This window comes from Streptomyces sp. NPDC006872 (assembly GCF_040635845.1).
Classification (GTDB): Bacteria; Actinomycetota; Actinomycetes; order Streptomycetales; family Streptomycetaceae; genus Streptomyces.
Window position 1 is genome coordinate 1 of the sequence record NZ_JBEYIL010000004.1, and the last position, 56,673, is coordinate 56,673.

Here is a 56,673-nt window from a genome sequence, read left to right on the forward strand (position 1 = left end):
AGGAAGGCCTTGAACCAGTCGGGGTTCCAGCCGGCGTAGACGATGCCCTGCTGCACCATGCCGAACATGAACGCGCCGAAGACCGGGCCGATCGCCGAGCCGTAGCCGCCGGTGAGGAGACAGCCGCCGATGACGGCCGCCGCGATGTAGATCAGCTCCTGGCCGACGCCCTCACCCGACTGCACGGTGTTGAACGTGAACAGCTGATGCATGCCGACGAACCAGGCGCCGAAGCCGACCAGCATGAACAGCGAGATCTTCGTGAACGTCACCGGCACGCCGACCGCCCGCGCGCTCTCCTTGTTGCCGCCGACCGCGAAGATCCAGTTGCCGTACTTCGTGCGCAGCAGCACCCAGGTGGCCAGCGCCGCGAAGACCAGCCACCAGATGACGGTGATCTTCACCTGGACGCCGCCGACCTCGAACGACGAGGCGAAGACCGTCCTGGCCTGCTCGAAGCCGTCCATGCTGCTGATGTCGTCGGTCGCGACGTTCCCGGTGATCAGCTTGGTCACGGCGAGGTTGACGCCCTGGAGGATCAGGAACGTGCCGAGGGTGACCAGGAAGCTGGGCAGCCCCGTCCGGACCATCACCCAGCCGTTGAAGAAGCCGACCGCCAGCGACGCGATCAGGGCGACGACGACGCCCACCCACACGTTCATGCTGAGCTGGTAGGCGAGCATGCTCGCGGTGAGCGCCGAGGTGATCACGGCGACACCGGCGGACAGGTCGAACTCGCCGCCGATCATCAGCAGCGCGACCGGCAGCGCCATGATCCCGATCGTCGACGACTGGTACAGGATGTTGGCCATCGAGCTGCCGTCCCGGACCGGCGGAGCCGAGACCAGGAAGAACACGTACACCGCGACGGCGCCGAGGAACACGCCCACCTCGGGGCGGGCCAACAGCCGCAGGGCCAGGGGACGCCGAGCGGTCCGGCCGTCGGTCTGCCTGGGGCCGGAGGCCGGCGGTGTGGTCACCGCCGGCGCAGCCTGCTGCGTCATGCTCATCACCGAGTGCCCTTCGCGGCGAACTTGGCGACCGCCTCGACGTTGGACTTGTCCACGAAGGCCGGACCGGTCAGCACCGGCTGCTCACCGCCACCGCTGAAGTTGCCGTTCGTCTTGTACAGCCACAGCGAGTCGACCGCGAGGTAGCCCTGGAGGTAGGGCTGCTGGTCGACGGCGAACTGGATGGTGCCCTTCTCGATGGCGGAGACGAGGTCCTTGTTGAGGTCGAAGGTGGCGACCTTGGCCTTGCTGCCCGCCTCGGACACCGACTGCACCGCGGTCAGCGCGATGGGGGCGCCGAGGGTGACCACCTCGTCGATGGAGCTGTCCTGCTTGAGCTTGGCGGTGATCGTCGACTTCACCGACGGCATGTCCGTGCCGTTGACGTAGAGGATGTCGGTCTCGCCGCCGAAGGTCTTCTTCACGCCGGCGCAGCGCTCTTCGAGGTTGACGTCACCCTGCGCCTGGATCACGCACAGCGCGTGCTTGGCGCCCGTTCCGTTGATCTTCGTGCCGAGGGCCTGTCCGGAGACGGCCTCGTCCTGCCCGAAGAAGGAGAGCAGGCCCTGCTCCTTCCAGACGCCGAGGCCCGCGTTGAGGCCGACGACCGGGATGCCGGCCTTCTCCGCCTTGGCGACGACGTCCTTGAGCGCGTCCGGCTTGGCGAGGGTGACCGCGATGCCGTCGACCTTCTGGTCGATCGCGTTCTGCACCAGGTTGGCCTGGTCGCCGGCCGTCTCGTCGTTGGAGTAGATCAGCTTGACGTTGTCCTTGGCGGCGGCGGCCTCGGCGCCCTTGCGGATGGTGTCCCAGAAGGTGTCACCGGAGGGCGCGTGGGTGACCATGGCGATGGTCATCCGGGGGGTGTCGGCCTTGCCCGCGGAGGCGCCGGTGGCCTCCTCCTCGGCCTTCTTGCCGCCGGAGCTGCTGGAACAGCCCGCGAGGGTCAGGGCGGCCGCTGCTGCCACGGCCACGACGGGGGCGAGTCTGCGGGAGCGGGGAAGGGATGTGCGATTCATGCTTCGTGCACCTCACTGTGCAGGGGGGGTGGATCGGCGGCTACGGAACGGGTCCCTGTGCTCGCGCTGCGCGGGTGGGTCGCGGTGGGGGGCGCGGGCCGAGTCGAGGACGGACGCCTTGTGGGCGTCAGTGCCGACTTGGTCGGAACATCAGGACAATTTAAAGCGCTTTAAGTCCTGGTACTATCAGCCTTGTTTCGCGAGCGTGTCAAGGGTGTTGCACCAGGAGATTGCGGCGGGGAGGCACAAGTGGGCGAGGCTGATTCCACAGGTCACCGGGAGGGCGCGCAACGGGACGGTGCGCTCAGGCGCCCCCGGCTGGAGGACGTGGCCGCGCGGGTGGGCGTCTCCACCGCCTCGGTGTCCCTGGTGCTGCGGGGGGTGGCCGGCCCGAGCGAACGGACCCGGCAGCGGGTCCTGAAGGCGGCCGCCGACCTCGGCTATCAGGTGGACCGCACGGCCAGCATGCTGGCCAGCCGGCGCACCCGGCTGCTCGGCGTCATGGTCGACATCCACAGCCCGTTCCACGCCGAACTCGTCGAGCATCTGCACACGGCCGCCGAGGACGTCGGCTACGACCTGGTCCTGAGCACCCTCACCCGCACCCGCGACGAGCACACCGCCGTGGAGACGCTGCTCGCCTTCCGCAGCGAGGCGCTGATCCTGCTCGGCCCGACCGCCCCCGCCGACACGCTCGCCGTCCTCGACCGCAAGTCACCCGTCATCGCCGTCGGCCGCCGGATCGCGGACGCGGACCTGGACGTCGTGCGCACCGCGGACGACGACGGTGTGGGCCAGATAGTCGATCACCTGGTCGATCTCGGACACCGGGAGATCGTCTACCTGGACGGCGGCAAGGGCGTCATCGCCACCGACCGGCGCCGCGGCTACCGCACGGCCATGCGTCGGCGCGGCCTCGACGCCCATATCCGGGTGCTGCACGGTGACCACACCGAGGCGGCCGGTGAACGCGCGGCCCACCAGATCCTCGACGGCGGCGGCCTGCCCACGGCCGTCGTGGCCTTCAACGACCAGAGCGCGATCGGCGTCCTCGCCGCCTTCGCCCGGGCCGGCGTCTCCGTCCCGGGGCAGGTCTCCGTGGTCGGGTACGACGACGACACGCTCTCCCGGCTGAGCTGCTTCAACCTGACGACCGTCAGCCAGAGCGCCCGCGAACAGGCACGCTACGCCGTGACGGCCGCCGTCGAACGCCTCGACCAGGGCCGGACCGAGTCCCGCGAGGTCGTCCTCAATCCGCGGCTGGTCCTGCGCGGCACGACGGCCGAGCCCGCCTGAGGGGGCGGCCGGTGTCGGGTCAGGCGGCCGGGTGCACCAGGCCGTACTCGTAGGCGAAGGCGACCGCCTGCACGCGTGCGTGGGCGCCGATCTTGGCGAGGATGTGGCTCACGTGCGACTTGACCGTGGTCGGGGCGATGGACAGCCGCGCGGCGATCTCCGCGTTGGACGAGCCGGAGGCGACGGCGACGAGGACGTCGCGTTCGCGCTCGGTGAAGGCGTCGAGCCCGACCGGGCGCTCGCGGGGCAGCGGCGCGCGCTCGTGGCGCACGGTGTCGATGAGGGCGCGGGTCAGCTCGGGGGTGATGACGGCGTCTCCGGCGGCCACCGCACGGATGGCCGCGGTCAGCTCGTCGGTGGTGGCGTCGTCGAGGAGGAAGCCGCCGGCGCCCGCGCGCAGGGCGGCGTAGGCGTACCCCTGGTCGCCGCTGGAGGTCACGACGAGCACCCGAGACGGGTGCTCGGCCGCTCCGGAGGGTCTCCCGACCGCCGTGAGGTGTGTCGGCCGCGCGATACGGCGGATGGTCGGGATGTCGTCCGACTCGGATCGGGGGCCGCTCATCAGGACGACGTCGGGCCGGAGTGCGGCGCTCATACGGACCGCTTCGGCTCCGCTCGCCGTGTCGCCCACGACGGTCAGGTCGGTCTCGGCGGCCAGCAGCATGCGCAGGCCGAGGCGCTGGAGGGACTGGTCGTTGACGATGAGTACGGAGGCCATGGCTGTCGTTCTCCATGCGGTGGGGGCGAACACCCATGAACGAAACGGTTTCGTTCACTTGATGATCAGCGTAGTCCTCGGAGTCATCGAAACGACATCGTTTTCTTAGTGGCTTGGGTCACATCGGAACGACCGGAGAGGGCCGGCGTCCGTGACGCCGGCCCTCTCCGCTTGCCGCACCCGTTCGCTCGGTCAGGCCCAGCAGCCGTTGACGGTCGCCGCGAGGCCGTCCATGGCGTCCTTGATGTCGTTCGGGTTGGCCGTGGAGCCGTTCTCGATGAACGAGAAGACCTTCCACTTGCCGTCCTTGCCCTGTGTCAGACCGCTCAGCGCGATGGCCCCGGTGAGCGTGCCGGTCTTCGCGTGCACCTTGCCGACCGCGCACTTGGAGTTCACGTCGTCGAAGCGGCCCCACTCCGGGCCGAGGGTGCTGCCGGCCTCACCGGAGACGGGCAGTCCGTCGAGGATGGAGCCGAGGGTGTCGGCGTAGCGGGCTTCCGTCAGCAGCTCGAGGATCTCCGCGAGCGTGGCGGCCGGGATGCGGTCCGCCCGGGACAGGCCGCTGCCGTCGTACATCTCGAAGTTCTCGAGCGACACGCCGTAGCGCACGCTCAGCACCTGGCGTACGACCTCGGCGCCGGCCTCGAAGGTGGCCGGACGCTGCGCGCCCAGCGCGGTCATCCGCAGCAGGGTCTCGGCGATGTTGTTGTCGCTGGTCTTGAGCATCTTGTGGACGATGTCCGACAGCGGCGCCGAGGTGTGCCGGGCGACCGGCACGTCCGTGTTGCTCGCCGTGGCGCGGGCGACCGTGCCGTCCACGGTGACCCCGGCCGCGGTGAGCTGCTTCGCGAAGACCTGCCCGGCGTCCAGGGACGTGTCGTCGACGCCGTGCCCGTCGACGACGAGCGCGCGCACGGGGGCGACGGAGTCGGGGTAGTAGCCGGTGTTCCAGCCGTTGGCCAGGGTCGGCGTGGGGAACAGGCTGTCGTCCACGGCGACCTTCACCGACGTCAGACCCGCCGCCTTGAGCCCGGCGACCGCGGTGGTCGCCAGCTCGGCGAGGTCGGCGCTGGTCAGGGTCCGGTCGCCGCCGCCGATCAGGGTCAGCGTGCCGTTGCCGTAGACGACCTTCGTGGTGAACCTGTGGTCCGGGCCGAGCACGGTGAGGGCGCCGGTCGCCGTGGCGAGCTTGACGTTGGACGCCGGCATCAGCGCGGTCGCCGCGTTGTGGTCCCACAGCGTGTCGTCCGACTCCGCGTCGAGGACCACGCCGCTGACGTTCGAGCCCAGCCGCTGGTCGAGGACCCGCGTCTGAAGGTTCGTGACCATCTGCTGGTCGCTCTCGTCGAGCGTCTGGCCGGACGCGGTGTCCTTGGCCGTCGCGCCGATGCCCTTCTCGGCGGCGAACGCCGAGGGGCCGGCCAGGGCCGCGGACGTGAGGGGCACGGCGAGGGCGAGCACGATGGCCCGCCGCATGCCGGTACTGCTCTGCGTGGCCTTGCGGTGCCGGCGGCGACCGCCCGGAACAAAGGAACTCACAGGGGATTCCGCCGTTATGTCGTTCATATGGAGTATCTCAAGGCTTTCGTGTGGGGTGCTCTGCACAAGAGACTCTGCACAAGAGAATTCCGCCGCACCTTATCATCCGTCACATGTGACCCACAGGTACCGAATTTACGGTTGACGGATATTCAGCAGGCGGAATTTCCCGGCATTCCCCTTCTCTTCACTCCCTGTTCAGGAGAGCGAGCCCAGGCTCTGCGTCGTGTAGGCGCACTCCGTGTAGATGTAGCCCGATTCGAGCTTGGCCGTGTCCGAGGCGGGCGAGTCGAGACCGTCCTTCGGCTTGTGCAGGAAGTAGGTGGTGCCGACCGGCAGGCTGATCGTGCGCTCCGGATAGTTCCTGCTGCTGTTGCTGCACGGCTCGAAATTCGGGTCGATCGTGCTGGAGAACGAGTACGCCTTGCAGCCGCTGCAGCCCTTGAGGGTGAAACTCCCGGTGACCGGCCCCGTGTAGAGGACGGTGATCTCGTCGGGGCTGTCGTTCTGCACCGTGACCGAGATGCTGCCGCCCGTGCGGTTCGTCGGCAGCTTCTTGCCGGCCGCCGGCACCGTCTGGGCGATCTCCGCCGCTATCGCGATCTTCCTCGCCAGCGCCGCGTTCTTGGCGGTCTTGTGGTCGGAGACGTACTCGGACATCGTCGTCTGGGCCGACTCGAAGTCGCCGTCCCGGTACTGGTCCACACCGCAGTTGTAGGTGCCCGTGCCCGCGCTGGTCCTGGCCCGCTGGGCGTCCTTGGTGAGGGCGGCGCCCACGTCGGCCTGCTCGGAGGGCACCGCGTCGATCTGGGAGCCGAGCGTGTTCAGGCTTTCGACTGCCGTGCAGGGCTCGGCCCCGCCCAGGCCCTTCTCCGCCTTCACCACGGCGGCGGCCACGGCCGGTTCGGCCTTCTGGGCCTGCGGCGACTCGGGGAAGGTGGTCAACAGCTCCCCGAACTGCGTCGCCCAGGAGGGCGCGCCGGCCGTGAGCGCCGTCGACGCGCACTCGAACAGCGAGGTGGCGAGGCGGTCGTCGGGCCAGGTCTTCAGCGACCCGAGATCCGTGTCGGGCAGGCTCTTGGGGACCGTGCGCAGATACTTCAGCGGCTCCGTCGCCTGGCAGTAGTTGTTCTGCGCGTAGGGGGCGCCGACCGTCGTGTAGAAGGTCTTCATCCGTGTGGGCACCTTTTTGGCCGCCCGCGAGTCGGGGTGGTCGCCCGTCAGGTCCGCGTAGGCCGTCAGCGCCTTGCGGTAGTCGGCCTTGGCCGTGTCGAAGGGCTTCTCGCCGGCGGTCTGCACCAGCCGGTCGGCCTCGTCGAGCCGGTCGAGCAGCATCTGCTGCGTCGCTTCGTCCCGCGCGCTGTCGTACAGCACGACGCCGCCGGCCGGCACGACGAGCAGGAGCAGTCCGAGCCCGAGCGCGAGCGGCGCCTGCCGGAGCCCGGCCAGCGGGGTGCGCAGGCCCAGCCGCGCGCCGTGCGCCGCCGCGGCGGCGAGGAACAGCAGATACAGGACGAGCGCGAAGCCCGGGACGCCGTCCGGGTCGGCCGGCAGTGCCACGAACAGCAGGACGGCGGTGGCGGCCCAGCACGCGACCATGAAGACCCAGCGGCGCAGCAGCGCGTAGCCCAGGCCCAGACCGCTGAGGTTGAGCACGGCCACCGCGACGGCCCGTGCGCCGTCTGCCGGGGCCGGCGGCGGTGTCGGCGGCATGGGCGGAACGTTGAAGGTGTAGTCGTATCTGCCGTACTGGTCCCCCGACATGGCGGCTCCCCCCGGATCAACTGCTCGCGCACATCTGCGATTTGTCAGTGTACGGGCGAGGAGGGGGACGTCGACAGGGGCGGCATTGGTTCCCGTGCCGCGATCAGTGCCGGAGCGGGCAGCCGGCCGGGCCGCCACGCGGGGAGAGCGTGGCGGCCGCGGCTGCTATCGCGTCAGGCATGCTCAGGCCACACCCCCCACCGTCTTCTTGCGGCGCAGGGCGTAGATGCCGGTGCCGGCGACGGCGAGGACGCCGAGTCCGGCCGCGGTCGCCGAGGGCGAGGCGAGGGCGCCGCCGCCGGTGTGCATGCCACCGCTGGGCTTGTCGTGCTCGTCCTTGCTCCAGCCGCCGGACTCCTCCTTGTCGCCGCCCCAGGAGTCCTTGTCCTTGTAGGTCTCCGGGTCGTACTTGGGGTCCTTCGCGCTGTCGCTGTCGTAGTTCACGAAGGCGAGGTGGCCGCCGCCGGTGTGCATCCCGCCGTGCGGCTTGCCGTGCTCTTCCTTGCCGGACTCCTCCTTGCCGTGTTCGTCCTTGCCGTGCTCCTCCTTGTCGGAGGAGGTGTCGTCCTTGCTGTACGAGGAGCTGTCCTCCTTGCTGTAGGAGGAGTCGTCGTGGTCCGTGTCACCGGCGGCCGCGTAGGCGCCGGGGGCGCCGATGGCGAGGGCGGCGGACGCCGCCGCGGTGGCCAGGATCATGCGAGCAGAACGCATCTGATGGTCCTTCCGTCACGGCCGGGCAGCCGACGCCTCGTCAGCTGACAAGACCCGGCCTGACGTGATCCACCGTCAGCCAGCCCGGGCCGCGCCACCACTCGGGGCGCTCACCCGGGTGAACGCGCCCCGCCCTGCCCGAGATCTCCGCCGCCGAGTCGTCGTTCCATGAAGATCCACTCCATCGGCGTAGCGGTGAAACGATTCGCAGGGTGAACACGGCGCGCAGTTCGATCACCGCGAGGAGAGCGCCACGATCCTGGAGCAGGCATCCCGCCCATCGGCGGACCTGGGGTTTTCCCGGTCCTGATCCCTCAATCCGGCAAGGAGTCGTACTTTGCGTGTTCGTCGTTCGGTGCTCGGCACCATCGGTTCCGTCGCTCTCGTGCTCACCTCTCTGGGCGCGGTGACCGCAGCCACCGCGGGCCCCGCGGCCGCGGACCCGTGCGGGTTCTACGAGACGAGTTCCGACGCCTTCTACAACCACTGCACGTCCGACGGCTCTCGGGTGGTCATCAAGGTCGAGGTCGCCCTGGCACCCGACTACGAGCGGTGCGTCGGCCCCGGCACGGTCTGGCTGGGCTCCGCGAGCAAGATCCAGGGCGCCTACTACACCGGCCGGACCTGCTGACGAGCGGTCACCTCCGCCAGCCGGGGCCCGGGACGAAGCCGTCCCGGGCCCCCGGTGTCCGTGGCGGCCCGGGGTTCACGCGAAGTCGTCCAGGATGTCGGCCAGCCGGGGCTCGATGGGGTTGTCGAGCTCGTCCGTCTCCCAGAAGAGGACGTTGAGCGTCGCCATCGGATGCGCCGACCCCCCGTCCCGAAGGCCCGGCTGCGCCACCATCGGCGTGTCGAGGTAGATCTCGTCCCCGGCGTGGAACATGGCCGCACCGAGCGGCTCGTCGAAGCGGGTGCGGGGCCGGTACTGCCACACCACACCGTCCCTGCTCCGGCGCACGACCTCGCCGACGTACCAGACGACGCCCTGGACGAACGCGCCGCTCTTCGCGGCGAGGAGCCCGCCGCTGTCGGCGAACCGGTCCCGCAGGACCGTCTCCAGCCGGTCGAGGGAGCCGGGGGAGAAGTCCCAGAGCTCCCCGGGACCCGCCTCCTGCGCCCAGTCGGCGAACCCGGCGGCACGCCGGTCGAGCCACCGCACCAGTTCCGGATGGTCCGCGCCCGTCCGGTGCGCCGCCTGCTCGGGATGGGGCACGACGACCGGCGCCCAGTCGGGTTCCCGCTCCCGCCGGGCCGCGACGGCCTCCTGGAGCCTGGCCGCCTCTTCGATGAAGACGTCCCCGGTGCGGATGCGGGTGGCCCGCGCGACGAGCGCGATGGGGTCCACGGCAGCGAGGCCGAGTGCGGGGTCGGGATGGACGACGGGCCGGCCCGCCGAGGATCCGGGGGCCTTGCGGGCGTCCCAGTCCCACCGGCCGCCGCCCACGGCCAGCAGGACCTCGCCGACGTAGACCATCGCGCACGCGGTCGGCCGGAAGTCCATGCCCACCTTCTCGCCGGCCGACCGGTACTCGGCGAGCATGTGCGCTTCCAGGACGACCAGCGACATGGGCGTGAAGTCGAACGGGAAGTGCTCGTCCAGCACTTCGGCGCGCAGCTCCCTGAGCGCTTCCGGGATCTCGGTGATCCACCGGCTGAGCTGCTGTTCGGCGGCCTCGTCGCCATGGTCGGTTCGGGTCATGGGGTCACTGTAGGGACCGGGGCCGCCCACTGGTGAACTCCCTGTGGACGTCCGCGAGTTGTTCTGCAAACCTGTCGATTTGCTGTGCGATTACTACGCGAACGGGTCTAGGGTGGCCCGCGCGACGGACGTCACGGGGGCTTCACCCGTCGCACCCGAACCCCTCCATGCCCCCACAGCGAGGGAAGAGGAACAGCACCTTGAGCACGCTCATACGACCATCACGCAGATGGCGGCTGATCGGCCGCTTCGCGGCCGCGCTCGGCGTGGCCGGCGCGCTGACCCTGACGGGTCTGCCCGGCGTCGGCGTCGACAGCGCCCATGCCGCGACCACCATCAAGGGCCAGCGCTGCGACGAGAAGTGGCTGAAGAAGCAGTACGACAGGACTCCGTCCAACTCCGGCTTCCCCGCCGGGGCGGACCCGTACCAGCAGTGGGCGGGGAACCCGAAGAACTACAACTTCCCGTTGCAGGGCAAGGCGTTCGACGGACTGAAGCCGCCCACCCGCGCGGAGGCGCAGAAGGCGCAGTCCAAGACGGTCGACCAGTGGAAGAAGCAGGCCGCGGCCTCGGGCGAGCCCGCCGACAAGGCCATGGAGATCTACGCCCGCTTCCTGTCCACCGGGCGGCCCGTCGCCGAGTTCAACAACTGGTTCGACAAGATCTACATCCGCAACGAGATCAACAACCACAAGGGCAGCGCCTTCGAGCAGCGCGTCGTCAAGGACTTCAACCTGATCGGCCCGGACTGGCTGTGCGAGGTCAAGGTCGAGGTCCGCGACGCGAACGGCAAGGTGATCGCCACCCGGAAGTACGACGCGTACAACCAACGGCTCAAGGAATTCAACGAGTTCAAGTCGAACGGCACGCATCGGGCCGACCAGCTCGCCGCCGACAGGATCATCGCCCGGCAGCCGGAGACCAAGGACCACACCTTCCGGCTGGTCGGCGGGAAGAAGGTCCCCAAGAACACCCTCGACAAGCTCCGTGAGTTCAACGACGAGCTGTCCCGGGAGCGCGGCAAGCCCAACCAGGTGCGGATCTTCGAGCGCAAGTACAACGGCATCCCCCAGACCAAGCCGATCCGGGGCTACAGCCGCTACGACACCTGGTTCAGCCCCGACCCGAAGCAGGGGACCCGCGGCCCGGCCAACGACCGCATCCGCGACTCCGCTCCCACCCCCGAGGACGCCCGTCGTCAGCAGGGCGCCGCGCGGACGATCGACACCCGCGGCACGCTGCCGCGCGGCGGACCGGGCGGCATCGACTTCTCCACGCTCGAACTCCGCTATGTCGGGGCGCCCGTCCTGGGCAAGGGCATGACGTACTCCATGAAGGCGGACTACGTGCCCGACCCGGACACGAACCCGGGCTACGGCGGCGAGGCCACCATGAACCTGGCCTCGGACAGCTTCTTCACCTGGCTCGCGCTCACCCCGGACAAGTTCTGGGTGAACCTCAACCCGGACGAGCCCGACCGGATCATGGACAACGCCTTCGCCGCCACCGACGCCGGCCGGGTCCTGCTGGAGGCCGACCTCCAGATGAAGCACGACTTCTACAAGGCCATGGACCCCAAGACCGACCTCGGCAAGCAGTACTGGGCGGCCCTGCCGAAGGAGAACGGCAAGCCGTGCATGCCGGGCCTGCGGAACTGGATCGAGCCCAAGCCCGCCCAGGTCCGCGAACAGGACGGCGGCATCTACATCCTGGACGCCCCGCTGGCCCTGAAGTCGACCGCGCAGACCACCGTGACGCCCGGTCCGGGCGAGCCGATCTGCACGCCCGACGAGGCCCAGACGAAGGCGGCCCAGGCCGTCATCGACAGCATGATCGTGCCGGCGGTCGAGAAGACCATCAACACCGCGCCCCAGTACGCCGATCTGCGCCGGGTCTACACCTCGCGGGTCGCCGCGGAGTGGATCCGACAGCAGGACGCGGCGAAGGCCACGGACTTCCGGAAGATCATCAATACCAATGACGTGAAGCGGTGGCCGCTGCGCGCCCCGAACCAGAACTGGGACAAGAACGAGCTCTTCAAGAAGTACCGGAAGATCTACACCGAGGGCGAGTTCCAGTACGAGATCCCGGCCGGCGGCACGACGCTGATCTACATCGTCGGCGGGGTCGACTTCTCGAAGTCCCCGAAGCGGAACATCTCCCGCACCGAGTTCAACGTCGAGAACCCGACCCTCGACCAGACCACCAAGACGTCGATGAAGGCCGACGACACGTCCTACCGGGACACCGACATCGCCTACCTCGGCGCAGGGGTCGGCGGAACGGGCGACACGGGCGGCGGCGGTGACACCCCGTCGCCGTCCCCGTCCCCGACCGCGTCGACGCCGGGCGGCGGCTCGACGACCCCGGCGCCGGAGCCGTCCACCTCGGCCGGCGGCCAGGGCAAGCCCACCCCGCCGGCCCACGACCCGGACGGCAACCTCGCCGACACCGGCGCCGGCCTCCCCGTCGCCCTGATCGCCACGCTCGCGGCGACCCTGGCCGCGGTCGGCGGAGCCCTCGTGTGGTGGCTCCGCAGGCGCAGGACAGCGGTCGGCTGAGCCGAGCCGACGGCGTCACGCGCACGGCCGTTTGGTGGCCCCGCCCCCTCGACCTCAGGGGGCGGGGCCACCGCCGTTCCGCGATCGCTCACTCCAGGACGGCCAGCAGGCGTTCGGCGAACTCCTTCGGGGACTCGACGGCTCCGAGATGGCCGCCGGGGAACTCGACGAGCTCGCGCCCGAGGAGCTCCGCGAGCCGCTCGGCCGGTCCGTACAAGGGGAGTTGGCGACGGGAGTCGCGCCCCGCGGCCGGCACCAGCTTGTGGGCCACCGGCCGCAGCGCCGCGAGGTCGGGCAGGGCCGAGGAGAACGGGCGCAGGACGCGACCCAGGAAGACGGGGATGTTGGTGTGCATCCGCACCGCCATCTCCTGGATGTCGGGCGGCAGTTCGGTCGCCGACTGCGCGGGCGCCTGCCGCGCGGCTCCGTCCGCCAGGCCCTCGGCGAGCCGGGCCATGGCGGGGCCGGCTCCTTCGGCGCGGAAGATCTCGCGCACCTCGGCGAACAGCGCTCGATGCGGGACGGGATCCGCCAGCAGTTCCAGCAACGGCGGTTCGTGCGCGACCACCCGGCGCAGCCGCTCCGGATGCCGGGCCAGCAGATCGACCGCGACGACCGCCCCGGAGCTGCAACCGAACACGACCGCGTCGTCGCCGGGGGAGAGCAGATCGAGCAGCCGACGGGCGTCGTCGCTCCACACCCGCACCTGTTCGTCGGCATCGTCGGCGTGGGGTGTGTCCGCCGGGCCGTCGAGCGGGCTGCGGGACAGTCCGCGCGGGTCGTACGAGACGACCGTGTAGCGGGCGGCCAGTTCCGGGGCCATGCCCGCGTACAGTCCGGCGTCCCCGGCGCCGCCGGGGATGAGCAGCAGGACCGGGCCGCTGCCGCGCGTCTCGTAGTAAAGGGTGGCGCCGGGCACTTTCAGCGTCGCTCGAGTCGAATGCGGCGAGCTCGGCGGGTTCGGTGAGTTCGGTGAGTTCGGTGAGTTCGGTGAGTTCACATTCCTAGTATCTCTAGGTTTTAAGCTAGTTCAACTAGGTTTCAGGTTGCCCTGTGTTGCCCTGTGCACTTGGAGAACAGCGGCCGTGCGCGGGTGGACAAGACGCTGTTGCAAGGCAGATTTACGGTGAGACGGCAAGACAGCGCACATCGAGAACTGCAGGAGATTCCATGTCCGACGTCGTCGAGCCGGTCACCCCGGTGCTCGAACCCGAGGCCGCTGCGTTCGCCGAGGCGACCGCCAACCCGCCGTACCTCTTCGACCTGGCCCCGGCAGAGGGGCGCAAGGCCGTGGACGAGGTCCAGTCCGGCGAGATCGACAAGCCGGCGGTCGACGAGGAGTGGATCACCGTCGAGGGCGGGCCGACGGGCAGCGTCCGCGCCCGGATCGTCAAGCCGGCCGGCGCCGTGGGCACGCTCCCGGTGATCCTCTACATCCACGGCGCGGGCTGGGTGTTCGGCAACGCCCACACCCACGACCGCCTGGTGCGCGAACTCGCCGTCGGCGCCGAGGCCGCGGTCGTCTTCCCCGAGTACGACCTCTCGCCCGAGGCCCGCTACCCGGTCGCCATCGAGCAGAACTTCGCGGTCGCCCAGTGGGTCGTCCGGGAGGGCGCGACGAAGGGGCTGGACGCCGCCCGTATCGCGGTCGCCGGTGACTCGGTCGGCGGCAACATGACCGCCGCCCTGACCCTGATGGCCAAGGAGCGCGGCGGCGTCCCGCTGGTGCAGCAGGTGCTGTTCTACCCGGTCACCGACGCGAGCTTCGACACCGGCTCCTACCACCAGTTCGCCACCGGCTACTTCCTGCGCCGCGACGGCATGCAGTGGTTCTGGGACCAGTACACGACCGACGAGGCCGAACGCGCCCAGATCACCGCGTCCCCGCTGCGCGCCACCACCGAGCAGCTCACCGGCCTGCCCCCGGCCCTGGTCATCACGGGCGAGGCCGACGTCCTGCGCGACGAGGGCGAGGCCTACGCGAACAAGCTGCGCGCGGCCGGCGTCCCGGTCACCGCGGTGCGCTTCCAGGGCATCATCCACGACTTCGTGATGCTGAACGCGCTGCGCACGACGTATGCCGCCGAGGCCGCCATCACGCTGGCCGTCGGCACCCTGCGCGACGCCCTGCACGCCTGATCCGGCACGTCTGACCTCTCAGGAGACAGCAGCATCATGACCACCACCCCCACAGTCGTCCTGGTCCACGGCGCCTTCGCCGACGCGGCCGGCTGGTCCGGCGTCACCGCCGAGCTCCAGGCCCACGGCATCCCCGTGATCGCCCCGCCCAACCCGCTGCGCGGCCTCGCCTCCGACGCCGCGTACATCGCCTCGGTCGCCGCCCAGATCGACGGCCCCGTCGTCCTCGTCGGTCACTCCTACGGCGGCGCCCTCATCACCGTCGCCGGCGTCACGGAGAACGTCGTCGGCCTCGTCTACGTCGCCGCGTACGTCCTGGAGAAGGGCGAGAGCCTCGGCGAGCTGCAGGGCCGCTTCCCGCTCTCGCCGCTGGTCGCCAGCCTCAAGGAGTGGACGTACCCGGTGCCGGGCGGCGACCCGGCCGTCGAGGTCACCATCGCCGAGGACGCGTTCCCGTCGGTGTTCGCCGCCGACGTGCCCGCCGACGTCACCAGGATCCTCGCCGCGGCCCAACGTCCCCTGGCCGCCGCAGCGTTCGGGGAGACCGCCGCCGAGGCCGCCTGGCGGACCAAGCCGTCCTGGGCGCTGATCGCCGGCGCGGACGAGGCGATCAACCCCGAGGTCGAGCGCTTCGGCGCCCAGCGGGCCGGGGCGACGACCGTCGAGCTGGAGGGCGCCTCGCACGCCGTGGCCGTGTCGCAGCCGAAGGCGGTCGCGGACCTGATCCGCGACGCGGTGCGCGCGACGAGCTGACGCGCACCCCGGCGAACCGCCGTGCGGACGAGGGGCCTTCGCCCACGGCCGCACGGCGGCGGCGCGCTACCAGGCCACCGGCAGCTCGTACACGCCGTACACGATCCCGTCGTCCTTGAACGGGATCGTGTCCCGCGGTGCGGCGACCCGCAGCCGGGGGACGCGGCGGACATCGAGCCGGCCGGGGTCGGGGAAGCGGTCCGGGCTCCAGTTGCCGGTCGCACCCGGGACGATGACGCCCTCCCCGCTGTTCGTGACCCACGTCACGGCACGTCGCCGTCAGCGGTCTCGCACCCGCCGTGCGAGGTCGGCGGCGGCCGCCGGCCACTCCGGCCGGTCGAAGACGAATCCCGCGTCGAGCAGCCGCCCCGGGACGACGCGTCGGCTCTTGAGGAGGAGTTCGGTGTCCGAGCGCAGGGCGAAGGCGCCGAGCTCGGCCATCCACTTCGTCGCGGGCAGGCCCACCGGGACGCCCCACGCCTCGCGCAGGGCGCGCATGAACGCACGGTGGGGGAGCGGGGCGGGGGCGGCCAGGTTCACCGGTCCGGCGAGGTCGTCCCGTTCGACGAGGAACTCGACCGCGCGGACGAAATCGTGGTCGTGGATCCAGGACACGTATTGCGCGCCGCCCGCGACCGGGCCGCCGAGCCCGAGCCGGACCAGCCGCAGCAGCACGTCGAACACCCCGCCCCGGTCGGGGCTCATCACCATCGCGGACCGCAGCGCCACCTTGCGGGTGTCCGGGGTGTCGGCCTTCTCCTGTTCCCGCTCCCACGCGGTGGCGATGTCGACGCTGTAGCCCCAGTAGCCCGGGACGTCGGGTTCGGCGCCGCCGATCAGGCCGGTGGCCTCGTCGTTGGGGGCGTCGAACCGGTGGGCGTAGACGGTCGCCGTGCTCATCTGGAGCCAGACCCGCGGCGGTCGCGCGACGGCGGCGATCGCCTCGCCCACGACCCGGGCGGAGTCCACCCGGGACTCCATCATGTCCCGCAGGTTGTCGGGGGTGTAGCGGCAGCTGACGCTGCGGCCGGCCAGATTGACCACGACGTCGCTGCCGTCGATCGCCTCCGCCCAGGGGCCGAGCGTCCGGCCGTCCCACCGCACCTCGCCCCGGCCGGTCGGCCGCCGGGTCAGCACCACGACCTCGTGTCCGGCCGCGGTCAGCGCGCGGCGCAGGACGGTCCCCACCTGCCCGGTCCCGCCGGGTAGCACGATCTTCATGAGCGGCGTCCTCTCCTCGTACGACCTTCAAAGCCCTACGTGAAGAGGACCCTACCCTGTATTTGAACGTGTTCAAAACATGCTTCGAGGTCTTACGTCCCGTGTGCCTCCAGCGCCGCCCGGACCCCCGACTCCAGCGCGCCCTCGATCCATGACGGCTTGACCGAGGTGTGGTCGCCCGCGAAGTGCAGCGGGCCCTCGGGGGCTCGGATGGCGCTGAGCAGCTCCGTGTGCTGCCCCGGGAGCAGGACGGACGCCTCCCCGTAGGCGTACGGGTCGCGCAACCAGCTCTGGGTGCGGCCCGCGCCGGTGTAGAAGACCTCGACGCGCTGGCCGTAGACCTGCTGGAGCCCGCGCAGGGCGTGCGGATAGCGGGCGTCGTCGTCGAGCGAGTCCCAGCGGGAGGCGTCGTCGGCCCAGCTGTAGGAGGCGAGGACGACACCGCCCTCGCTGTCGCCGATCGGGTGCGAGGGGTTGATCATGAACCGGTTGGAGTTGTCGGAGACCGAGCCCCCGCCCACGATGTGCGCCGCCTCCGGCTGGTCGCGGGCGGCCCACCGGTTGGCCGCGTAGTGCACCCGCTGCCCCGCCGAGATGTGGCCGGGCGGCACGGACGGATGCGCGCCGAGCAGACTCCCGTCGGCCGGCGCCTTCCCCGCCCGGTACTCCTCGTACAACCCCGGCCGTACGGCGTCGAGTTCACGTTTCCACTCCGCCTCGGTGAACTCCCACCAGCGGCGGCCGAACTCCAGCAGCACCTTGGTCGCGCTGTCGTAGTGCAGCTCCGCGACGGCCCGCCGCTTCTTGTACGACATCAGCGGGCTGACCTGCACCTGCCGCAGCCCCGAGAACGGCACCGTGACGATCGCCAGATCCGCGGTGAACTCCTCGCGCACGACCTTGCCGCCGCGCCCCTCGGAGACGGTGTCGATCCACACGTGCGGTCCGTCGGCGCTCACGTGCGAGGTGTCGTGCCCGCCCTGCCGGTCCGGCGCCCAGTACTCGATGTGCGTCGCGCGCCGGTCGAGCCGCAGCACGTCCGAGACCTCCTTCAGCAGCGCGTCCGGGAGCATGGCCGTGCCCCCGACCAGCTCCCAGAACTCGGTGTCCGGGCTGATCAGCGAGGCGCTGATGAAGCTGTGGATGAACGACAGCGGCAGCCGGGAGGTGAGGTTCTCCAGGGTGCCGAGGAGATCGACGGTGCGTTCGTCGAGGCGCGCCTCCTCGGTCAGGAACCGGTACATCGACCAGTCCCCGAACCTCTGCACGACCCGCGCCCACCCCCGCACCCGCTCCGGCAGCGGCTTGTCGACCCGCTTGCCGTCGGCGCCCCGGGTGCTGAACTCGTCGCGCACCGGGTCCAGGGCCTCGCGCAGGATCGTCGAGGACGGGGTGTCCCAGTACTTTCGGGGCACCCCGAAGGAGCGGTTGACCCTGCGCGGCGAGGTCGCGTACGCGGAGCGGCGCATCCGGACTCCGTTGACGTGCAGCCAGGCGTTGTTGACGGGCTTGCCGTCCGCGTCGACGTCCACGAGGTGGAACCGGCGCTTCTCGACGCCCAGTCGGCCGATCAGGCCCATCACCAGCGGGTGGCTGCCGGGGATTCGCATGGCGCCCGCCTCCGCGTACAGGCGGGCGTCGGCGAACGCCTGCGGCGCGTGCTCGTGCCCGCCGGTGCGGAAGGTCTTGATGCGGCCGCCGACCCGGTTGCCGTTGGCCTCCACGAGTGTGACGTGGTGCCCGGCGCGCTTGAGCAGCCAGGCGGCCACCAGTCCGGCGGGTCCGGCGCCGATCACGAGCACCTTCTTCGCGGCGCCCGTCCTCGCCCGTGGCAGACCCCCGTCGAGGACCTTCGCGTACCCCGGCACGAGAGGCCGGTCGTCCTCGTCGACCACGAGCAGCGCGCGGGCCACGGCCAGGCAGGTCGCCCAGTCCGCGGTGGACTCGGGCGGACAGTCGGGCCGTCGGGGGAGGGCGGCTGCGGCCGGGGCGGCGGAGGCCGCCAGCGCGGCGGCGGCGCCGGCAGTGGCCGTGAACCGGCGACGGGAGAGCCGCCCCGGGTCTGCAGAAGTGCGGTACATGTCCATGTGCCCTGGATAGGGGGCGCATGGGGGGCCTTCGGCGGGGTCGCGTGGATCATCACCTGAACGTGTAAGCGCATCGTCGCGGGCGTGCTCCCACGGGGAGGTTTGCGCGGGCGCCGGCACTTATCAGGTCAAGCGTCCCGGACTCTTGACTCGGAACGGCGTCAGTCCGCATTCTCATCGCACTATCTTGCGTCGGTCATGACAATCTCATGGGCAGTCAGAACGCCCTCGTCGACCGCGCCTTCCCGTCGACCGAGGGAGTGGGCCTGTGACCATGACCGGACGCCCGTACCGCAGACGCCATGTCACCGTCGTCTCACTGCTCCTGCTCGTACTGGCCACGATCCTGGGGCCGGCCCAGAGTTCGGCCGCCGGTACCGACTGGTGGACGCCGACGGCCCGGCCGACCCCCGACTCCCAGATCAACGTCACCGGGGAGCCGTTCACCGGCACCGACTCCGCCGGGGACGTGCGCGGCTTCGTCGACGCGCACAACCACCTGTTCTCCAACGAGGCGTTCGGCGGGCGGCTGATCTGCGGCAAGGTGTTCTCCGAGGCCGGCGTCGCCGACGCGCTGAAGGACTGTCCCGAGCACTACCCCGACGGCACGCTCGCGCTGTTCGACTACATCACCCACGGCGGCGACGGGAAGCACGACCCCGTCGGCTGGCCGACCTTCACGGACTGGCCGGCCTACGACTCGATGACCCACCAGGCCAACTACTACGCCTGGGTGGAGCGGGCCTGGCGCGGCGGGCAGCGGGTGCTGGTCAACGACCTCGTCACCAACGGCATGATCTGCTCGATCTACCCGTTCAAGGACCGCAGTTGCGACGAGATGACGTCGATCCGTCTCCAGGCGAAGCTGACGTACGACCTGCAGGCCTACATCGACAAGCAGTACGGCGGCACCGGCAAGGGCTGGTTCCGGATCGTCCTCGACAGCGCCCAGGCGCGTGAGGTCATCAAGCAGGGCAAGCTGGCGGTCGTCCTGGGCGTGGAGACCTCCGAGCCGTTCGGCTGCAAGCAGATCTTCGACATCGCGCAGTGCAGCAAGTCCGACATCGACAAGGGCCTGGACGAGCTGTACGCGCTGGGCGTGCGCAGCATGTTCCTGTGCCACAAGTTCGACAACGCGCTGTGCGGCGTCCGCTTCGACGAGGGCGGTCTCGGAACGGCCATCAACGTCGGGCAGTTCCTGTCGACCGGCACCTTCTGGCAGACGGAGACCTGCAAGGGCCCGCAGCACGACAACCCCATCGGCACCGCAGCCTCCGAGGCCGAGGCGGACCTGCCGGCCGGCACGGAGGTCCCGGAGTACGACACGGCCGCGCAGTGCAACACCCGAGGGCTCACCAGTCTCGGCGAGTACGCCGTGCGCGGCATGATGCAACGCAAGATGATGCTCGAGATCGACCACATGAGCGTCAAGGCCACCGGCCAGGCGCTCGACATCTTCGAGGCCGCCTCCTACCCCGGCGTGCTCTCCTCGCACAGCTGGATGGACCTCAACTGGACCGAGCGGGTCTACAGCCTCGGCGGCTTCGTCGCCCAGTACATGCACGGCTCCGAGGCGTTCGCCACCGAGGCGAAGCGCACCGACGCGCTGCGCGACAAGTACGGCGTGGGCTACGGCTACGGCACCGACTTCAACGGCATCGGCGACCACCCCGCCCCGCGCGGAGCGGACGCCGCCACCAAGGTGACGTACCCCTTCAAGAGCGTCGACGGCGGCTCCGTCATCGACAAGCAGACCGTCGGCAGCCGCACCTTCGACTTCAACGTCGACGGCGGCGCCAACGTCGGCCTGATCCCCGACTGGATCGAGGACATCCGGCTGGTCGGCGGCCAGGACGTGGTGAACGACCTCTTCCGGGGCGCGGAGTCCTACCTCGGCACCTGGGGCTCGACCGAGCAGCACCAGGCGTCGGTCAACCTCGCCAAGGGCCGGACGGCCACGGCCGGTTCGTCCGAGTCCAACCCGTTCACCAGCTACCAGCCTGGCCGGGCCGTGGACGGCGACGACGAAAGCCGCTGGGCCAGCGACTGGAGCGACGACCAGTGGTGGCAGGTCGACCTGGGCTCCACGAACCTGGTGTCCCGGGTGACCCTCGACTGGGAGCGCGCGTACGGGAAGTCGTACCGCATCGAACTCTCCACCGACGGCACGACCTGGACGACCGCCTGGTCCACCACCTCCGGCGACGGCGGCCTGGACACGGCGAAGTTCACCGGAACACCGGCCCGCTACGTCCGCGTCCACGGCCTCGACCGGGGCACCGACTGGGGATACTCGTTGTACGAAGTGGGCGTCCACAGCGCCTGACGTACGACACCGGGGGACACACCACATGGCACGCATGCCGTCGGCCGAGCGACGCAGACAGCTGACGGAAGCGGCGATCAGGGCGATGGCCCGGGACGGCGTCCCCAGGACGACCACCCGGTCCATCGCCGCCGAGGCCGGCGTGTCCCTGAGCGTCTTCCACTACTGCTTCGACTCCAAGGAGGCCCTGGTCGAGTCGGTCATCACGACGCTCACCGACCACTCGGTGAGCGTCGTGAAGGACGCGATCCGGCCCCGGGCCACCCTGGAGGAGACGGTCCGGGCCGGTTTCCAGGCGTACTGGGACCACGTCCGGGCCCACCCCGACGAGCACATGCTCACCTATGAGCTCACCCAGTACGCCCTGCGCCAGCCCGGGTTCGAGCACCTGGCGCGCCGCCAGTACGAGCTGTACGGCGAGGCGTACGCCGAACTCATCGAGGAACTGCGCCGGAGCATGGACCTCCGGCTCGCCGTGCCCGTCCCCGTGCTGGCCCGCTATCTGGCCGCCATGACCGACGGTCTGACCCTCAACTATCTGGTGCTCGGCGACGCGGAGGCCTGGAAAGACATTCTGGACACGGTCACCGCGCATATCGCCGGACTGGTGATGACCGACGTCCGGCAATCACCGTCCGGGGAGCGGTGATTGTCGAGTGTGAAACCAGATTTCCCGTGTGGCGTCGGCCCGGGAACGGAGTCCTCATGGTGAGGAGACGGGATCCTCGAGGTGATGGCGGCCTACGCCCCGGCCGGCCATGGCTCCAACGACCCGCATGCCTACGCACAGCGGGTCGCCGATGCCCTGGGTGTGGGAACCGACACCCGGCCGGCCGACCTGGACGAAGGCCGGCTCACCGTGTTCGCCTCCGCGATCCAGCAGGTCGAGGGGTGGGGGCCCGGACAGACTGCCGGAGTCGCCGAAGCCCGACCACGATCCTCGGTTCGTGGTCGGTCGAGCCGTCAGTGGACCGCCTCACCGCTCCCGCCCGAACCTCGGACCTACGAGGGGGGCGCGCTCACCCGGCGTCGGTCGCCACCGCCCGGGCGACCAGCAGGGCGACGTCGTCGTGGTCCTCCGGGTGGCGCAGGCCGTACAGCAGGAGGTCGCAGATCTCCTCCAGGGGACGGTCGGGCTCGTCCAGGAAGTTGAGGAGGACCGCCAGCCGGTCGTCGATGGGGTGGTGTCGCGTCTCGACCAGGCCGTCCGTGTAGAGAACGAGCAGGTCCCCGGGGGAGAACTCGGTCGTGGTGGTCTCGAAGGCGACGCCGCCGACGCCCAGCGGAGCCCCGGAGGGGAGTTCGAGCAGGACGGGGGCACGGCCCGGGCGGGCCAGCGCGGGCGGCATGTGTCCCGCGTTGGCGATGCGGCACTGTCCGGCGTGGGGGTCGTACACGGCGTACAGACAGGTGACGATGTAGTGCTCCAGATCGCAGGTGATCTTGTCCAGGTGCTGGAGCACGGCGCCCGGGTCGAGGTCGAGGTCCGCGTAGGCGCAGGTGGCCGTGCGCAGCCGGCCCATGGTGGCGGCGGCGTCGATGCCGTTGCCCATGACGTCTCCGACGACCAGTGCGGTCTTGTCGTCGGTCAGCGGGATGACGTCGTACCAGTCGCCGCCGACCTCGCTGGTGGCCTGGGCGGGCTGGTAGCGGGAGGCGAGCTCCAGACCGGTCTGACGGGGTGGGTGGTCGGGCAGCAGACTGCGCTGGAGGGTGAGCGCGGTGTTGCGCACGCTCTGGAACCAGCGCGCGTTGTCGATGGCCACGGCGGCCCGGCCGGCCAGCTCACTGGCGAGGATGACATCGTCCTCGTCGAACGGCAGCGGGTTGCGGGTGCGCTTGAGGTCGAAGGCGCCGAGCACCTCGCCGTGCGCGATCAACGGCACGGCGAGGTACGAGTGCACTCCAGCGCGGGCCAGCAGCGAACCGGCCTCGGCGTTCCGGGCGATGCGGGGCAGGTCCTGGTCGCCGACATGCCGCACCAGGACCGGCCGCCCGGTGTGCACGCACAGGGTGACCAGCCGGTCGCCGTCGTAGGCGGCGAGGTCGCCGGGCGGGTCGGCGGCGCGCAGCGCCACGGTGGGGTGGCTCGCCTTGAGCGCGAGGGCGCGGAACAGCTCGGGGCCGTTGTCCGGCCGGCGGGAGCGGCGGCAGGCCAGGGCGGAGTCGAGGACGTCCACGGCGACCACGTCGGCGAGCTGGGGGACGGCGATCTCGGCCAGTTCGTGCGCGGTCCGCTCCACCTCCAGCGTGGTGCCGACCTTGGTGGAGGCCTCGGCGATGAGGGCGAGGCGGCGCCGGGCCCGGTCGGCCTCGGCGGCCGCGCGGTGCCGTTCGGTGACGTCGACGACCGAGGCGGCCGCGCCCAGGATCCGCCCGCCGGGGTCCTCCAGCCGGTAGAAGGACAGGGACCAGGCGTGCTCGTGCTCGGGGTCGGTCTGCGGCCGGCCCACGTGGTACTGGTCGAGCAGCGGAGTGCCGGTGGTGAGCACCTGGCGCAGCGCCGACTCGATGGTCTCCACGTCGGGCAGCGGCAGGGTCTCCCTGAGGAGACGGCCGACGTGGTCCTCGGCATGGATGCCGTCGATGCGCTCCAGCGCCGGGTTGACCAGGATGTAGCGCAGTTCGGGGTCCAGCAGGGCCAGCCCGATCGGGGACTGGTTGATCAGCCGTTCACACAGCGCCAGATCGGTCTCCACCCGCTGGAGCAGACCGTGGTCGGCGGCGATGCCCAGGGCGTAGACGCCCCCGAGATCGTCCTGCAGCCGCATGTTGCGGAACTCCATCAGCCGGCTGCTGCCGTCCTTGTGCCGGATGGGGAAGGCGCCGGCCCAGCTCCGGCCCGTCTCCAGCACCTCCCCGAACAGCCGCACCACCGACTTCAGGTGCTCGGGGTCGATGAACAGCCGCGCCGCGTACTTCCCGAGGGCCTCCTGGGCGGTGTACCCGAACAAATCCTCCGCCTGCGGGGTCCAGAAAACGATGCGTCCGTCGGCGTCGACGACCATGGCGGCCACGCTCAGCATGTCCAGCAGACCGGTGGACGGGGGCGCCTCGGGGCGGTACGGGTCGCCCTCGGACCGGATGGGTTCGGCTGTCATCGCGGATCCTCCTCCAGCACCTCTATGCTGCGCCTCGCCCGGCCAGTCCGGTAGCGGGGTGCTCCGGCGAGAACGGTCCGGCGGCGCCGTGCGCATCGGGCGGACAAGCAGGACCATGGTCGTGTAGAGGACGGCACCCATGGATTCTGCGGATTCTGCGCGAGAAGCTACCGAGGCCGAAGCCCCGGCCGAAGGCGAGGCCGAAGCCGAGGCCCCGACGCCCGCGGGCGTGCGCGATCTCCTCGACGCGTCCACCGACGCGGCGGCCATCGTGTCCGCGGACGGCGTCGTCGTCGGCTGGACGCGAGGCGCGCAGGCGCTGCTCGGCCGCCCGGCGTCGGAGGTGGTCGGCCGCTCCGCCGCGGGCCTGACGGCGATGGCCCGGGACCCGGCCCGGGTGGCCGCCGTCGCCGCGCGGTGCCGGGCGGGCATGGGGTGGAGCGGTGTCATCGGCCTACGGCACCACGACGGCCGTACCGTTGAAGTCGACCTGCGGGTCTCCGCGTCCTTCCGGATCGGCGACGAGGAGTGCTTTCTGCTCTCGGCACGCGAGCAGAGCCGACCCTGGGCGGTGGGCCAGTCCGTCCTCGACGGGTTCCTGACCCGCTCCCCGGTCGGGATGGCGGTGATGGATCCGGGGCTGCGGTACGTGTGGCTGAACGACACGCTGGAACGCTTCGGCGGAGTCCCCCGCGAACAGCGGCTGGGGCGACGGCTCAGCGAACTGCTGCCCGGGCTGCAGGCGGTCGCCATCGAGGGGCTGATGCGCAAGGTCCTGGAGACCGGCGCCCCGATCACCGACTACGAGTACCTGGGCTGGAGCTGGGCCGATCCCCACCGTCAGCGCGCCTACTCCACGTCCTTCTTCCCCCTGGTCGGCGTCGACGAGTCCGTCACCGGGGTCTGCTACATGGTTCAGGACGTCACCGAGCGGTGGAACGCCCGACAGCTGCTGGCGCTGGTCAACGAGGCCGGGACCCGGGTCGGCACGACCCTGGACGTGATGCGCACGGCGCAGGAGCTCGCCGACTTCGCCGTCCCCCGCTTCGCCGACTTCGTCATCGTCGACCTCCTGGAGCCGGTGCTCAGCACCGAAGGGCACGGCACCTGGCTCACCGACGCCGGACCGGCCCCCGCCCGGCCGGAGATGCGCCGCGCCGGGATGAGCTCGGTGCGGGAGGGCTGTCCGGAGGCCGTGGCACGTATCGGCGACCGGGTGGACTTCCTCCCCCCGCCGCACGACGCGAACCTGCTCATCGACGGCGAGCCGATCCTCATCCCCGTGCTCGATCCGTCCGACCGGCTGTGGGTCGCCGAACAGCCCGAACGGGCCGAGAGCATCCGCGCCTTCGGACTGCACTCCCTCATCTCCGTGCCGATGCGGGCCCGGAACACCGCCCTGGGCCTCGCCACCTTCGTACGGTCGGTCAATCCGGTGTCGTTCCGGTCCGACGACGTCCTGCTGGCCCGGGAGCTGGTGGCGCGGGCGGCGCTGTGCGTGGACAACGCCCGCCGGTACACCCGCGAGCACACGGCGGCGGTCACCCTGCAGCGCAGTCTGCTGCCCCACGCCCTGGCGGGCGGCAGCGCGCTGGAGGTGGCCTCCTCCTATCTGCCGGCGGACCCCACGGACGGCGTGGGCGGCGACTGGTTCGACGTGATCCCGCTGTCCGGGGCACGGGTGGGTCTCGTCGTCGGCGACGTGGTGGGGCACGGCATCGCCGCCGCGGCGGCCATGGGCCGACTGCGCACCGCCGTGCAGACCCTCGCCGACATGGAGATGCCCCCCGACGAGCTGCTGGCCCACCTCGACGATCTGGTGCTCCGGCTGAGCGCGGAGCGCAGCGACGACGCGACGGACCGGCAGAGCGCGAGCGCCTTCCTCGGGGCGACCTGTCTGTACGTCGTCTACGACCCGGTCAGCCGCCGGTGTTCGATGGCCCGGGCCGGACACCCGCCGCCGGTCGTCGTCTCCCCCGACGGACAGGTGTCGTTCCCGGAGCCCCCGGCCGGGCCTCCGCTGGGGCTCGGCGGGATGGCGTTCGAGGCCACCGAGATCGAGCTGGCCGAGAACAGCCTGATCGGCCTCTACACCGACGGCCTCATCGAGGGCGCCGACCGCGACCTGGAGCGGGGCATGTCCCGGCTCGGCGAGCTGCTGGCCCGGTCCGACACCCGGCCGGCCGATCTGGCCGAGCTGTGCACCTCGGCCGTGCGACAGCTGGTGCCGGTGCCCCAGCCCGACGACATCGCCCTGCTGATGGCCCGCACCCACGCCCTGGACGCCGACCGCGTCGTCTCCTGGGAGGTGCCCGCGCACCCGGCCGCCGTCGCCGACGTCCGCGCCCGGGCGACCCGCCAGGTGGAGGCCTGGGGACTGGGGGAGCTGGCCATGACGTCCGAGCTCATCGTGAGCGAACTGGTCACCAACGCCGTCCGCTACGCCACGCCGCCCATACGGCTGCGCATGCTGTACGACGCGCGCCTGACCTGCGAGGTCGCCGACGCCAGCAGTACCGCCCCGCGGCTGAGACATGCCCGGATCACGGACGAGGGGGGCCGCGGCCTCTTCCTCGTGGCCCAGCTCGCCCATCGGTGGGGAGCCCGGTACACGGCCGACGGAAAGATCATCTGGGCCGAGCAGGAGATCCCCTGATCCGGCCTTCGTCCGCGTAGGTGTCCAGGTCACTCGCCGAGGAGCTCGTCCATCTGGCCGACCGCCTGCTTGAGGCCTTCCTCCATGCCCATGGTCATGAGCTGTTCCATCTGCTCCCGGGTGCCGAATCCGGACCGGAGCTCCATACGGGTGTCGTCCCCGTGCGGGGTCAGCCGCACCCGCACGGTGGTGGTCGGCATGCCGGGGCTCGGGTTTCCCTTGTCGTCGGCGAAGCCGTCGGTGAACTCCAGGGAGGCCGGCGGGGCGACCGAGGTGACGTGCCACCATCCGTGGTGCTCGTCGCCCTCGGGGCCCGTCATGAAGTAGGCGACCTCGCCGCCAGGGGTCAGCTGGTGCTTCTCGACGGTCGCCGGGTAGGCCGGCGGCCCCCACCAGCGCTCCAGCCGACGGGGGTCCGCCCACAGCTGCCACACCTGCTCGGCCCCGGCCGGGAATTCGGCGGTCACGGTGAGGGAGAGGCTGTCGAAGTCCTTGTCCACGCTGGTCACACTCATGTGTCCGGTCCTTCCTGTCTTTCTTCGGTCATCCGATGTCCCAGGCCGGAAGGCCGGCGGAGTCGCCCAGTTCCGCCCAGACCGTCTTGCCGCCTCGGGCGTGGCGTGTTCCCCAGTGCTCGGCGAGCTGGGCTACCAGCAGCAGGCCGCGGCCGCCCTCGTCGAACACACGGGCCCGGCGCAGATGAGGGGTGGTGCTGCTGGTGTCGGAGACCTCGCACAGGAGGGAACGGTCGTGGATCAGCCGCAACAGGATGGGCGGCCGACCGTAGCGGACGGCGTTGGTGACCAGTTCGCTGACCACCAGTTCGGCGGTGAAGGCGAGCTCCTCGAGTCCCCAGACGCCGAGCTGCCGGGCGACGTCGGAGCGGGCCTGGGACACGGCGGCCGGATCGGCGTCCAGCTCCCAGCTGACGACGTGATCGCCGCCGAGGATGTGGGTGCGGGCCAGGAGCAGGGCGACGTCGTCCTCCGGGCGGGTCGGCAGCAGGGTGTCGAGGACGGCGTCGCAGGTCGCCTCCAGCGAGGGGGCGGGCCGGGCGAGGGTCTGCCGGAGCAGGGCGAGGCCCGTCTCGACGTCGTGGTCGCGGGCTTCGATCAGGCCGTCGGTGTAGAGGGCGAGGACGCTGCCCTCGGGCAGGTCGATCTCCGCCGCCTCGAACGGCAGGCCGCCGAGGCCCAGCGGCGGGCCGGCGGGGAGTTCGAGGAGGTCGGCGGTGCCGTCCACGGCCACCACGACGGGCACCACGTGCCCCGCGCGCGCGAGGGTGCAACGGCCGGCGACGGGGTCGTAGACGGCGTACAGACAGGTCGCGCCGATCTCCTCCCCGCCTTCTTGCCCACCCGCCGCCACGACTGTCCCGCCCGCTTGCGCCGCGTCCCAGCCGGTGTCGGTGTCGGTGTCGGCGTCGGTGTCCGTGTCCGGGTCGGTGGAGGCCTCGGCGGACAGTCGCAGGACCACGTCGTCCAGATGCGTCAGCAGTTCGTCGGGCGGCAGGTCGATGTCGGCCAGGGTGCGTACCGCGGTCCGCAGCCGGCCCATGGTGGCCGCGGCGTGGATGCCGTGGCCGACCACGTCTCCGACCACCAGGGCGACCCGGGCACCGGAGAGCGGGATGACGTCGTACCAGTCGCCGCCCACGCCGGCCTGTCCGCCGGCGGGCAGATAGCGGCAGGCGATGTCGACGGCCGACTGCCGCGCGGTGTGCCGGGGGAGCAGGCTGCGCTGGAGGGTGAGGGCGGCGCTGCGGGCGTGGGTGTAGCGGCGGGCGTTGTCGACGGCCACCGCCGCCCGCGCGGCGATCTCCTGGGCGAGGAGCAGGTCCTCGTCGTCGAAGGCGCTGGGGTGGCGATGGCGGACGAACTGGGCGATGCCCAGGGCGGAGTCGCGGGCGCGCAGCGGCACCACCAGCGTGGCGTGGGCGGAGCCGGCCGGGCCGGAGCGGTGCTGGACCGGCCGTCCGGTGAGCAGGGCGCGCGCCGGCGGTGTGCCGTCCGGCCAGCTGTGCAGCTCCTGCGGCAGGGTCGCCGGCTCCGGGACGCCCTCCGCCGACCGCTGGGCGACTCTGCGCAGCATCAGCGGGCCCTGCGCCTGTCTGTCGTGTCCGCGGAGCGCGGAGTCGAGCAGGTCGACGGTGACGAGGTCGGCGAAGTACTCGGTGGCGAGGTCGGCCAGCTCCTGGGTGGTGCGGACGATGTCGAGGGTGGTGCCGATGCGCATGCTCGCGTCATTGACCATCGACAGCCGCCACCGCAGCCGCCGGTCGCGTTCCTCCTGGTAGGTCGCCACCCCCTGCTCCGACAGCCGGTCGACGTACCCGGTGGCCGTCGCGACGAGCCGGCGGGCAGCCGTGTTGACCAGTTCGGCGTCGTCCGTGAGCTTGGGCAGCTCGGCCAGCAGCCGGTCGAGGACGACGCCCTGTCCGAGCCGGAACGACCGCAGCATCACGCTGATCGGCGATCCGCGTCTGGCCACCCGACGGGTGCGTTCCAGGTCGATGGCGGAGGTCGACAGCAGGCTCGGCTCGAGGCCGTCCTCCAGGCCGGCCAGGGCGACGAGGATGTGCTCGGCGACGCTCTCCGCCATCAGCTGGGCGGTGTCCGGGTCCTCCCAGATCTCGGGCACCTCGCGCCGCAGGGCCTGCTCCACGTCATGGATCAGCCGGTCCGCGCGGAGTCGGACCTCACGCGTGGCACAGGACACGAGTCGGTCCGCAGCGGCGTCCACAGTTACGACGGTACGCCGACCGGCGCGTACGCACTCCTCGTGCTTCTCGGGCTCCCCAGAACCCTATCCGCTAACGTAGAATAATTAGATAGATGAATTGCCTAGTGGTGGTGCGAGGAGTGGCCGTGGATTTCGGGCTGACCGACGAGCAGGACCTGATGCGCGCGACGGCACGGCAGTTCGTCGCCGACGTGTGCCCGGCCGAGAAGGCCAAGCGGTGGGACGAGGAGGGCGTGGTGCCGCCCGAGCTGTTCCGGGGGATGGCCGAGCTGGGCTGGTTCTCCCTCCCGTTCACCGAGGAGGAGGGCGGCGACGGCGGCGGGCCGCTCGAACTCGTCCTGATCGCGGAGGAGCTGGGGCGGGCCAGCTTCGACGTCGCCATGTGCTACATCGGGGTGCTCATCCCCGGCATCACGGTGTTCCGGTGGGGCAGCGAGGCCCAGCGCGACTTCATCCGCGAGCACGTCATGACCGGCCGCCACCGGCTCGCCGTCGGTCTCAGCGAGCCGGACAGCGGGTCCGACGCCGCGGCGCTCCGCACCACCGCCGAGGACCACGGCGACTGCTTCCTGGTCCGTGGCCAGAAGGCGTGGTGCACCGGCGGCGGACTGCCCGACACGACCATCGCCACCTATGTGCGCACCGGACCCCGCGAACCCAAGCACGGCGGCATCAGCCTGCTGCTCGTCGACCCCTCGACGGACGGCGTCGAGGTGCGCCGGACCCCCACCCTCGCCCGGCACATCCTCGGCACCAACGAGGTCTTCTTCAACGACGTGCTGGTGCCGAAGGAGAACCTGGTCGGTCCACGCGACGAGGGCTGGAAGGTGATGCTCTCCAACATCGAACTGGAGAAGGTGATCATCAGCGGCGGCTATCTGGGGGCCGCTCAGGCCACGCTCGACGAGATGCTCGAATACGCCCGTACCCGGCACGCCTTCGGTCGGCCGATCGGCAACTTCCAGGCCCTCGCCCACGCCATGGCCGACCTGCAGACCGAGATCGACTCCGCCCGGCTGCTCGCCTACCGCGCCGCCTGGCTGCTCGACCGGGGTCGGCCGTGCACGAGGGAGGGATCGATGGCGAAGCTCAAGGGGTCGGAGACGTACGTGGCCGCCGCCCGGCTCGGGATGCAGGTCCTGGCCGGGCACGGCTTCTCGACGGAGAGCGTGATGAGCTTCCGCTACCGGGAGTCGATCGTGGCCACCGTCTCCGGCGGCACGAGCCAGATCCAGCGCAACGGCATCGCCCGCAGCATGGGCCTGCGCTCCTACTGAGCCTCGCCGTCCTGGCCGGCCGCCGCATCGTCCTGGCCGGCCAGCCACTCCTGGTGCCGTGCGAAATGGCCCTGGTCCCGGATCACCCAGATCCCGGAGACCCGGGCCAGCACGGCGCGGGTGGGCAGCAGCACCATCTCGCCGGCGATGTACCAGCGCCGGCCCTCCCGCTTCTCCACCCAGGCCCGGACCTCCAGCGGCCGCTCCACCGGCACCGGCTTGACGAAGCTCACGCTCAGCTCCGCCGTCACGCTCAACACCCGGTGCAGCAGGGGGAGATGGCCGAGGCAGTCGTCCAGGACGGCCGCCGTCCAGCCGCCGTGCGCGACCTCGGGCCCGCCCTCCTGGTCCCGCGGGCAGGACAGCTGGAACAGCGCCGACCCGTCGTCGTCGAGCCGCTCGCGCTCTACCCCCAGCCGGCAGGAACCGGCGGCTCGGCACGCCCCGCACAGCGCCACCCCGCCGGGGGTGCGGGGCGGCTCCTGGAAGTCCGCCCCGGCCCAGGGCCCCTGCGGTGTCGTCGTGGACATACTGCAACTCCTCGTATCGGACGGCGTATCGGACGTCGGCTCGGACGTCGGCAAGCTCAGACGTCGGCAAGCAGCGGACGCAGTTTCCCGGCGATCAGCTGGACCTGGCGGGCCACCATGTCCTCGGGCATCCCGGCCAGCGAGGCCCACAGGAACACCCCTTCCACCGGCAGCCCGGCCACATACGCCCTGATCGCCTCGGCGACGTCCTGCGGTGTGCCGTACAGGAACCGGCCGACGCCGGTCGCGCTCAGTCCGGTCTCCCGCCACTTCTCGGGGTCGATGGGCCGGGGCGCGGGCTGGTCCGTGCCCTCCACCATGTACCGGCGATAGCTGTCCCACTGGTACGCCAGATGCCCGCGCACCACCGGCCAGTCGCCGTCGGGGTCCTCGGTGACGAACGTGGTGAACGAGCCCTGCATCCGGGCCGACGACATGTCGTACCCGCTCTCGGCGAGCCCCTCCCGGTACGGCGTCAGCAGCGCCGGATCGAGCGACAGCAGCCCGGTGCCGAGCCGGCCGGCCCGACGCGCGCCCTGCGGACCCTGGTAGCCGAGCCAGATCGGCAGCGGGTCCTGGACCGGGCCCGGGGTGACCAGGGACTCGGCCCACAGGCCGCGGATCTCCCGTACCCGCTGGTCGGTCGTGGTGTAGCGCTTGGTCAGGTCGGCTCCGTACAGCCGGTACTCGGGCACCCGGTAGCCGGTGCCGAGCCCGAGGTCCAGCCGGCCGTCGCTGATGATGTCGACGAGCGCGGCCTGTTCGGCGATCTCGGGCGCCGCGTGCAGCGGTGCGGGGACGACCGCCGTGCCCAGGCGCACCCGGCGGGTACGGGCCGCGGCCGCTGCCGCCATGGTGAGCGGCTGCGGGAGATAGCCGTCCTCGAAGCCGTGGTGCTCGGAGAACCAGACCGAGTCGATGCCCAGCCGGTCCGCCTCCTCGCACATCTCCAGCGCGAACCCGTACAGCCGCGACCAGTTCTGCCGCCACGGCGGCGGGTTGCGCATGTCGAAGTAGATGCCCACCTTCATGAGCGGCCTTCTTCAGGACCGGGCGACGGCAGCGCGAACAGCTCGTTGAAGGTGCCGCGGGTGACGCGCTCACGGATGTCGTCGGACACGCCGTCGAACAGATCGTGCAGCGTGGACTGGGTGTGGCCGTAGGTGCCTTCCAGGTGGGGGTAGTCGTCGCCCCACATCACGTTGCGGTAGCCGGTCGCCTCGACGATCTCCACCGAGCTCCTGTCGTGCTGGAAGGAGGCGTACACCTGCTGCCGGATGATCTCGCTGGGCAGTCGGCTCAGCTTCGGCCGGACGAACATGCCGTGCTGGCGGTACGCCTCGTCCATCCGGTCGCCGATGGCCGGCACCCAGCCCGCGCCGCCCTCCGCGATCAGGATCCTCAGGTCCGGGTGCCGGTCGAGGGCGCCGCCCGCGACCATGTGGGAGACCACGCGCATACCCGGGTAGGTCGTCTCCATGTAGTTGACGACCGCGCCGCCGGGGCCTCGGAAGACGACGTTCTCGCCGCCCGTGCCGATATGGAAGCCGAGCACCAGACCGGCCCGCTCGACCGCGGTCCACAGCGGCTCCCAGCGCTCCAGGGCGTACTCCTCGCCGGGCCGGGTCGAACACGGCAGGAAGATCGCCTGGAAGCCCATCTCCGCCACCCGCTCGACCTCGGCGACCGCGTCCTCGACGGACGCCGTGGAGACGCACGCGGTGGTGATGACGCGTTTGTTCCGGCTGAGGATCTCGTCGTACGCCCAGTCGTTCCAGGCGCGTACGGTCTCCCGGGCGAGCTCCCGGTCGGTGATCGAGACGAGCCAGAACCCCATCGAGGGGAAGGCCAGCTGGCCCCACACGCCCTCCTGGTCGAGGTCCGTCAGCCGGACCTTCAGATCCCAGGCGCCCGGCGGACGCATGGCGTCCATGAAGTCGCCGAGCTGCCGGTCGATGCGCTCGCCGTCGATGTAGAGCATCTCGTACTTCTCGCCGCGTTCGCTGCGCGGCGCCCGGGCCCCGAGCCGCGCGGGCAGCCGCTCGGTCCACACATCGGCGGGTTCCATCACATGGGAGTCCCCCGAGTTGACCCAGATCTTCGTCATGACACTCCTTCGGGCCAATAGATGTAATCAGTTAGCGATTTTAGTTGTATGGGCGACGGAAAGGGAAGGTGGTGCGGGGTCCTCGTCCTGAATCCGTCCAATTGGTTGACTGATTGCGCTGATAGCTGCAAGATCTGGGCACTGAACCGCGAGGAGGCGCCATGGTCGGTGACAGGGACACCGCTGACAGGTACTTCGAGCCCCAGGTGGAGACCATGCCCCGCGAGGAACTGCGCGCGCGGCAGCAGGAACGGGTCCTGGAGCTCGTCGGATACGCCTACGCCAACTCGGCCTTCTACCGCGAACTGTGGGACGCGCACGGGGTGCACCCGCGGGACGTCCGCTCGCTGGCGGACTTCCGGGCCCGGATCCCCTTCGTCACCAAGGACATGATCCGCGCCCACCGGGCCCGCACCGGCGACCCCTTCGGCGGGCTGCTCTGCGTCCCGGTCGACGAGCTGACCTCGGTCTCCTCCAGTTCGGGCACCACCGGCGACCCGGAGTTCTTCGCCGAGATCTGGGAGGACGCCCCACCCCTGGTGGCCGCGTCGGTACGCGACCTGTGGGAGCTGGGCCTCAGACCGGGGGACCGGGTGCTGAGCGCCGCCGGCAACTTCCGCAACCTGATGGACCCCGGATACCAGGCCCTCGGAGCCGTGGTGATCGAGGTGGACATCTGGCTCGGCCGGATGCCTGAGATCGTCGACGCCATCCGGGAGTACCGGCCGGTCTACCTCCAGATGATGTACCCGCACATGGTGGAGCTGGAGCACCTGGCCGACAAGGTGGACCTCAAGGAGGCCTTCTCCTCGCTGAAGGGCGCCTCCTGCGCCGGCCAGCCGCTCAGCCGGAAGATGCGCGACCGGATCCGCAACGACTGGGGCATCGACGTCTACGAGTACACCAGCGCCGCCGACACCGGCACCGCCTGGGAGTGCCGCGAGCACGACGGCTTCCACCTCTGGGAGGACACCGTCTTCGCCGAGTGCGTCGAACTCGACGACAGCGCGGAACCCGGCTGGCGTGACGTCCCGGACGGCGACCTGGGCGAACTGGTCGCCACCGACCTCGACAACCGGGCCGCCCCGCTGATCCGCTACCGCAGCGAGGACCTGGTGCGGATGTCCCGGGACCGCTGCGGCTGCGGCCGCACCCACGCCCGGATGTGGGTGGGAGGCCGACGCGGCGACGAGACCCTCGTCCGGGGCCGCTCGGTGGTCCTCGCGGACATCTGGCAGGCGGTCGAGGACCAGCCCGAGACGGTCGCGGGAGTGTTCCAGATCGTGCGCGACCGGCGCGAGGTCGAGGAACTGCGGCTGCGGGTCGGCTACGACCCCGGCGTCACCCGCGACGTCGACGCCCTGGCCGGACGGCTGGGCAGGGCCGTGCGCGAACGGACCGGTGTGCAGCCGGTGCTCGATCTGCGCACCGAGGACGAGCTGTTGCAGACCATGACCAGCGTCGCCAAGTTCCCCCGGGTGGTGAAGAACTGATGGCACGCGCCGACACCCTGGCCCGGGCCCGTGAACTCGACCGGCCCGACCTCGCCTACCTGGTGCGCTTCCCCGCCGCCGACGGGATGCGCGAGACCGACCTCAGCTGGGCGCAGATCGCCCGCGACACCGCCTGGATCACCGACCGACTGCGCGGACACGGACTCACCGCCGGGGAGCGGGCCGTGCTGACCGCCTCCGGCTTCGAGGGCTTCTGGTGCCACGCGATGATCGGGGCGCTGCGCGGCCTGCGGGTGACGTACGGCATCGCCGAGGCGATGGGCTGGGACCACCGCCGCACCTCGGTCTTCCACCGCGAGCTCAGGCCGCAGGCGATGATCGGGCTGTCCGCCGAGACCCTGGAGGGGCTGAGCGGAACGGCCGACATCGCGCAGATGTTCCGGCAGACGCGCCTCCTCCTGGCCCGGCCCGCCGCCGTACCGGTGCTGCGCGGAGCGGGCGTCCCCGCCTTCCTGATCTCGGCCGTGGGACCGGCCCTGGCCCTGGAGTGCCCCGAGCGCTCCGGCGCCCACGTCAACGCCGCCGAGTGGCGGGTCGGCGAGCGGGACGGACAGCTGTCCGTGGCGGCGGGCGAGGGACGAGGCTCGCCGCTCCCCGAGACGCCGCTCGGCATCGCGGGCCGCGTGATCACCGCCCGGTGCGCCTGCGGCAGCGAGGACCCACGGGTCCTGTTCGCGCAGGCCGACCAGCTTTCGTCAGCAAGGAGTTGAGGATGTCCGAAGGAGTGGTCGACGGCCGGGTCGTGGTCGTCACCGGCGCCGGCAACGGCATCGGCAGGGCGCACGCCCTGGCGTTCGCCGCGCACGGCGCGAGGGTCGTGGTCAACGACCTCGGCGGGGCGCGCGACGGCGCAGGCGCCTCGGCCGGGCCCGCCCAGGCCGTCGTGGACGAGATCGTCGCGGCCGGCGGCCGGGCCGTCGCCAACACCGACGACATCTCCACCTGGGACGGCGCCGGCCGCCTCGTGCGGCAGGCCGTGGAGACGTACGGCGGCCTCGACGTCCTGGTCAACAACGCCGGCATCCTGCGCGACCGGATGATCGTGTCGATGACCGAGCGGGACTGGGACAGCGTGCTCGCCGTGCACCTCAAGGGCAGCTTCGCCACGCTGCACCACGCCGCCGCGTACTGGCGCGAGCGCGCCAAGGCAGGGCACGACAACGACGCCCGGGTGATCAACACCACCTCCCCGTCCGGCGTCTTCGGCAACCCGGGCCAGTCCAACTACGGCTCCGCGAAGGCCGGCATCGCGAGCCTCACCGTCATCGCGGCGGCCGAACTCGCCCGCTACGGCGTCACCGTGAACGCCATCGCACCCACCGCGCTCACCCGGCTGACCGAGGACATCGAGATGATGAAACGGGCCGCCGAGGCCCAGGACCTCACCCCGGAGGCCATCTCACCGCTCGTGGTGTGGCTAGGCTCGGCCGCCTCGCGCGAGGTCACCGGCCGGGTCTTCGGCGTCGTCGGCAACCGCATCACGGTCCTGGAGGGCTGGGTCAACGGCCCCGGCGCGAGCACGGAGTCCCGGTGGACCCCGCAGGAGCTCACCTCGGTCGTCCCCGACCTGGTGGCCAAGGCCGCGCCGAACGCGGACGCCCTGGGCGAACGGAAGGGAGCCTGACATGACGATCACTCAAAAGCCGGTCGCCGAAGGCCTGTTCACCTGGCCCCCCACTGCGTCGACCCCCGTGCGCCTCATCGGCTCCGAGTGCGCCGACTGCGGCCTGGTGAGCTTCCCGGCCGCCCCGGACTGCGTCCGGTGCGCGAGCCCGGAGCCGAGGGAACGGCTGCTCGCCGACCGCGGCACGCTGTGGACGTACACGACCCAGGACTTCCGCCCGCCGTCCCCGCCGTACGACGGTCCCGAGGCCTTCGAGCCCTACGCCGTCGGCTACGTCGAACTCCCCGGCGAACTGCTGGTCGAGGCCCGCCTCACCGAGTCCGACCCGCAGAAGCTGCGCATCGGGCAGCCCATGCGGCTGACGCTGGTGCCCTACACCGTGCAGGACGACGGCACCGAGGTCGTCACGTTCGCGTTCGCCCCGGCCGAGGAGCCCGTCGAGACGCAGGAGGAGACGTCATGACCGAGGCCGTCGTCATCGGCGTGGGGCTCCACCCCTTCGGCCGGTTCCCCGGGAAGCCGGCACTGGACATGGGCGCGGACGCGGTACGGCTCGCGCTCGCCGACGCGGGCGTGAACTGGCCGCAGATCCAGGGCGGTTACATCGGCAGCTACGAGGTCGCCAACCCGGACGCCATCGTGGCCCGGCTCGGCCTCACCGGAATCCCGTTGCGCGGGGTGTTCAACGGCTGCGCCACGGCGGGTACGGCGGTGGCGCTGGCCGCCCGCGCCATCGAGACCGGCGAACACGACCTCGCCATCGCGATCGGCCTGGACAAGCACCCGCGCGGAGCGTTCGCCGCCGATCCGTCGGTGGCGGGCATCCCCTCCTGGTACGGACAGACCGGGCTCTTCCTCACCACCCACTTCTTCGGCATGAAGATCAACCGCTATATGCACGACCACGGCATCTCCCACGAGACGCTCGCCCGCGTCGCCTCGAAGAACTTCCGCAACGCGGCGGCCAACGAGAAGGCCTGGCGCCGAACTCCCCTCACACCGCAGGAGATCCTCGCCTCCCCGGTCCTCAACCATCCCCTCCGCCAGTTCATGTACTGCGGCCCGGACGAAGGCGCCGCCGCCCTCGTGCTGTGCCGTGCCGACCAGGCCCACAAGTACACCGGAAAACCCGTCCGCGTCCGCTCCACCGCCCTGCGCAGCCGCAGGCTCGGCGCCTTCGAGGTGCAGAGCCCGTCCTTCCCGGTCGGGGAGCCTGTCGAGAGCCCGACCGTGGACGCCTCCAGAGCCGCCTACGAACTCGCGGGCATCGGACCCGAGGACGTCGACGTCGCCCAGCTCCAGGACACCGACGCCGGGTCGGAGGTCATCCACATGGCGGAGAACGGCCTGTGCAAGGACGGCGAGCAGGAGCGTCTGATCGCCGAGGGCGCCACCGAGATCGGCGGCCGGCTCCCCGTCAACACCGACGGCGGTCTGCTCGGCAACGGCGAACCGATCGGCGCGTCCGGACTGCGCCAGATCCACGAGATCGTCCTCCAACTGCGCGGCACGGCAGGGGATCGGCAGATCCCCGGCACGCCCCGCGTCGGCTACACCCACCTGTACGGCGCGCCGGGCGTGTCGGCGGTGACGATCCTCTCGACCTGAACGCGGAGCCGGACATGGAACAGGACCTCAACGACTTCGCCGCCGAAGCGCGCCGCTTCCTCGACGCGCACGCGGCGAAGGCCCCCGACCGCACCGCCTTCACCTGGGGCGAGGGCGACGACACGATGGCCTACTTCAGCAGCCTCCCGCCCGAGGAGGACCGCGAGGAGGTGCGGCGGGCGCGGAACTGGCAGCGCGTCCGCCACGAGAACGGCTTCGGCTGGATCACCGGCCCGCCCCGGTACGGCGGCCGGGGCCTGACCCCCGTCCACGACCTGCTCTACGACGCCGTCGAGTCCGAGTACGCCGTCCCCGACACCGGAGTGCTCGGCGTCGTCGGCCTCGGCATGATCGGGCCGACGATCCTCGCCCACGCCCAACCCCACATCAAGGACCGCTGGCTGCCCGCGATGTACCGCGGGGACGCCATCGCCTGCCAGCTGTTCAGCGAGCCCGGCGCCGGCTCCGACCTGGCGAGCGTGGCGACCAGGGCCGTCCGCGAGGGCGACGACTGGGTGCTGAACGGCCAGAAGGTGTGGACCTCGGTCGCCCAGCACAGCGACATAGGCGTCGCGCTGACCCGCACCGACCCCGACGCGCCCAAGCACCGCGGCATCACGGCCTTCCTGGTCCCCATGGACGCCCCTGGCGTCGAGGTCCGGCCGCTGCGCCAGATGACCGGCGGCGCCGACTTCAACGAGGTCTTCCTCACCGACGTCCGCATCCCCGACGACCACCGACTCGGCGAGGTCGACGGCGGCTGGACGGTCGCGCTGACCACCCTGATGAACGAGCGCGACACGGTCGGCAGCGAGGGTGCGGGGCCGGTGGGCGCCGCCCTGTCCCCGGACCGCCTCTCGGCGCTCATGCGCGCCACCTGGACCTGGGACGACCGCGCCCTGCGGGGCCGCCTCGCCGAACTCCTCGTGGACGCCATGGCCACCGGCTACCTCAACGACCGCGCCCGGCGCACCCTGCGGGCGGGCGTCGCCCCCGGCCCGGAGAGGTCCGTCGCCAAGCTGATGTACGGTCAGAACCTCACCCGCGCCGCACACTTCGTCTCCGAGTGCCTCGGCCCCCGGATCATCGCCGACACCGGCCGGTGGGGCACCTACGCCTGGACCGAACTGCTCCTGGCCACCCCGGCGTTGCGCATCCTCGGCGGCACCGAGGAGATCATGAAGAACATCCTCGCGGAACGCGTCCTCGGTCTGCCGAAGGAGACACGCGCATGAGCGCCGACGACAGTGGGCTGAAGGAACTCCGGGATTCCGTGCGGGAGTTCATGGCGGCCAAGTCCTCCGAGGACGCCGTGCGCAAGCTCATGGAGAGCGAGCCGCGCTTCGACCCGCAGGTGTGGGCCCAGGCGGCCGACCAGCTGCGGCTGCCGGGCCTGGCCATCCCCGAGGAGTACGGCGGCGACGGCTTCGGGCCCGTCGAACTCGGCGTCGTGCTGGAGGAGATGGGCCGCAGTCTGTTCTGCTCGCCCTTCTTCTCGACGGTCGTCCTCGCCGCCCAGGCCCTGCTCGCCTCGGGGGACGAGGAGGCCTGCGCGCGTCATCTCCCCGGCATCGCGTCCGGGCGGACCACGGCCACTCTCGCGGTCGCCGAGGACGAGGGCTCCTGGGACCCCGCCCTGATCTCCGCCCGCGCGACGCCGGACGGGGACGGCGGCTGGAAGCTGAACGGCCGCAAGAGCTTCGTCATCGACGGCACGACCGCCGACCTGCTCCTCGTCGTCGCCCGAACCGTCGCCGGTCCGTCGTTCTTCGCGGTGGACCGAACGGCGCCGGGCGTGACGGCCGCGGCGATGGAGACCCTCGACGCCACTCGGGCGATGGCCCGGCTGACCTTCGACTCCGTGACCGCCACACCCGTCGGCGCGGACGGACTGGGCGGGCACATCATGGCCGAGGTGCTGGACATCGCCTCGGTGGGGCTCGCCGCCGAACAGGCGGGCGGTGCGCGCCGGTGCCTGGAGACCAGCGCCGACTACGCGCGCGTCCGGCACCAGTTCGGCCGGCCGATCGGCTCGTTCCAGGCGGTCAAGCACAAGTGCGCCGACATGCTCGTCCAGGTGGAACTGGCCGAGGCGGCCGCCCGGGAGGCGGCCCGGCTGGCCGAGGAGGGGGCCGCGGAGTTCCCGGTCGCCGCGGCCGTGGCCCACGCGTGCTGCTCCCGGGCGTATCTGTTCGCGGCGACGGAGAACATCCAGGTGCACGGCGGCATCGGCTTCACCTGGGAGCACCCGGCCCACCTGTACTTCCGGCGGGCCAAGTCCTCACAGCTGCTGTTCGGCGGACCGGCCGTCTATCACGAGCGGCTGCTGGACCGGCTGGGCATCTGACGGCCCGGCACGATCGCGCACCCGAGCGGCCTCAGCGCCAGGCCCACGACTGGTTGCCGTTGCCCGCGCACGCCCAACCCTGAATCCGCTGACCGTCCTGGCCCGAGCCGGAGGCCTCGGCGTCCAGACAGAAGCCGTCCGGGACACTGACCACCTGCGTGCCGCCGGCCGGGCCGGAGGCCCCGAGCTTCCACTTCTGCGGGGCCCGGCCGGCGCAGTCGGCGCCGCGGATCCCCTGGCCGTTCCGGGCGCTGCCGTCGGAGGTCAGACAGAGGTGAGTGCTCCGGTTGACGAGGATGTACTGGGCGCTCTGCCCGGGCACCGGATACAGCGCCCACGTCTGGTTGCCGGTGCCCGTGCACGTCCAGACCTGGATCGTCCGGCCCGAGCTGCCGGTGTCCGCGTCCAGGCAGCGGTCGACGTCCGAGCCGTTGACGCTCTGCCTGACGGTGAGCCTGCCGGTCCTGACCGGTCCGCGGGGCCGGCTGTAGAGAAGCGTCCTGGTCTGCGCGTCGACCGTGCCGTCGGCGCTGATCCCGGCCTCGGTCTGGAAGACCTTGACCGCGGCGACCGTTGCGGCGCCGAAGTTCCCGTCGACCGTGACGTGGAGGCCGTAGCCGTTGAGCAGGTTCTGCAGGACCGTGACGCACGCGCCCCGGGCTCCCGAGGCGATCCGGTCCGGGCAGCCCGTGGACCGGATGTCCGAGACCGCGGCCTCGGAGGTGGGCACCGTGGACGCCGACTCCTGCGGGCTCTTGGAGACCTCGATGCGTGTGGGCGAGGCCTCCGAATTCGCCGAGGACGAAGTGCCGGGCGTCGAGGCCGGGCTGCCGATCACGGAAGCGGAGGGGGCGGGCTGCGGCCCGGAATCGGCCGTCGTGGTCTCGTCGTCCTGGGACAGCATCGCCGCGGTGACGCCCCCGGCGGTCAGCGCCAGCACGGCCGCTGCCGCCGCGGCTGTCACCAGCCTCTTTCTTCGCCTACGGGCATCAGGCGCGGCGGGTGCGGTGGGCGTCGCAGGGGTGACGGGCGCGGGGGAGGGCGACGGGTCGGGTGCGTCGGGACGCCGGGCGAAGCTCACGCCCCGGGAGGACCGGGGCGGGCTCGCGGCCGGGGCGGACAACTGGTGGCCGATGGCCGTCCGGAAGACGACGTCCGGCGCCGGACGTTGCTCGGGGTCCTTGTCCAGACAGGCGCGGACGAACGCGGCCAGGTCCTCGTCGACGGCCGCGACCTTCTCGAGGACGTCCTCGTGCGGCGGATCGAAGGCGACCCGGTGCAGGACGTCGACGCCGCTGCCCTGACCGAACGGGGGCGTCCCCGCGACGGCGTAGGCGAGGGTGCAGGCCAGTGAGAAGACGTCGGACGCGGCCGTCACCTCCTTGCCCCGGACCTGTTCCGGGGACATGAAAGCGGGGGTGCCGACGTTCTGGCCCGTGGCGGTGATCGAGGTGCTGTCGGTGGCCTGCACGACGCCGAAGTCGATGACCCGGGCGCCGTCGGCCCCGAGGATCACATTGGACGGCTTGAGATCGCGATGGACGATCCCCTGCCGCCACACCGCCTCGACCGCCCGCGCCAGGTCGGCCACCAGCCGCCAGGCGCCCTCGGCGTCCAACGGACCACGCGCGTCGACGGCCTCGGCGAGCGTGGGCCCGGCTATGTACTCGGTGGCCACCCACACCAGGTCCTCGTCGCTGCCGCTGCCCAGCAGCCGCGCGGTGTGCGCCCCCTGGACCCGGCCGAGCGCGCTGATCTCCCGCTCGAAGCGCCTGCGGAAGAGGGGGTCGTCCGCGTACTCGGGCCGGACCACCTTGACCGCGGCCCGACCGGATCCGCCGGTGGTGTCCCGGCCCAGATAGACGCGGCCCATCCCGCCGCTGCCGAGCACCGACAGCAGGAGGTACGGGCCGACCTGCGTGGGGTCGCTCGGGCGCAACGGGACCACCGGCGGCGGTTCCATGCCTGCCGCCGCGTAGGCCATCACGTCGGACCTGCTGCGGTTCTGGTCATGCATGGGAATCCCGGTGTCTCGCGTGCCGCATGTCGGCGCGACAATAGCGCAACAACGTTTCGTTAACGCCGAGTTGCCCTTGTACCGGCGGGTCGGGGCACGACGGGGCAACCAGGTCGGTCCGCCGGGGCAGAGTCAGCCGCGGGCGGCCTCGCCGAGCAGCGCCTTCGCGATGATGACCTGCTGGATCTGGCTGGTGCCCTCGTAGATGCGGAACAGCCGGGCGTCGCGGTAGAAGCGCTCGACGGCGACCCCGCGCATATAGCCCGCCCCGCCGTGGACCTGCACCGCGCGGTCCGCGACCCGGCACACCATCTCGGCGGCGAAGTACTTCGCGCAGGACGGCCCGATCTTGGTGTCGGTACCGGCGTCGAAGGCGCGGGCGGCCTCCAGGACGGTGGCCCGGCCGGTGTAGTAGTCCGTCTGCGAGTCGGCGATCAGACCCTGGACGAGCTGGAAGGAGCCGATGAGTCTGCCGGACTGCTTGCGGGTGCTCGCGTACGCCACCGACTCGTCGACCAGACGCTCGGCCATGCCGACCATCAGCGCCGAGATATGGACCCGCCCGTGCGCGATACAGCCCATCGCCGTGCCGAAGCCCCGGTCGAGCCCGTCCGCCCCGCCGACCAGCGCGCTCGTCGGCACGCGTACGTCGTCGAAGTACACGTCCGCCGTCCAGGCGCCGAACTGGCCCATCTTGTGGTCCCTGGGAGCCACCGTGAGGCCGGGCGTGCCGGCCGGGACCAGGAAGGTCGAGATGCCACGGGTGCGCGGGGCGTCCGGGTCGGTACGGGCGAAGACCATGAACACGTCGGCGAGCGGCGCGTTGGTGATGTACCGCTTGGCCCCGTCGATCACCCAGTGGTCGCCGTCGAGGCGGGCACGTGTCGTCAGCGTCGACGGGTCGGACCCGGCGTCCGGCTCGGTGAGCGCGAACGACGCCAGGACGTCACCCGAGGCGATCCTCGGCAGCCACTGCGCCTTCTGCTCCTCGGTGCCGCCGACCATGAGGACGTGCCCCGCGATGCCGTTGTTGGTGCCGAACATCGAACGCAGGGAGGGCGTCGTGTAGCCCAGCTCGAACATGAGCCGGGCCTCCTCGTACATCGACAGACCGAGACCGCCGTACTCCTGCGGCAGCGCGAAGCCGAACAGGCCCATCTTCTTGGCCGCCTCGCGGATCTCCGCGGGCATCTCGTCCTTCTCGTCGATCTCCGCCTCGAGCGGTACGACGCGTTCCCGGACGAAGCGCCGGACCTCGGACAGCACCGCGGTGAAGTCATCCGCGTCCATGACGCCTCCCTGATCGATCGGGTTCATCTGTCTGTCTCATCTGTCTGTCTCATCGGCCTTCTCGGCAGGCCGGTAGCACACGGCCAGCAGCGCCGCCGCGCTCGCCGCCCCGAGCCCCGCGGCCACCAACGCGGGCCCTGCGCCCGCCCGCCCGCGACGCAGCAGCCCGTCGACGGAGTACCTTCCGTGGCCGACCGCGGCCAGGGCCACGGCCGCGCCGCCCACCACACCGACGTACTCCCAGCCGCCCTTGAAGACGAAGAAGCCCTTGCCGCGGTGGTCGGTCCGGGCGGCCACCGTCATCAGGCCGACCGCCGCGGCTGCGGGAAGCGGATTCGCCGCGCCGAGCGTGATGGCCGCTCCCGCCGCCATCTCGGTGGCGGCCGCCATCCGGGCGTGCACCTGCGCCGGTCTGAGGCCGAGCGCCTCGAACCAGCCCGTGGTGCCTTCGAGCCCGCCCGGCCCGTTGACCTTGTTCCAGCCGTGCGCGAAGAGCATCGGCCCGATCGTCGCGCGCAGGGCCAGGGCCGCCGCGTCCTGGCCCTTCACCGGCCGACCCCCGTGGCCCGTCCGGCGGGGGCGACACCGTACAACTGCGGTACGGCCTCGATGAGTTCGTCGGGTGTGAGCGCGCCGCCGGACCGGCTGGGGTGGACCCCGGCGATCGTCCAGCCCTCAAGCCGGTTGAGCCGGTTCCCCTCGATGCGCAGCACCTGACCGGTCAGCCAGGAGGCGGCGTCGGAGGCCAGATAGACGACGACACCGGAGGCGTTGGCGGGGTCGCCGGGATCGAAGTCGCCCTCGGCCGCGTCCGACCGGCCCACCGGCAGGCCGGCGGTCATCCGGGTCGTCGCGATGGGGGAGATGGCGTTCGCGGTGACCCCGTACTTGCGCATCTCCAGGGCCGTGATGACGGTCAGGCCCGCGATCCCGGCCTTCGCGGCCCCGTAGTTGGACTGGCCGGAGTTCCCGAACAACCCGGTTCCGGACGTGGTGTTGACGACCCGCCCGGTGACCCGCTCGCCCCGCTTGGACGCCTCGCGCCAGTACGCGCAGGCGTGCCGCGTCAGCGCGAAGGTGCCCTTGAGGTGCACGGCGATCACCGCGTCGAACTCGGCCTCGGTCATCGAGAACAGCATCCGGTCGCGCACGATGCCCGCGTTGTTGACGATGACGTCCAGTCGCCCGAACTCCGCGACCGTGTCCGCCACCATCGCCTCCGTGGCCGCCCAGTCGGTCACCGACGCATGGTTGGCGACCGCCTGCCCGCCCAGTCCGGTGATCTCGGCGACGACCTCGTCGGCTGGGGAGTCGCCGGTCCGTTCGCCGTGGATGCCGGAGCCGAGGTCGTTCACCACCACGGTCGCCCCGGCCGCCGCGAGCGCCAGACAGTGCGCCCGGCCGAGCCCGCGTCCGCCGCCTGTCACGATGGCGACCTTGTCGTCGAGGATGCCCACCCTCTACCTCCCTGTGTGCCGAAGCTCGTCGAGTACTTCGTCGGTGTGCTGGCCCAGCGTCGGCGCGCCGCCGCGCGGTGTGTCGTCGACGCCCCAGAAGCCGACCGGTGTCGCCACCGTGCGCAGCGGCGGCGCGTCGCCCATGCCGGGCTGTTCGACGAACGCCCCGACCGCCTCCGCCTGCGGATCGGCCGACACCTCCGCCAGGGTCTGTACGGGCGCCCACCACACGCCCTCAGCGTCGAACCGCTCCGCCCACTCGTGCAGCGGCCGACGGGCGAACTCCTCGTCGAACGCGGCGATCAGTTCGCCGACGTGTCCGCGCCGGGCCTTGCCGGTGGCGAACCGTTCGTCCGCCGCCAGGTCCTCGCGCCCGAGCGCCTTGACGACGCCGGGCCAGTGGCGGTTGCCCTCCAGGCCGACCAGCCAGAACCAGCGCTCGTCGGCGGCCCGGTAGCAGTTGTAGAGCGGCGACTCGTGCTCGGTGCGCGGGCGGGTCCGGCCCCGCCGGCCGAAGAAGTTCTGCAGGGCGAGGTCGTTGCCGTTCGCGTACGTTCCGGACCTGAGCAGCGACACGTCGACCACGCCGCCCTCGCCGGTGCGCGCCCGGCGCAGCAGCGCGGCCAGGACACCGGCCACGAGGTTGGCGGCGGCGGTGCGGTCGCCGAGGCCCGGGCGGATGCCGGGCGGCGGCTCGCCCGCCGGGTTCAGCATGGCGGCGATGCCGGGGCGGGCCCAGAACGCCGAGACGTCGTACCCGGCACGGTCGCGCTCGGGGCCGGTCCAGCCGTAGCCGGTCAGGGTGCCGACGACGAGACGGGGGTGCCGTGCCCGGATCTCCCGCGGCCCCAGGCCCAGCCGCTCCAGGGCGCCCGGGCGCAGATTGGTGACGAACACGTCGGCGCGCGCCAGGAGTTGCTCCAGCGCGGCCTTGCCGTCCGCCGACCGCAGGTCCAGGACCACACTGCGCTTGCCCCGGTTGTCGGTCTCGAAGGGCGGCGCGCTGTCGATGTCCTGGCCGACGTGCTTGAGCGTGTAGCGGTTGGGGTCGCCGGTCGGCGCCTCCACCTTGATCACGTCCGCGCCCCAGTCGGCCAGCATGGCGGCGGCGGCCGGAGCGGCCACCCACATGCCCAGCTCCACCACGGAAATACCTTCCAGCGGCCGCACGGCCACCTCCCTGACGTCAGACACCGCGGAACTCTCCGGGGCGCCGTTCACGGAACGCCTTCAGCCCTTCGACGCGGTCCTCGGTGCAGAACAGCACCGAGACGGTCTCCCGCTCGTAGGAGACGGCCGCCTCCAGGTCCATGCCGAGCCCGCGGTCGACCAGGCGTTTGCCCGCCGCGAGCGCCAGCGGCGCACCGGCGGCGAGCCGGCCCGCCAGCGCCTCGGCCGTCCGGAGCGCCTCACCGGGCGCGGCGAGCTCGTTGACCAGGCCGATCGCATGGGCGCGTGCGGCGTCGACGGGTTCGCCGGTGAGGATCATCTGCTTGGCGACGGACGGCGGCACCAGCCGCGGCAGCCGCTGGGTGCCGCCCGCGCCGGGCAGGACACCGAGCTTCATCTCCGGCAGTCCGAGCCGGGCGCCGCGCTCGGCCACCCTGAGGTCGCAGGCGAGCGCGAGTTCCAGACCGCCGCCGAAGGCGAACCCGTGGACGGCCGCCACCGACGGCTTCGGGAACTCCTCCAGCACGGCGAACGCCTCGGTGAGCCGTCCGACGAAGTCCCGGAACTGTCCGGGCCTGGTGAACGACTCGATCTCGCCGAGGTCGGCGCCGGCCGAGAACGCCCGCCCCGCCCCGGTCAGCACGAGGGCGCGGACGCGGTCGTCGTCGTGGATCTCGGCCAGGGCCGCCCGCAGCCGGCCGACCGTCCCGGTCCCGATCGCGTTGAGCCGCTCCGGCCGGTCCAGGGTCAACACGGCGATTCTGTCGCGGAGTTCGACGCGCAGCATGTCCCTCACCTCAGACCATCGTGAGGCCGCCGCTGACCGAGAGCGTCTGCCCGGTCACATAGGCGGCGTCGTCGGACGCGAGGAAGGCCACGACGCGGGCGATCTCGTCCGGGCGGGCGACGCGGCGCAGCGGGATCGCGCGCACGGTCGCGTCGTACATCTTCTGGCTGTACTCGGCGACCTGCCCGAGCAGCGCGGTGTCGGTCGGCCCGGGGCAGACGCTGTTCACGGTGATGCCGTGCCGGGCGACCTCGCGGGCGAGGGCCTTGCCGAAGGCGATGACCCCGCCCTTCGTCGCCGAGTAGACGACCTCGCCGGACGAGCCCACCCGGCCGGCGTCCGAGGCGATGTGGACGATCCGGCCGCCGCCGTGCTCGATCATCGAGTCGAGGACGGCCCGGGTCACGGTGATGGTGCCGCGCAGGTTGACGGAGATGATCCGGTCCCAGGTCGCCTCGTCGCTGTCGACGAACCGGCCGATGACGTCGACGGCCGCGTTGTTGACCAGGATGTCGATCGGGCCGAAGGCGGCGGTCGCCCGCTGAACGGCCGAGCGCACGGCCGCGCCGTCCGAGATGTCCGCGCCGACTCCGGCCGCGCGCACCCCGTGCCGCTCGGCGAGCCGGGCCGCGACCTTGCCGGCGGCCTCCGCGTCCACGTCGCACACGGCGACCGAGGCTCCCTGAGCGGCCAGCGCGTCGGCGATCGCCTCTCCGATGCCGCGGCCCGCTCCGGTGACGAGTGCCACCTTGTCCCGTACGCTCACGCGCCCTCCCTGCCCCGAACCCGACCGGAATCCAAAAACAGCGCTATCGTATAACTACTTAAGCTGAATAAGCGAGATGCAGGAGTGGGGAGTCGAGGATGCGCCGAACGATCTTCACCGAGGAGCACGAGCTGTTCCGCGAGACCGCCCGTGCCTACTACCTGCGGGAATGCGTCCCGCACACCGAGCAGTGGGAGGCCGACGGACAGGTCGGCCGGGCCGCCTGGACCGCCGCGGGAAAGGCGGGCCTGATCGGCTGGCAGTTCCCCGAGGAGTACGGCGGGCAGGACGTCCAGGACTTCCGCTACAACGCGGTCATGGCCGAGGAGATGGCCGCCACCGGCGCCGTCGGCATCGGGCTCGGGCTCCAGAACGACGTCATCCCGCCCTATCTCATGGGCCTGACCACCCCCGAACAGCAGGCCCGCTGGCTGCCCGGAGTGATCAGCGGCGAGACGATCTGTGCGCTCGCCCTGTCGGAACCGGCCGCCGGATCCGACCTCAAGGGCATCCGCACCACCGCCCGCCGGGACGGCGACGAGTGGGTGATCGACGGCTCCAAGACCTTCATCACCAACGGCATCCTCGCCGACCTGGTCGTCGTCGCCTGCAGGACCGACCCCGAGGCCGGGCACAAGGGCATCAGTCTCATCGTCGTCGAGCGCGGCGCCGAGGGCTTCGAGCGCGGGCGCAAGCTCGACAAGATCGGCATGAAGGCCCAGGACACCGCCGAACTCTTCTTCCACGAGGTCCGCGTCCCCGCCGAGAACCTCATCGGACAGGAGGGGCGCGGTTTCTACCACATGATGGGCAACCTCCCCACCGAGCGGCTCGCCATCGCCGTCGCCGCCCTCGCCTCCGCCGAGCGCGCCTTCGGGGTCACGCTGGCGTACGCCAAGGACCGCACCGCCTTCGGCCGGCCGATCGGCGAGTTCCAGGCCAACCGGTTCGCCCTCGCCGACATGAAGGCCAGGCTCGCCGCCGCCCGGGGCTACCTCGACGGCTGCATCCTCGCGCTGGTCGGCGGAGAGCTGACCGCCGACGAGGCCGCCGCCGCCAAGTACTGGACCACGGAGACCTGCTGGGAGGTCGTCGACCGCTGTATGCAGCTGCACGGCGGCTACGGCTATGTCAACGAGTACGAGATCGCCCGTATCTGGCGGGACAGCCGGGTGCAGCGGGTGTTCGGCGGCACCTCGGAGATCATGCAGGAGATCGTGGGCCGCTCGCTCGGGCTCTGAGCGCGACGGTCGACCGCATTGACTAGCTTCGATAAATAGGTTAGCTATTTAAGCTCGGCCGGTAGGCGGCTTCGACGCAGCCCGCGGCTGACGAGACCTCACAGGAGCAGCTCACGTGACTTCCGCCCGCCGCCTGACGTTCGGCGACATCATCCGAGAGCACCGACGGTCCTTCCCCGACGGCGTCGCCCTCGTCGACGGCGACGTCCGGCTCACCTGGCCACAGTTGGACGAACGCACCGACCGGCTCGCCGACGCCCTCACGGCTGCCGGAGTCGGTCCCGGCGACCGCATCCTCTGGCTGGGCCAGAACTCCTTCCGCATCTGGGAGCTGCTCGGCGCGGCCGCCAAGACCGGCGCCATGGTCTGCCCCGGCTACTGGCGCTGGGCGGCCCCCGAAATGGCCTTCGCCGTCGAGGACTTCGACCCCAAGGTCGTCGTCTGGCAGGAGGAGGAGATCGGCGCCACGGTCGCCAAGGCGCGCGCCGAACTCGGCGACGACCACCGCGCGCTGTGGCTGCGGCACGACGCCGAGGGCCCGGGCACCTACGAGTCCTTTCTGGCCTCCGGCGCCCCCGAGGACCCGGCCCGACCCGCCCCCGACGTCGACCCCGACTCCGCCCTGCTGGTCATCTACACCGCGGCGATCAGCGGCCGGCAGTCCGGCTCGATGCTCTCGCACCGCAATCTGATCGCCATGGGCGCGAGCGCCGCCTGGATGGGCGACATCGGCGCCGAGACCGCCTTCCTCGGCGCCGGGCCGATGTTCCACATCGGCAACTACCAGTTCTGGGGTGTCCCGGCCTTCGTGCACGGCGGCAAGAACGTCGTGGTGCGCCGAGTGGTCGCCGAGGAACTGCTGCCCCTGCTGTCCGCGGAGCGGTGCACCCACGCCTATCTGATGCCCCCTACCATCGCCCGACTCGTCGCGCTCAACCGGGAGGCCGGCCACGACCTGTCCAGCCTGCGGGCGAGCGTCGCCGCGCCGCTGTGGCAGGGGACCGTGCCCACCGACCCCAGCCGCTTCACCCGCAACGGCGGCGGCGAGGGCCGGGGCTACGGCCAGACCGAGGTGACCGGCTTCGCCGTGACCGGCGCCTACGGCGGCAGCGGCCTCGGCAACGCGGGACGACCCGGCCCCTTCACGGCCGTCCGCGTTCTCGACGAGCAGGGCGCGGAGAGCGAGGTCGGCGAGATCTGCGTGCGCGGCGATCTCGTTCACCTCGGCTACTGGAACCGGCCGGAGATCAACGAGGAGCGGTTCCGGTTCGGCTGGTGGCACACCACCGACCTCGGCCGACGCGAGGCCGACGGCACGATCAGCTTCCTCGGCACCACGACCCGCATGCTCAAGTCGGCGGCCGAGAACATCTTCCCGGCCGAGGTGGAGAACTGCATCGAGGCGCACCCGTCCGTCAAGGAGGCGGCCGTCATCGGCGTCCCCAACGAGCGCTGGGCGCAGGACGTCAAGGCCGTCGTCGTGCTCCGGCCCGGTGCCGCGCCGGTGACCGCCGAGGACGTCATCGAGCACTGCCGGGCGCGGATCGCCTCGTACAAGAAGCCGAAGACGGTGGAGTTCGTGGACGCGCTGCCGCGGACGGCGGACTTCGCCAAGGACTACGACACCCTCGACGAGCGCTTCGGCGGGGGCGGCTATCCGGGCGGCGCCCAGCTGGGCGCGGGACGGTGAGCCCCGTCGACGCCCGGCAGCCCGTCGTCGTCGGGGTGCACGCCACCGAACAGGCGCTGTCCCTCCCGCACCGCGACGCCATGGACCTGGCCCTGGAAGCGGTGACCGGCGCGATCGCGGACGCCGGACTCGCCCCCGCCGACGTCGACGGCGCCCAGGTCGACTGGCCGGGACCGGGCGGCGTGCCCGGCGAGGGCAGTTCCTGGGCGCGGATGCTCGGCCGGGACCTGCGCTGGACCAGCGACTCCATGCTCGACAACGCCGGCTCGCGCGGTCTGCTCAAGGCGGCGGCCGCCGTACGCGCAGGGTTCGCGGACACCGTCGTGGTCGGCGGCTGCAAACTGGTCTCGCGCGGGACCGGGCCCGTCGGCGCCGGGGTGCCGCTGGAGTTCGCCGACGTCTGGGGCAGCTATGTCGTCGCCCAGTTCGCCCTGGTGGCGGCACGGCACATGCACGAGTACGGGACGACCTCCCGCCAGCTCGCGGAGGTCGCCGCCACCCTCCGCAACAACGGCGCCACCAACCCCGAGGCGATGATGTACGGGCGCGGCCCCTACACCGCCGACGACGTCCTCGCGTCCCGCATGGTGGCCACGCCTTTCCATCTGCTGGACTGCTGCATCGTCGGCGAGGGCGGCGCGGCCCTCGTGGTGACGACCGCCGAACGCGCCCGCGACCTGCCGCAGCCGCCCGTCGCCGTGCTCGGCGGCGGCATGGAGTACCACCAGGCCGCCTACGCCAACCCGGCGCTGCACCGGGAGGTCGGACAGCTCGGCCGGGACGCGGCCGGCCGCGCCTACGCCATGGCCGGTGTGAGCCCGCACGACGTGGACGTCTTCTCCCTCTACGACCCCAACTCCTTCGAGATCATCCGGCAGTTGGAGGTTCTCGGACTGTGCGGCGAAGGCGAGGGCGGCCCCCTGGCCGCCAGTGGCGCCATCGCCGTCGGCGGCAGGCATCCGGTCAATCCGGACGGCGGCTGTCTGGCCTACGCGTGGAACGGGACCCAGCAGATGACGCTCAAGGTCGTGGAGGCGGTACGGCAGTTGCGCGGCACCGCCGTCCACCAGGTCGACGGCGCCGAACTCGCCGTCGTCGGCAACGCCGGTTCGGGGGCGCAGCACTACGAGATGAGCGTGCTGGGGAGGACGCGATGAGCAGGCCGGTACCCGTCCCCACCCCGCTGTCCGAGCCGTTCTGGGCGGCGGCCCGCCGCGGTGAACTCGTCGTCCCGCGGTGCGCGGCGTGCGGACTGCGCTTCTTCGTGCCCGAGCCCGCCTGCCCGGGGTGCATGGCGCGCGACTGGGCGTACGCCCCGAGCGCCGGGCGGGGCGCCGTCTACTCGGTGACCGTCGTCCACCGCGCCCCCGGCCCCGGCTTCGACACGCCCTTCGCGCTCGCCGTGATCGACCTGGACGACGGGGGCGTCCTGCTGTCGCACGTGGACGCGGGAGACCCCGATCAGGTCGTCATCGGTCTGCGCGTGCGCGTGGACTTCCGCGCCCTCACCGACGAGATCGCGCTGCCGTACTTCGTGCCCGAGCAGAGTCGATGAAGGCAGGGGTGGACGCCGTGGTGAACACGCCGGTACGGGTGCCCAAGATGGCCGAGCTGGTGGCGGCACGGCTGCGCCGGATGATCGTGCGCGGCGAGCTCACCGAGGGCGAGGCGCTGCCGTCCGAGACCGCGCTCATGGAGGAGTTCGCCGTCTCGCGCCCCACCCTGCGCGAGGCGTTCCGGGTGCTGGAGTCGGAGTCCCTGATCACCGTGCGCAGGGGCGCGCGGGGCGGGGCGCGGGTGCAGATCCCGGAGGGCACGGTGGCCGCGCGCTACGCGGGCGTCGTCCTCGAATACCGGGGCACGACCCTGAAGGACGTCTACGACGCCCGTACGGTGATCGAGGCGCCCTGCGCCGGGCTGCTCGCCGAGCGGCGCACGGACGAGGACCTGGAGCGGCTGCGGGCCGCGGTCGCCGCGGCCGAGCTGCTCATGGACGACCCCTCCGCGTTCATCCGCGCCCACATGGAGTTCCACGCGCTCGTCGTCGAACTCGCCGGCAACCAGACGCTGGGCGTCCTCAACGGCATGGTCCGGCACATCATCGACCAGGCCAACTGGTCCCATGTCGACCTCGACGCCGGCAGCCCCGAGAACGTGCGGGCCAACCGCAGAGGCTTCCGCGCCCATGTCGCGCTCGTCGACCTGGTCGCCGCCCGCCGCACCGAGGCCGCCGAGGAGCTGTGGCGCGTCCACCTCCAGGAGGCCGAGGACTATCTGCTGCAGAGCAGGTCCATGACGACCGTCCTGGACCTGCTCGGCTGACGGTCAGCCCGCTCGAAGCTCCTGGACGATCGGCTCCCACACCTCGGCGTCGATCTCGTACGCCGTGTAGAAGGACACCCGGTCGACCAGCGCCCCGTACCGGCGCCGGATCTCGCCCGCGACCCGCTCCGGCTCCGCCACGACCGCGAAGGTGTTCAGGACCTCGTCGTCGACGAGCCGGGCCATCGCCTCCCACTTGTCCTCGCGCCGGGACGTCGACAACGTGTGCAGCTCGTCGCCGAGTTCGCCCCAGCCGTGCAGCTCCAGCACGCCCCGGTAGGCGGGGGTGCTGCCGTAGAAGGCGATCTGCCCACGGGTGCCGTCGATCGCGCGGGCCATCTCCTCCTCCGTCCGACCGGTCGCGGTCAGCAGCAGATGGGAGACGGAGAAGTCGCCACGGGCCCGGCCCGAGGTCGCCAACCCCGCCTCGACGGTCGGCAGGGTCACCTCCCGCAGATAGCGCTCGGTGGTGAAGCCGTGCGCCAGCAGACCGTCCGCCACCTCGCCCGCCACCCGCGTCATCGCCTGCCCGACGGCGGCCACGAAGACCTTCGGCGGCCCGCCGACGGCGGGCGGCGGGGAGAAGAACGGGGACATCAGGGTGTGCGAGTAGAAGTCGCCCCGGAAGTTCAGCCGTTCGCCCTGGTTCCAGGCGGCCCAGATCGCGTGCAGCGCGCTCACGTACTCCCGCATCCGCGCGGCCGGCCGGCTCCACGGCATCGAGAAGCGCCGCTCGATGTGCGGCTTGATCTGGCTGCCGAGGCCCAGCGAGAAGCGTCCGCCGGAGTAGGTCTGCAAGTCATGGGCCGTGTGGGCGAGTTGCATGGGGGAGCGGGCGAAGGCCACCGCGATGGCGGTACCGACCTCCAGCCGGTCGGTGTGCTCGGCCGCCAGCAGCAGCGGCAGGAACGGATCGTGCTTGGACTCCGACGCCCACAGCCCGTCGTAGCCCGCCTTCTCGTGGCGCCGGGCCTCCTCGACCACTTCGGCCGTGCTCCACACACTGAGTTTTCCGTCGACCTTCATGCCGCTCCTTCGCCTGCTTCCATGCCGATTCTCCGTGCGAGCAGCTCCCGGTGGTACGCGGGATCGCCGAACAGCAGCTGCGATGTCTTGGCCCGCTTCAGATACAGCTGGGCCGGGTGCTCCCAGGTGAAGCCGATCCCGCCGAGGACCTGGATGTTCTCCCTGGTCGCCGTCAGACACGCGTCGGAGCAGAACGCCTTGGCGAGGCTGGCCACGGCAGGCAGTTCCGGGCTCTCGCCCTCGGCGGCGAGCAGCGCGTAGTGCGCGGCCGCGCGCGCCGACTCCACCTCCAGCAGGACGTCGGCGAGCAGATGCTTCACGGCCTGGAACGAGCCGATGGGCCGCCCGAACTGATGCCGCACCTTGGCGTACTCCACGGCCATGTCGAGCGCGCGCGAGGCCACCCCGACCTGCTCGGCGGCCAGCGCCACCGCCGCCCGGTCGAGCACCTGGGACACCAGGTCCCAGCCGTCGCCGTGCGTCCGCAGCCGGGTCGCCCGTACGCCGTCGTAGTCGAGGCGCGCCTGCCGACGGGTCGGGTCCAGGGTGGGCAGCGGCGCACGCTTCAGCCCGGCCGCGTCGCCCTCGACCAGGAACACCCCGATGCCGTCCTCGGTCCGAGCCACGGTGAGGACGACATCGGCGCAGGCACCGTCGAGGACGAACGTCTTGTGCCCGGTGAGCAGCCAACTCCCGCCGGTCGCACGGGCGGTGAGCCCGATCCCCGCCGCGTCCCAGCGGGCGGAGTCCTCGGTCAGGGCCAGCGTCGCCACCGACTCGCCGGCGACCAGCCCGGGGAGCAGTCGTTTCCGGGCCTCCTCGTCGTCGCTGCCCAGCAGCGCGGTCGTGGCCAGCACCGCCGAGGACAGGAACGGCGCGCACAGCAGCGCGCGGCCCGTCTCCTCCAGGACGACGCCCACCTCGACCGGCCCGCACCCGGCGCCGCCGTACTCCTCGGGCACGGCCAGCCCCAGCACACCGAGCTCCGAACCGAGCCTGCGCCACAGCGCCCGGTCGAAGCCCTCCGGGGTCTCCATCAGCCGCCGCACCTCGGTCTCGGGCGAGGTGTCCGCCAGGAACGCCCGTACCGTGCGCCGCAGTTCCTCCTGCTCGTCGCTGAACGCGAAGTCCATGCCTCAGCCCTTCTCGTCGGCTCGGCGACGGGCGCGCGAGGCGATGATCTCCTCGACGACGGCGATGTGGTCCGGCGCGTGCATGGTGTCCCGCTCGGCCAGCAGGGCCGGTTCCATCACCGTGCCGAGGGCCTGCTCCAGGTGCCGGTTGACCGCCAGCTTGGTCTGGCGCAGCGCCTGCGCGGGCTGGGCGGCCAGCCGCCGGGCCAGCTCCATGGCCTCGTCCAGCAGCTTGTCCCTGGGCACGGCGCGGTTGGCGAGCCCCAGCCGTACCGCGTCCTCGGCGCTCACCTTCTCGCCGAGGAACAGCAGCTCCTTCGCCCGGGTCGCGCCGACGAGCAGCGGCAGCAGATAGGCGCCGCCGTCGCCCGCGACCAGCCCGACCTGGACGTGCGGGTCGGCCACATAGGCGTCGTCGGCGATCAGCACCAGATCGCTGAGCAGGGCCAGACTGCTGCCGAGGCCCACGGCCGGGCCGTTGACCGCCGCGATCACGGGCAGCGGACAGCGGAGCATGCCGGTGACGATCCGACGGGCCTCGTCGACCTGTCGCTCCCGGAAGGCCTCGTCGCGCTGGACCCGGGTCATGATGTCGAGGTTGCCGCCGGCGCTGAACGCCCGACCGCGCCCCGTCAGCACGATCGCCCCCGCCTGCGGGTCGGCCGCCAGCTCCTCCCACACCGAGGCGAGCCGGGTGTGCAGTTCCTCGCTCATCGCGTTCCGCTGCTCGGGCCGGTTCAGCTCCACCAGCCTGACCGGCCCGACGGCCGTCACCACCAGATCCGTCATCGCCACTCCGTCGCGCACCTGTAATGAGTAAGTAGAGTTGAATGGTATAACTAATTCAGCTCAACTGGAAACAGGGCAGTGGAGGGTGTGCATGCAGTACGAGACCGTGCGGGCCGAGACGGCGGACCGGATCCTCACCGTCACCCTGAACAGGCCGGACAAGCTCAACGCCTTCGGACCGCAGATGATGCAGGACCTGCTCGACGTCCTGGACGCGGCCGACGCCGACGACGAGGTGCGGGTGATCGTGGTGACCGGTGCCGGGCGCGGCTTCTGCGCGGGCGCCGACGTCAGCTCCGGCCGCTCGACCTTCGACCACCGTACGGCGGGCGCCCGGCACCGCGACACCGGCGGCCGGGTCGCCCTGCGGATCTTCTCCTGCACCAAGCCGGTGATCGCGGCGATCAACGGCCCGGCGGCGGGCGTGGGCGCCAGCATGACCCTGCCCATGGACATCCGGCTGGCGTCGACGTCGGCGAAGTTCGGTTTCGTCTTCGCCCGCCGCGGCATCGTGCCGGAGTCGGCCGCGAGCTGGTTCCTGCCCCGGGCCGTGGGCATGCAGCAGGCCATGGAGTGGGTGGCGACGGGCCGCGTCTTCGGACCCGACGAGGCGCTCTCCGCCGGGCTCGTCCGCTC

The 56,673-nt window shown here is 71.5% G+C and carries 49 protein-coding genes (1 of these 49 only partly in view); 22 read left to right on the forward strand and 27 right to left on the reverse strand.

Going from position 1 to position 56,673, the window contains the following annotated elements; translation table 11 throughout:
* The coding region (locus ABZ725_RS13200; RefSeq protein WP_358802774.1) for an ABC transporter permease at positions 1–1,010 on the reverse strand (1,010 nt) is incomplete at its 3' end.
* Entirely contained in the window at positions 1,010–2,029 is a 1,020-nt protein-coding gene (locus tag ABZ725_RS13205) for a sugar ABC transporter substrate-binding protein (RefSeq protein ID WP_358802775.1), read from the reverse strand. The genes ABZ725_RS13200 and ABZ725_RS13205, both read right to left, overlap by 1 nt.
* 249 nt (positions 2,030–2,278) lie before the next feature.
* Here ABZ725_RS13205 and ABZ725_RS13210 point away from each other — a divergent pair, with 249 nt between their 5' ends.
* The gene (locus ABZ725_RS13210) at positions 2,279–3,325 is read left to right on the forward strand and encodes a LacI family DNA-binding transcriptional regulator (RefSeq protein ID WP_358802776.1); all 1,047 of its coding nucleotides are present in this window, start codon (positions 2,279–2,281) and stop codon (positions 3,323–3,325) included.
* 19 nt (positions 3,326–3,344) lie between these two features.
* Here the strand turns inward: ABZ725_RS13210 and ABZ725_RS13215 are convergent, their stop codons facing one another.
* The 4 genes from ABZ725_RS13215 to ABZ725_RS13230 all read right to left on the reverse strand — a co-directional run bounded on the left by ABZ725_RS13215 (position 3,345) and on the right by ABZ725_RS13230 (position 8,057).
* Positions 3,345–4,043, reverse strand: a complete 699-nt coding sequence (locus tag ABZ725_RS13215) for a response regulator transcription factor (RefSeq protein ID WP_358802777.1) — start codon at positions 4,041–4,043, stop codon at positions 3,345–3,347.
* Between the two features lie 192 nt (positions 4,044–4,235).
* The gene (dacB, locus tag ABZ725_RS13220) at positions 4,236–5,609 is read right to left on the reverse strand and encodes a D-alanyl-D-alanine carboxypeptidase/D-alanyl-D-alanine-endopeptidase (RefSeq protein WP_358802778.1); all 1,374 of its coding nucleotides are present in this window, start codon (positions 5,607–5,609) and stop codon (positions 4,236–4,238) included.
* A 171-nt stretch (positions 5,610–5,780) separates the two neighbouring features.
* Positions 5,781–7,346 (reverse strand): hypothetical protein, encoded by a 1,566-nt coding sequence (locus ABZ725_RS13225; protein WP_358802779.1) that lies wholly within the window; start codon positions 7,344–7,346, stop codon positions 5,781–5,783.
* 183 nt (positions 7,347–7,529) lie between these two features.
* The gene (locus ABZ725_RS13230; RefSeq protein WP_358802780.1) at positions 7,530–8,057 is read right to left on the reverse strand and encodes a hypothetical protein; all 528 of its coding nucleotides are present in this window, start codon (positions 8,055–8,057) and stop codon (positions 7,530–7,532) included.
* Positions 8,058–8,394: 337 nt separating this feature from the next.
* Between ABZ725_RS13230 and ABZ725_RS13235 the strand changes: the two genes are divergently transcribed.
* Positions 8,395–8,688: a DUF6355 family natural product biosynthesis protein gene (locus ABZ725_RS13235; protein WP_358802781.1), complete on the forward strand. Its 294-nt coding sequence runs from the start codon at positions 8,395–8,397 to the stop codon at positions 8,686–8,688.
* 75 nt (positions 8,689–8,763) lie between these two features.
* Here ABZ725_RS13235 and ABZ725_RS13240 read toward each other — a convergent pair whose 3' ends face one another.
* On the reverse strand, positions 8,764–9,756 hold the full coding sequence (locus tag ABZ725_RS13240) for a hypothetical protein (RefSeq protein ID WP_358802782.1): 993 nt from the start codon (positions 9,754–9,756) through the stop codon (positions 8,764–8,766).
* Positions 9,757–9,956: 200 nt separating this feature from the next.
* Between ABZ725_RS13240 and ABZ725_RS13245 the strand changes: the two genes are divergently transcribed.
* On the forward strand, positions 9,957–12,317 hold the full coding sequence (locus ABZ725_RS13245) for a hypothetical protein (protein WP_358802783.1): 2,361 nt from the start codon (positions 9,957–9,959) through the stop codon (positions 12,315–12,317).
* 88 nt (positions 12,318–12,405) lie between these two features.
* Here the strand turns inward: ABZ725_RS13245 and ABZ725_RS13250 are convergent, their stop codons facing one another.
* Positions 12,406–13,236: an alpha/beta hydrolase gene (locus ABZ725_RS13250; RefSeq protein ID WP_358802784.1), complete on the reverse strand. Its 831-nt coding sequence runs from the start codon at positions 13,234–13,236 to the stop codon at positions 12,406–12,408.
* Positions 13,237–13,487: 251 nt separating this feature from the next.
* Between ABZ725_RS13250 and ABZ725_RS13255 the strand changes: the two genes are divergently transcribed.
* Complete coding sequence (locus ABZ725_RS13255; protein ID WP_358802785.1) at positions 13,488–14,456, forward strand: alpha/beta hydrolase; 969 nt, start codon at positions 13,488–13,490, stop codon at positions 14,454–14,456.
* Positions 14,457–14,492: 36 nt separating this feature from the next.
* The gene (locus tag ABZ725_RS13260) at positions 14,493–15,209 is read left to right on the forward strand and encodes an alpha/beta hydrolase (protein WP_358802786.1); all 717 of its coding nucleotides are present in this window, start codon (positions 14,493–14,495) and stop codon (positions 15,207–15,209) included.
* A 66-nt stretch (positions 15,210–15,275) separates the two neighbouring features.
* Here ABZ725_RS13260 and ABZ725_RS13265 read toward each other — a convergent pair whose 3' ends face one another.
* The 3 genes from ABZ725_RS13265 to ABZ725_RS13275 form a co-directional block, all read right to left on the reverse strand.
* Positions 15,276–15,476 (reverse strand): hypothetical protein, encoded by a 201-nt coding sequence (locus ABZ725_RS13265; RefSeq protein ID WP_358802787.1) that lies wholly within the window; start codon positions 15,474–15,476, stop codon positions 15,276–15,278.
* Between the two features lie 12 nt (positions 15,477–15,488).
* The gene (locus tag ABZ725_RS13270) at positions 15,489–16,430 is read right to left on the reverse strand and encodes a TIGR01777 family oxidoreductase (RefSeq protein ID WP_358802788.1); all 942 of its coding nucleotides are present in this window, start codon (positions 16,428–16,430) and stop codon (positions 15,489–15,491) included.
* 92 nt (positions 16,431–16,522) lie between these two features.
* A complete protein-coding gene (locus ABZ725_RS13275; protein ID WP_358802789.1) occupies positions 16,523–18,517 on the reverse strand; it encodes an FAD-dependent oxidoreductase in 1,995 nt (664 codons plus the stop codon).
* 274 nt (positions 18,518–18,791) lie between these two features.
* Here ABZ725_RS13275 and ABZ725_RS13280 point away from each other — a divergent pair, with 274 nt between their 5' ends.
* Positions 18,792–20,843, forward strand: coding sequence for a discoidin domain-containing protein (locus ABZ725_RS13280; RefSeq protein WP_358802790.1), 2,052 nt, complete (start codon positions 18,792–18,794; stop codon positions 20,841–20,843).
* Between the two features lie 25 nt (positions 20,844–20,868).
* A complete protein-coding gene (locus ABZ725_RS13285) occupies positions 20,869–21,492 on the forward strand; it encodes a TetR/AcrR family transcriptional regulator (protein WP_358802791.1) in 624 nt (207 codons plus the stop codon).
* A 370-nt stretch (positions 21,493–21,862) separates the two neighbouring features.
* Here ABZ725_RS13285 and ABZ725_RS13290 read toward each other — a convergent pair whose 3' ends face one another.
* Positions 21,863–23,944: a SpoIIE family protein phosphatase gene (locus tag ABZ725_RS13290; protein WP_358802792.1), complete on the reverse strand. Its 2,082-nt coding sequence runs from the start codon at positions 23,942–23,944 to the stop codon at positions 21,863–21,865.
* A 139-nt stretch (positions 23,945–24,083) separates the two neighbouring features.
* Here ABZ725_RS13290 and ABZ725_RS13295 point away from each other — a divergent pair, with 139 nt between their 5' ends.
* Entirely contained in the window at positions 24,084–26,600 is a 2,517-nt protein-coding gene (locus tag ABZ725_RS13295; RefSeq protein ID WP_358802793.1) for a SpoIIE family protein phosphatase, read from the forward strand.
* Positions 26,601–26,629: 29 nt separating this feature from the next.
* Here the strand turns inward: ABZ725_RS13295 and ABZ725_RS13300 are convergent, their stop codons facing one another.
* Together ABZ725_RS13300 and ABZ725_RS13305 are read right to left on the reverse strand one after the other, a co-directional pair.
* Positions 26,630–27,115 carry an SRPBCC domain-containing protein gene (locus ABZ725_RS13300; protein WP_358802794.1) on the reverse strand — a complete coding sequence of 162 codons (486 nt, stop codon included), beginning with the start codon at positions 27,113–27,115 and terminating at the stop codon, positions 26,630–26,632.
* A 28-nt stretch (positions 27,116–27,143) separates the two neighbouring features.
* The gene (locus ABZ725_RS13305; RefSeq protein WP_358802795.1) at positions 27,144–29,342 is read right to left on the reverse strand and encodes a SpoIIE family protein phosphatase; all 2,199 of its coding nucleotides are present in this window, start codon (positions 29,340–29,342) and stop codon (positions 27,144–27,146) included.
* Between the two features lie 125 nt (positions 29,343–29,467).
* Here ABZ725_RS13305 and ABZ725_RS13310 point away from each other — a divergent pair, with 125 nt between their 5' ends.
* Positions 29,468–30,619: an acyl-CoA dehydrogenase family protein gene (locus ABZ725_RS13310; protein ID WP_358802796.1), complete on the forward strand. Its 1,152-nt coding sequence runs from the start codon at positions 29,468–29,470 to the stop codon at positions 30,617–30,619.
* Here the strand turns inward: ABZ725_RS13310 and ABZ725_RS13315 are convergent.
* The 3 genes from ABZ725_RS13315 to ABZ725_RS13325 are packed head-to-tail and all read right to left on the reverse strand — an operon-like array spanning position 30,613 to position 33,256.
* Positions 30,613–31,149 carry a PaaI family thioesterase gene (locus ABZ725_RS13315; protein ID WP_358802797.1) on the reverse strand — a complete coding sequence of 179 codons (537 nt, stop codon included), beginning with the start codon at positions 31,147–31,149 and terminating at the stop codon, positions 30,613–30,615. The two genes, ABZ725_RS13310 and ABZ725_RS13315, sit on opposite strands and share 7 nt — an antisense overlap.
* 56 nt (positions 31,150–31,205) lie before the next feature.
* Positions 31,206–32,180, reverse strand: coding sequence for an LLM class flavin-dependent oxidoreductase (locus ABZ725_RS13320; protein WP_358802798.1), 975 nt, complete (start codon positions 32,178–32,180; stop codon positions 31,206–31,208).
* Positions 32,177–33,256, reverse strand: a complete 1,080-nt coding sequence (locus ABZ725_RS13325) for an amidohydrolase family protein (RefSeq protein ID WP_358802799.1) — start codon at positions 33,254–33,256, stop codon at positions 32,177–32,179. Before ABZ725_RS13325 ends, ABZ725_RS13320 begins: the two co-directional genes overlap by 4 nt.
* 161 nt (positions 33,257–33,417) lie before the next feature.
* Between ABZ725_RS13325 and ABZ725_RS13330 the strand changes: the two genes are divergently transcribed.
* The 7 genes from ABZ725_RS13330 to ABZ725_RS13360 are packed head-to-tail and all read left to right on the forward strand — an operon-like array spanning position 33,418 to position 40,349.
* The gene (locus ABZ725_RS13330) at positions 33,418–34,749 is read left to right on the forward strand and encodes a phenylacetate--CoA ligase family protein (RefSeq protein WP_358802800.1); all 1,332 of its coding nucleotides are present in this window, start codon (positions 33,418–33,420) and stop codon (positions 34,747–34,749) included.
* Positions 34,749–35,480 carry a hypothetical protein gene (locus ABZ725_RS13335; protein ID WP_358802801.1) on the forward strand — a complete coding sequence of 244 codons (732 nt, stop codon included), beginning with the start codon at positions 34,749–34,751 and terminating at the stop codon, positions 35,478–35,480. The genes ABZ725_RS13330 and ABZ725_RS13335 overlap by 1 nt, the downstream gene beginning before the upstream one ends.
* 2 nt (positions 35,481–35,482) lie before the next feature.
* Positions 35,483–36,394 (forward strand): SDR family oxidoreductase, encoded by a 912-nt coding sequence (locus tag ABZ725_RS13340; RefSeq protein WP_358802802.1) that lies wholly within the window; start codon positions 35,483–35,485, stop codon positions 36,392–36,394.
* A gap of 1 nt (position 36,395) precedes the next feature.
* Positions 36,396–36,857, forward strand: coding sequence for an OB-fold domain-containing protein (locus tag ABZ725_RS13345; RefSeq protein WP_358802803.1), 462 nt, complete (start codon positions 36,396–36,398; stop codon positions 36,855–36,857).
* Positions 36,854–38,002 (forward strand): thiolase family protein, encoded by a 1,149-nt coding sequence (locus tag ABZ725_RS13350; RefSeq protein ID WP_358802804.1) that lies wholly within the window; start codon positions 36,854–36,856, stop codon positions 38,000–38,002. The genes ABZ725_RS13345 and ABZ725_RS13350 overlap by 4 nt, the downstream gene beginning before the upstream one ends.
* Before the next feature lie 14 nt (positions 38,003–38,016).
* The gene (locus ABZ725_RS13355) at positions 38,017–39,237 is read left to right on the forward strand and encodes an acyl-CoA dehydrogenase family protein (RefSeq protein ID WP_358802805.1); all 1,221 of its coding nucleotides are present in this window, start codon (positions 38,017–38,019) and stop codon (positions 39,235–39,237) included.
* Positions 39,234–40,349 carry an acyl-CoA dehydrogenase family protein gene (locus ABZ725_RS13360; RefSeq protein WP_358802806.1) on the forward strand — a complete coding sequence of 372 codons (1,116 nt, stop codon included), beginning with the start codon at positions 39,234–39,236 and terminating at the stop codon, positions 40,347–40,349. The genes ABZ725_RS13355 and ABZ725_RS13360 overlap by 4 nt, the downstream gene beginning before the upstream one ends.
* 31 nt (positions 40,350–40,380) lie before the next feature.
* Here ABZ725_RS13360 and ABZ725_RS13365 read toward each other — a convergent pair whose 3' ends face one another.
* The 7 genes from ABZ725_RS13365 to ABZ725_RS13395 all read right to left on the reverse strand — a co-directional run bounded on the left by ABZ725_RS13365 (position 40,381) and on the right by ABZ725_RS13395 (position 47,836).
* Complete coding sequence (locus ABZ725_RS13365; RefSeq protein ID WP_358802807.1) at positions 40,381–42,366, reverse strand: protein kinase; 1,986 nt, start codon at positions 42,364–42,366, stop codon at positions 40,381–40,383.
* Positions 42,367–42,498: 132 nt separating this feature from the next.
* On the reverse strand, positions 42,499–43,656 hold the full coding sequence (locus tag ABZ725_RS13370) for an acyl-CoA dehydrogenase family protein (RefSeq protein WP_358802808.1): 1,158 nt from the start codon (positions 43,654–43,656) through the stop codon (positions 42,499–42,501).
* 36 nt (positions 43,657–43,692) lie between these two features.
* Positions 43,693–44,205, reverse strand: a complete 513-nt coding sequence (locus ABZ725_RS13375; protein ID WP_358802809.1) for a DoxX family protein — start codon at positions 44,203–44,205, stop codon at positions 43,693–43,695.
* Positions 44,202–45,113, reverse strand: a complete 912-nt coding sequence (locus ABZ725_RS13380; RefSeq protein WP_358802810.1) for an SDR family NAD(P)-dependent oxidoreductase — start codon at positions 45,111–45,113, stop codon at positions 44,202–44,204. The genes ABZ725_RS13375 and ABZ725_RS13380 overlap by 4 nt, the downstream gene beginning before the upstream one ends.
* 3 nt (positions 45,114–45,116) lie before the next feature.
* On the reverse strand, positions 45,117–46,307 hold the full coding sequence (locus tag ABZ725_RS13385; RefSeq protein WP_358802811.1) for a CoA transferase: 1,191 nt from the start codon (positions 46,305–46,307) through the stop codon (positions 45,117–45,119).
* Complete coding sequence (locus ABZ725_RS13390; protein ID WP_358802812.1) at positions 46,300–47,070, reverse strand: enoyl-CoA hydratase/isomerase family protein; 771 nt, start codon at positions 47,068–47,070, stop codon at positions 46,300–46,302. The genes ABZ725_RS13385 and ABZ725_RS13390 overlap by 8 nt, the downstream gene beginning before the upstream one ends.
* Before the next feature lie 10 nt (positions 47,071–47,080).
* Positions 47,081–47,836 carry a 3-oxoacyl-ACP reductase family protein gene (locus ABZ725_RS13395; RefSeq protein ID WP_358802813.1) on the reverse strand — a complete coding sequence of 252 codons (756 nt, stop codon included), beginning with the start codon at positions 47,834–47,836 and terminating at the stop codon, positions 47,081–47,083.
* Between the two features lie 98 nt (positions 47,837–47,934).
* On the opposite strand from ABZ725_RS13395, the gene ABZ725_RS13400 reads away from it, so the two are divergent.
* The 5 genes from ABZ725_RS13400 to ABZ725_RS13420 all read left to right on the forward strand — a co-directional run bounded on the left by ABZ725_RS13400 (position 47,935) and on the right by ABZ725_RS13420 (position 53,089).
* Positions 47,935–49,077, forward strand: a complete 1,143-nt coding sequence (locus ABZ725_RS13400) for an acyl-CoA dehydrogenase family protein (RefSeq protein ID WP_358802814.1) — start codon at positions 47,935–47,937, stop codon at positions 49,075–49,077.
* A 115-nt stretch (positions 49,078–49,192) separates the two neighbouring features.
* Complete coding sequence (locus ABZ725_RS13405; protein WP_358802815.1) at positions 49,193–50,767, forward strand: AMP-binding protein; 1,575 nt, start codon at positions 49,193–49,195, stop codon at positions 50,765–50,767.
* Entirely contained in the window at positions 50,764–51,924 is a 1,161-nt protein-coding gene (locus ABZ725_RS13410) for a thiolase family protein (protein ID WP_358802816.1), read from the forward strand. Before ABZ725_RS13405 ends, ABZ725_RS13410 begins: the two co-directional genes overlap by 4 nt.
* Positions 51,921–52,322 (forward strand): OB-fold domain-containing protein, encoded by a 402-nt coding sequence (locus ABZ725_RS13415; RefSeq protein ID WP_358802817.1) that lies wholly within the window; start codon positions 51,921–51,923, stop codon positions 52,320–52,322. The genes ABZ725_RS13410 and ABZ725_RS13415 overlap by 4 nt, the downstream gene beginning before the upstream one ends.
* A complete protein-coding gene (locus ABZ725_RS13420; protein ID WP_358802818.1) occupies positions 52,319–53,089 on the forward strand; it encodes a FadR/GntR family transcriptional regulator in 771 nt (256 codons plus the stop codon). Before ABZ725_RS13415 ends, ABZ725_RS13420 begins: the two co-directional genes overlap by 4 nt.
* A 3-nt stretch (positions 53,090–53,092) precedes the next feature.
* On the opposite strand, the gene ABZ725_RS13425 is transcribed toward ABZ725_RS13420, so the two are convergent.
* The 3 genes from ABZ725_RS13425 to ABZ725_RS13435 are packed head-to-tail and all read right to left on the reverse strand — an operon-like array spanning position 53,093 to position 56,037.
* Positions 53,093–54,115: an LLM class F420-dependent oxidoreductase gene (locus tag ABZ725_RS13425; protein ID WP_358802819.1), complete on the reverse strand. Its 1,023-nt coding sequence runs from the start codon at positions 54,113–54,115 to the stop codon at positions 53,093–53,095.
* A complete protein-coding gene (locus ABZ725_RS13430) occupies positions 54,112–55,248 on the reverse strand; it encodes an acyl-CoA dehydrogenase family protein (RefSeq protein ID WP_358802820.1) in 1,137 nt (378 codons plus the stop codon). The genes ABZ725_RS13425 and ABZ725_RS13430 overlap by 4 nt, the downstream gene beginning before the upstream one ends.
* Before the next feature lie 3 nt (positions 55,249–55,251).
* Entirely contained in the window at positions 55,252–56,037 is a 786-nt protein-coding gene (locus tag ABZ725_RS13435; RefSeq protein ID WP_351912238.1) for an enoyl-CoA hydratase/isomerase family protein, read from the reverse strand.
* 91 nt (positions 56,038–56,128) lie between these two features.
* Here ABZ725_RS13435 and ABZ725_RS13440 point away from each other — a divergent pair, with 91 nt between their 5' ends.
* Positions 56,129–56,673, forward strand: the 5' portion of a protein-coding gene (locus ABZ725_RS13440; RefSeq protein WP_358802821.1) for a crotonase/enoyl-CoA hydratase family protein. The gene runs 325 nt beyond the window's last position; the window shows 545 of its 870 coding nt (coding positions 1–545); the start codon lies at positions 56,129–56,131; the stop codon falls past the right edge of the window.

Bases quoted from the DNA above. Each gene is read 5' to 3' on its own strand.
- ABZ725_RS13330 (WP_358802800.1), top strand. From the start codon at position 33,418: ATGGTCGGTGACAGGGACACCGCTGACAGGTACTTCGAGCCCCAGGTG.
- ABZ725_RS13295 (WP_358802793.1), top strand. From the start codon at position 24,084: ATGGATTCTGCGGATTCTGCGCGAGAAGCTACCGAGGCCGAAGCCCCG.
- ABZ725_RS13215 (WP_358802777.1), bottom strand. From the start codon at position 4,043: ATGGCCTCCGTACTCATCGTCAACGACCAGTCCCTCCAGCGCCTCGGC.
- ABZ725_RS13205 (WP_358802775.1), bottom strand. From the start codon at position 2,029: ATGAATCGCACATCCCTTCCCCGCTCCCGCAGACTCGCCCCCGTCGTG.
- ABZ725_RS13350 (WP_358802804.1), top strand. From the start codon at position 36,854: ATGACCGAGGCCGTCGTCATCGGCGTGGGGCTCCACCCCTTCGGCCGG.
- ABZ725_RS13400 (WP_358802814.1), top strand. From the start codon at position 47,935: ATGCGCCGAACGATCTTCACCGAGGAGCACGAGCTGTTCCGCGAGACC.
- ABZ725_RS13370 (WP_358802808.1), bottom strand. From the start codon at position 43,656: ATGGACGCGGATGACTTCACCGCGGTGCTGTCCGAGGTCCGGCGCTTC.
- ABZ725_RS13355 (WP_358802805.1), top strand. From the start codon at position 38,017: ATGGAACAGGACCTCAACGACTTCGCCGCCGAAGCGCGCCGCTTCCTC.
- ABZ725_RS13260 (WP_358802786.1), top strand. From the start codon at position 14,493: ATGACCACCACCCCCACAGTCGTCCTGGTCCACGGCGCCTTCGCCGAC.
- ABZ725_RS13340 (WP_358802802.1), top strand. From the start codon at position 35,483: ATGTCCGAAGGAGTGGTCGACGGCCGGGTCGTGGTCGTCACCGGCGCC.
- ABZ725_RS13360 (WP_358802806.1), top strand. From the start codon at position 39,234: ATGAGCGCCGACGACAGTGGGCTGAAGGAACTCCGGGATTCCGTGCGG.
- ABZ725_RS13420 (WP_358802818.1), top strand. From the start codon at position 52,319: ATGAAGGCAGGGGTGGACGCCGTGGTGAACACGCCGGTACGGGTGCCC.
- ABZ725_RS13270 (WP_358802788.1), bottom strand. From the start codon at position 16,430: ATGAAGATCGTGCTACCCGGCGGGACCGGGCAGGTGGGGACCGTCCTG.
- ABZ725_RS13425 (WP_358802819.1), bottom strand. From the start codon at position 54,115: ATGAAGGTCGACGGAAAACTCAGTGTGTGGAGCACGGCCGAAGTGGTC.
- ABZ725_RS13430 (WP_358802820.1), bottom strand. From the start codon at position 55,248: ATGGACTTCGCGTTCAGCGACGAGCAGGAGGAACTGCGGCGCACGGTA.
- ABZ725_RS13255 (WP_358802785.1), top strand. From the start codon at position 13,488: ATGTCCGACGTCGTCGAGCCGGTCACCCCGGTGCTCGAACCCGAGGCC.
- ABZ725_RS13240 (WP_358802782.1), bottom strand. From the start codon at position 9,756: ATGACCCGAACCGACCATGGCGACGAGGCCGCCGAACAGCAGCTCAGC.
- ABZ725_RS13325 (WP_358802799.1), bottom strand. From the start codon at position 33,256: ATGACGAAGATCTGGGTCAACTCGGGGGACTCCCATGTGATGGAACCC.
- ABZ725_RS13280 (WP_358802790.1), top strand. From the start codon at position 18,792: ATGACCGGACGCCCGTACCGCAGACGCCATGTCACCGTCGTCTCACTG.
- ABZ725_RS13290 (WP_358802792.1), bottom strand. From the start codon at position 23,944: ATGACAGCCGAACCCATCCGGTCCGAGGGCGACCCGTACCGCCCCGAG.
- ABZ725_RS13390 (WP_358802812.1), bottom strand. From the start codon at position 47,070: ATGCTGCGCGTCGAACTCCGCGACAGAATCGCCGTGTTGACCCTGGAC.
- ABZ725_RS13315 (WP_358802797.1), bottom strand. From the start codon at position 31,149: ATGTCCACGACGACACCGCAGGGGCCCTGGGCCGGGGCGGACTTCCAG.
- ABZ725_RS13225 (WP_358802779.1), bottom strand. From the start codon at position 7,346: ATGTCGGGGGACCAGTACGGCAGATACGACTACACCTTCAACGTTCCG.
- ABZ725_RS13335 (WP_358802801.1), top strand. From the start codon at position 34,749: ATGGCACGCGCCGACACCCTGGCCCGGGCCCGTGAACTCGACCGGCCC.
- ABZ725_RS13320 (WP_358802798.1), bottom strand. From the start codon at position 32,180: ATGAAGGTGGGCATCTACTTCGACATGCGCAACCCGCCGCCGTGGCGG.
- ABZ725_RS13365 (WP_358802807.1), bottom strand. From the start codon at position 42,366: ATGCATGACCAGAACCGCAGCAGGTCCGACGTGATGGCCTACGCGGCG.
- ABZ725_RS13285 (WP_358802791.1), top strand. From the start codon at position 20,869: ATGGCACGCATGCCGTCGGCCGAGCGACGCAGACAGCTGACGGAAGCG.
- ABZ725_RS13275 (WP_358802789.1), bottom strand. From the start codon at position 18,517: ATGGACATGTACCGCACTTCTGCAGACCCGGGGCGGCTCTCCCGTCGC.
- ABZ725_RS13345 (WP_358802803.1), top strand. From the start codon at position 36,396: ATGACGATCACTCAAAAGCCGGTCGCCGAAGGCCTGTTCACCTGGCCC.
- ABZ725_RS13230 (WP_358802780.1), bottom strand. From the start codon at position 8,057: ATGCGTTCTGCTCGCATGATCCTGGCCACCGCGGCGGCGTCCGCCGCC.
- dacB (WP_358802778.1), bottom strand. From the start codon at position 5,609: ATGAACGACATAACGGCGGAATCCCCTGTGAGTTCCTTTGTTCCGGGC.
- ABZ725_RS13300 (WP_358802794.1), bottom strand. From the start codon at position 27,115: ATGAGTGTGACCAGCGTGGACAAGGACTTCGACAGCCTCTCCCTCACC.
- ABZ725_RS13415 (WP_358802817.1), top strand. From the start codon at position 51,921: ATGAGCAGGCCGGTACCCGTCCCCACCCCGCTGTCCGAGCCGTTCTGG.
- ABZ725_RS13435 (WP_351912238.1), bottom strand. From the start codon at position 56,037: ATGACGGATCTGGTGGTGACGGCCGTCGGGCCGGTCAGGCTGGTGGAG.